The sequence below is a fragment of the Micromonospora sp. HM5-17 genome (genome assembly GCF_003762835.1).
Taxonomy (GTDB): Bacteria; Actinomycetota; Actinomycetes; order Mycobacteriales; family Micromonosporaceae; genus Plantactinospora.
On the sequence record NZ_RJWA01000005.1, the window covers coordinates 230685 to 288355 of the forward strand.

At 74.0% G+C, this 57671-nt stretch carries 50 protein-coding genes and 1 pseudogene (2 of these 51 cut by a window edge); 28 read left to right on the plus strand and 23 right to left on the minus strand.

The window, feature by feature from the left end:
- Positions 1-2053, plus strand: the 3' portion of a protein-coding gene (locus EF879_RS16620; protein ID WP_123559600.1) for a xanthine dehydrogenase family protein molybdopterin-binding subunit. It extends 191 nt beyond the left edge of the window; only the last 2053 of its 2244 coding nucleotides appear in the window; its start codon lies off the left edge, out of view; it ends in the stop codon at positions 2051-2053.
- Positions 2054-2129: 76 nt separating this feature from the next.
- Here EF879_RS16620 and EF879_RS16625 read toward each other — a convergent pair whose 3' ends face one another.
- Positions 2130-2327, minus strand: a complete 198-nt coding sequence (locus EF879_RS16625; RefSeq protein ID WP_123559602.1) for a DivIVA domain-containing protein — start codon at positions 2325-2327, stop codon at positions 2130-2132.
- Positions 2328-2542: 215 nt separating this feature from the next.
- On the opposite strand from EF879_RS16625, the gene EF879_RS16630 reads away from it, so the two are divergent.
- Positions 2543-3580 carry an alcohol dehydrogenase catalytic domain-containing protein gene (locus tag EF879_RS16630; protein ID WP_123559604.1) on the plus strand — a complete coding sequence of 346 codons (1038 nt, stop codon included), beginning with the start codon at positions 2543-2545 and terminating at the stop codon, positions 3578-3580.
- A 16-nt stretch (positions 3581-3596) separates the two neighbouring features.
- On the opposite strand, the gene EF879_RS16635 is transcribed toward EF879_RS16630, so the two are convergent.
- The 3 genes from EF879_RS16635 to EF879_RS16645 all read right to left on the minus strand — a co-directional run bounded on the left by EF879_RS16635 (position 3597) and on the right by EF879_RS16645 (position 7774).
- On the minus strand, positions 3597-4043 hold the full coding sequence (locus EF879_RS16635; RefSeq protein WP_123559606.1) for a hypothetical protein: 447 nt from the start codon (positions 4041-4043) through the stop codon (positions 3597-3599).
- A 420-nt stretch (positions 4044-4463) separates the two neighbouring features.
- The gene (gene leuS, locus EF879_RS16640; RefSeq protein ID WP_123559608.1) at positions 4464-7304 is read right to left on the minus strand and encodes a leucine--tRNA ligase; all 2841 of its coding nucleotides are present in this window, start codon (positions 7302-7304) and stop codon (positions 4464-4466) included.
- 128 nt (positions 7305-7432) lie between these two features.
- Positions 7433-7774, minus strand: a complete 342-nt coding sequence (locus tag EF879_RS16645; protein ID WP_123559610.1) for a hypothetical protein — start codon at positions 7772-7774, stop codon at positions 7433-7435.
- A gap of 185 nt (positions 7775-7959) precedes the next feature.
- Between EF879_RS16645 and EF879_RS16650 the strand changes: the two genes are divergently transcribed.
- The 3 genes from EF879_RS16650 (at position 7960) to EF879_RS16660 (ending at position 12948) form a co-directional block, all read left to right on the plus strand.
- The gene (locus EF879_RS16650; RefSeq protein ID WP_123559612.1) at positions 7960-9015 is read left to right on the plus strand and encodes a MoxR family ATPase; all 1056 of its coding nucleotides are present in this window, start codon (positions 7960-7962) and stop codon (positions 9013-9015) included.
- A gap of 2 nt (positions 9016-9017) precedes the next feature.
- Complete coding sequence (locus EF879_RS16655; protein ID WP_123559989.1) at positions 9018-10316, plus strand: DUF58 domain-containing protein; 1299 nt, start codon at positions 9018-9020, stop codon at positions 10314-10316.
- A gap of 148 nt (positions 10317-10464) precedes the next feature.
- On the plus strand, positions 10465-12948 hold the full coding sequence (locus EF879_RS16660; RefSeq protein ID WP_123559614.1) for a DUF3488 and transglutaminase-like domain-containing protein: 2484 nt from the start codon (positions 10465-10467) through the stop codon (positions 12946-12948).
- 489 nt (positions 12949-13437) lie between these two features.
- Here the strand turns inward: EF879_RS16660 and EF879_RS16665 are convergent, their stop codons facing one another.
- Both EF879_RS16665 and dinB read right to left on the minus strand, forming a co-directional pair.
- The gene (locus EF879_RS16665; RefSeq protein WP_123559616.1) at positions 13438-13821 is read right to left on the minus strand and encodes a DUF3040 domain-containing protein; all 384 of its coding nucleotides are present in this window, start codon (positions 13819-13821) and stop codon (positions 13438-13440) included.
- A 139-nt stretch (positions 13822-13960) separates the two neighbouring features.
- Positions 13961-15193, minus strand: a complete 1233-nt coding sequence (dinB, locus tag EF879_RS16670; protein WP_123559618.1) for a DNA polymerase IV — start codon at positions 15191-15193, stop codon at positions 13961-13963.
- Between the two features lie 199 nt (positions 15194-15392).
- Between dinB and EF879_RS16675 the strand changes: the two genes are divergently transcribed.
- Complete coding sequence (locus tag EF879_RS16675; protein WP_123559620.1) at positions 15393-16397, plus strand: aldo/keto reductase; 1005 nt, start codon at positions 15393-15395, stop codon at positions 16395-16397.
- 83 nt (positions 16398-16480) lie between these two features.
- Here the strand turns inward: EF879_RS16675 and EF879_RS16680 are convergent, their stop codons facing one another.
- Both EF879_RS16680 and EF879_RS16685 read right to left on the minus strand, forming a co-directional pair.
- Positions 16481-17755, minus strand: a complete 1275-nt coding sequence (locus EF879_RS16680) for an alkaline phosphatase family protein (protein ID WP_370375520.1) — start codon at positions 17753-17755, stop codon at positions 16481-16483.
- 215 nt (positions 17756-17970) lie between these two features.
- Positions 17971-18753, minus strand: a complete 783-nt coding sequence (locus tag EF879_RS16685) for a methyltransferase domain-containing protein (protein ID WP_123559622.1) — start codon at positions 18751-18753, stop codon at positions 17971-17973.
- A gap of 129 nt (positions 18754-18882) precedes the next feature.
- Here EF879_RS16685 and EF879_RS16690 point away from each other — a divergent pair, with 129 nt between their 5' ends.
- Genes EF879_RS16690 through EF879_RS16710 form a run of 5 tightly spaced genes read left to right on the plus strand, consistent with a single transcriptional unit; the run spans position 18883 to position 23192 of the window.
- Positions 18883-19443, plus strand: a complete 561-nt coding sequence (locus EF879_RS16690) for an RNA polymerase sigma factor (protein ID WP_199736469.1) — start codon at positions 18883-18885, stop codon at positions 19441-19443.
- Positions 19440-20333 (plus strand): anti-sigma factor, encoded by an 894-nt coding sequence (locus tag EF879_RS16695; RefSeq protein ID WP_123559626.1) that lies wholly within the window; start codon positions 19440-19442, stop codon positions 20331-20333. The genes EF879_RS16690 and EF879_RS16695 overlap by 4 nt, the downstream gene beginning before the upstream one ends.
- Positions 20330-21106 (plus strand): ATP-binding cassette domain-containing protein, encoded by a 777-nt coding sequence (locus EF879_RS16700; RefSeq protein WP_123559628.1) that lies wholly within the window; start codon positions 20330-20332, stop codon positions 21104-21106. The genes EF879_RS16695 and EF879_RS16700 overlap by 4 nt, the downstream gene beginning before the upstream one ends.
- A complete protein-coding gene (locus EF879_RS16705) occupies positions 21103-22557 on the plus strand; it encodes an ABC transporter permease (RefSeq protein ID WP_233604522.1) in 1455 nt (484 codons plus the stop codon). The genes EF879_RS16700 and EF879_RS16705 overlap by 4 nt, the downstream gene beginning before the upstream one ends.
- Positions 22554-23192, plus strand: coding sequence for a hypothetical protein (locus EF879_RS16710; protein WP_123559995.1), 639 nt, complete (start codon positions 22554-22556; stop codon positions 23190-23192). Before EF879_RS16705 ends, EF879_RS16710 begins: the two co-directional genes overlap by 4 nt.
- A gap of 23 nt (positions 23193-23215) precedes the next feature.
- Here the strand turns inward: EF879_RS16710 and EF879_RS16715 are convergent, their stop codons facing one another.
- The gene (locus EF879_RS16715; RefSeq protein ID WP_123559630.1) at positions 23216-26575 is read right to left on the minus strand and encodes an error-prone DNA polymerase; all 3360 of its coding nucleotides are present in this window, start codon (positions 26573-26575) and stop codon (positions 23216-23218) included.
- A gap of 21 nt (positions 26576-26596) precedes the next feature.
- A complete protein-coding gene (locus tag EF879_RS16720) occupies positions 26597-28213 on the minus strand; it encodes a DNA polymerase Y family protein (RefSeq protein WP_123559632.1) in 1617 nt (538 codons plus the stop codon).
- Positions 28214-28378: 165 nt separating this feature from the next.
- Between EF879_RS16720 and EF879_RS16725 the strand changes: the two genes are divergently transcribed.
- The 4 genes from EF879_RS16725 (at position 28379) to EF879_RS16740 (ending at position 31793) form a co-directional block, all read left to right on the plus strand.
- The gene (locus tag EF879_RS16725; protein WP_158624191.1) at positions 28379-28804 is read left to right on the plus strand and encodes a PadR family transcriptional regulator; all 426 of its coding nucleotides are present in this window, start codon (positions 28379-28381) and stop codon (positions 28802-28804) included.
- Positions 28801-29505 carry an RDD family protein gene (locus tag EF879_RS16730; protein ID WP_123559637.1) on the plus strand — a complete coding sequence of 235 codons (705 nt, stop codon included), beginning with the start codon at positions 28801-28803 and terminating at the stop codon, positions 29503-29505. Before EF879_RS16725 ends, EF879_RS16730 begins: the two co-directional genes overlap by 4 nt.
- The gene (locus EF879_RS16735; protein WP_123559639.1) at positions 29498-30787 is read left to right on the plus strand and encodes an alpha/beta fold hydrolase; all 1290 of its coding nucleotides are present in this window, start codon (positions 29498-29500) and stop codon (positions 30785-30787) included. The genes EF879_RS16730 and EF879_RS16735 overlap by 8 nt, the downstream gene beginning before the upstream one ends.
- Positions 30788-30959: 172 nt before the next feature.
- Positions 30960-31793: an LppX_LprAFG lipoprotein gene (locus EF879_RS16740; RefSeq protein ID WP_123559641.1), complete on the plus strand. Its 834-nt coding sequence runs from the start codon at positions 30960-30962 to the stop codon at positions 31791-31793.
- Positions 31794-31945: 152 nt separating this feature from the next.
- Here the strand turns inward: EF879_RS16740 and EF879_RS16745 are convergent, their stop codons facing one another.
- Positions 31946-32662: a hypothetical protein gene (locus EF879_RS16745; protein ID WP_123559643.1), complete on the minus strand. Its 717-nt coding sequence runs from the start codon at positions 32660-32662 to the stop codon at positions 31946-31948.
- Between the two features lie 150 nt (positions 32663-32812).
- Positions 32813-33262 carry an SAV_6107 family HEPN domain-containing protein gene (locus tag EF879_RS16750; protein WP_123559645.1) on the minus strand — a complete coding sequence of 150 codons (450 nt, stop codon included), beginning with the start codon at positions 33260-33262 and terminating at the stop codon, positions 32813-32815.
- 478 nt (positions 33263-33740) lie between these two features.
- Between EF879_RS16750 and EF879_RS16755 the strand changes: the two genes are divergently transcribed.
- Positions 33741-34721, plus strand: coding sequence for a DMT family transporter (locus tag EF879_RS16755; RefSeq protein ID WP_148086465.1), 981 nt, complete (start codon positions 33741-33743; stop codon positions 34719-34721).
- Positions 34722-34731: 10 nt separating this feature from the next.
- Here EF879_RS16755 and EF879_RS16760 read toward each other — a convergent pair whose 3' ends face one another.
- Complete coding sequence (locus EF879_RS16760) at positions 34732-35430, minus strand: phosphatase PAP2 family protein (RefSeq protein WP_233604523.1); 699 nt, start codon at positions 35428-35430, stop codon at positions 34732-34734.
- 313 nt (positions 35431-35743) lie between these two features.
- On the opposite strand from EF879_RS16760, the gene EF879_RS16765 reads away from it, so the two are divergent.
- From EF879_RS16765 to EF879_RS16795, 7 genes are all read left to right on the plus strand, one after another.
- Positions 35744-36127 (plus strand): VOC family protein, encoded by a 384-nt coding sequence (locus EF879_RS16765; protein ID WP_123559649.1) that lies wholly within the window; start codon positions 35744-35746, stop codon positions 36125-36127.
- A gap of 157 nt (positions 36128-36284) precedes the next feature.
- Complete coding sequence (locus EF879_RS16770) at positions 36285-36773, plus strand: YbaK/EbsC family protein (protein WP_123559651.1); 489 nt, start codon at positions 36285-36287, stop codon at positions 36771-36773.
- Positions 36774-36853: 80 nt separating this feature from the next.
- On the plus strand, positions 36854-37723 hold the full coding sequence (locus EF879_RS16775) for a monooxygenase (protein WP_123560000.1): 870 nt from the start codon (positions 36854-36856) through the stop codon (positions 37721-37723).
- 13 nt (positions 37724-37736) lie between these two features.
- A complete protein-coding gene (locus EF879_RS16780; protein ID WP_123559998.1) occupies positions 37737-38291 on the plus strand; it encodes a GNAT family N-acetyltransferase in 555 nt (184 codons plus the stop codon).
- Positions 38288-39184 carry a carotenoid biosynthesis protein gene (locus EF879_RS16785; protein ID WP_123559653.1) on the plus strand — a complete coding sequence of 299 codons (897 nt, stop codon included), beginning with the start codon at positions 38288-38290 and terminating at the stop codon, positions 39182-39184. Before EF879_RS16780 ends, EF879_RS16785 begins: the two co-directional genes overlap by 4 nt.
- Before the next feature lie 28 nt (positions 39185-39212).
- Entirely contained in the window at positions 39213-40472 is a 1260-nt protein-coding gene (locus tag EF879_RS16790; RefSeq protein ID WP_199736486.1) for a glycosyltransferase family 2 protein, read from the plus strand.
- A complete protein-coding gene (locus EF879_RS16795) occupies positions 40423-42027 on the plus strand; it encodes an NAD(P)/FAD-dependent oxidoreductase (protein WP_255420920.1) in 1605 nt (534 codons plus the stop codon). Before EF879_RS16790 ends, EF879_RS16795 begins: the two co-directional genes overlap by 50 nt.
- Positions 42028-42074: 47 nt before the next feature.
- On the opposite strand, the gene EF879_RS16800 is transcribed toward EF879_RS16795, so the two are convergent.
- The 3 genes and pseudogenes from EF879_RS16800 to metF all read right to left on the minus strand — a co-directional run bounded on the left by EF879_RS16800 (position 42075) and on the right by metF (position 45034).
- Complete coding sequence (locus tag EF879_RS16800) at positions 42075-42935, minus strand: hypothetical protein (protein WP_148086466.1); 861 nt, start codon at positions 42933-42935, stop codon at positions 42075-42077.
- A 365-nt stretch (positions 42936-43300) separates the two neighbouring features.
- A pseudogene (locus tag EF879_RS16805) lies at positions 43301-43993 on the minus strand (CDP-alcohol phosphatidyltransferase family protein); the annotation flags it as partial.
- A 123-nt stretch (positions 43994-44116) separates the two neighbouring features.
- Positions 44117-45034, minus strand: a complete 918-nt coding sequence (gene metF / locus EF879_RS16810) for a methylenetetrahydrofolate reductase [NAD(P)H] (RefSeq protein ID WP_123559661.1) — start codon at positions 45032-45034, stop codon at positions 44117-44119.
- Between the two features lie 129 nt (positions 45035-45163).
- Here metF and EF879_RS16815 point away from each other — a divergent pair, with 129 nt between their 5' ends.
- Complete coding sequence (locus EF879_RS16815) at positions 45164-46246, plus strand: polyprenyl synthetase family protein (protein ID WP_123559663.1); 1083 nt, start codon at positions 45164-45166, stop codon at positions 46244-46246.
- 147 nt (positions 46247-46393) lie between these two features.
- On the plus strand, positions 46394-47971 hold the full coding sequence (gene mptB, locus EF879_RS16820; RefSeq protein ID WP_123559665.1) for a polyprenol phosphomannose-dependent alpha 1,6 mannosyltransferase MptB: 1578 nt from the start codon (positions 46394-46396) through the stop codon (positions 47969-47971).
- Positions 47972-48115: 144 nt separating this feature from the next.
- On the opposite strand, the gene EF879_RS16825 is transcribed toward mptB, so the two are convergent.
- Genes EF879_RS16825 through EF879_RS16835 form a run of 3 tightly spaced genes read right to left on the minus strand, consistent with a single transcriptional unit; the run spans position 48116 to position 49193 of the window.
- A complete protein-coding gene (locus tag EF879_RS16825; protein ID WP_123559667.1) occupies positions 48116-48490 on the minus strand; it encodes a lycopene cyclase domain-containing protein in 375 nt (124 codons plus the stop codon).
- A complete protein-coding gene (locus EF879_RS16830) occupies positions 48487-48819 on the minus strand; it encodes a lycopene cyclase domain-containing protein (protein ID WP_123559669.1) in 333 nt (110 codons plus the stop codon). The genes EF879_RS16825 and EF879_RS16830 overlap by 4 nt, the downstream gene beginning before the upstream one ends.
- A gap of 11 nt (positions 48820-48830) precedes the next feature.
- The gene (locus EF879_RS16835) at positions 48831-49193 is read right to left on the minus strand and encodes an Rv2175c family DNA-binding protein (RefSeq protein ID WP_123559671.1); all 363 of its coding nucleotides are present in this window, start codon (positions 49191-49193) and stop codon (positions 48831-48833) included.
- Positions 49194-49366: 173 nt separating this feature from the next.
- Between EF879_RS16835 and pknB the strand changes: the two genes are divergently transcribed.
- From pknB to EF879_RS16850, 3 genes are all read left to right on the plus strand, one after another.
- Entirely contained in the window at positions 49367-51376 is a 2010-nt protein-coding gene (gene pknB, locus EF879_RS16840; protein ID WP_123559673.1) for a Stk1 family PASTA domain-containing Ser/Thr kinase, read from the plus strand.
- A gap of 79 nt (positions 51377-51455) precedes the next feature.
- Positions 51456-52298, plus strand: coding sequence for a deoxyribonuclease IV (locus tag EF879_RS16845; protein WP_123560002.1), 843 nt, complete (start codon positions 51456-51458; stop codon positions 52296-52298).
- Between the two features lie 97 nt (positions 52299-52395).
- The gene (locus EF879_RS16850; protein ID WP_123560004.1) at positions 52396-53121 is read left to right on the plus strand and encodes a M15 family metallopeptidase; all 726 of its coding nucleotides are present in this window, start codon (positions 52396-52398) and stop codon (positions 53119-53121) included.
- Positions 53122-53143: 22 nt separating this feature from the next.
- Here EF879_RS16850 and EF879_RS16855 read toward each other — a convergent pair whose 3' ends face one another.
- From EF879_RS16855 to tuf, 4 genes are all read right to left on the minus strand, one after another.
- Positions 53144-54163, minus strand: a complete 1020-nt coding sequence (locus EF879_RS16855; RefSeq protein WP_123560006.1) for a low specificity L-threonine aldolase — start codon at positions 54161-54163, stop codon at positions 53144-53146.
- A 16-nt stretch (positions 54164-54179) separates the two neighbouring features.
- Complete coding sequence (locus EF879_RS16860) at positions 54180-55586, minus strand: class II 3-deoxy-7-phosphoheptulonate synthase (protein ID WP_123559675.1); 1407 nt, start codon at positions 55584-55586, stop codon at positions 54180-54182.
- A 148-nt stretch (positions 55587-55734) separates the two neighbouring features.
- Positions 55735-56223 carry a hypothetical protein gene (locus EF879_RS16865; RefSeq protein ID WP_233604524.1) on the minus strand — a complete coding sequence of 163 codons (489 nt, stop codon included), beginning with the start codon at positions 56221-56223 and terminating at the stop codon, positions 55735-55737.
- 372 nt (positions 56224-56595) lie between these two features.
- Positions 56596-57671 carry the 3' portion of an elongation factor Tu gene (gene tuf / locus EF879_RS16875; protein ID WP_123559681.1) on the minus strand. 112 nt of this gene lie beyond the right edge of the window, so 1076 of the gene's 1188 nt are visible here — the last part of the coding sequence; its start codon lies off the right edge, out of view; its stop codon occupies positions 56596-56598.

Genomic DNA, 57671 nt, shown 5'->3' on the forward strand with positions numbered 1-57671 from the left:
CGTCCTGACCCACCTGGACCTGCCCCGGGTCGCGGCCCGGCCGAGACTCTTCCCGTCGCTGGCCGGGCTGACCGCGCACGGGCAGAGCTACTTCCCGATGCAGGACGACGTGGTCCACTACGCCGGGCAGCCGGTGGCGATCGTCGTCGCCGACACCCTGGAACGCGCCGAGCACGCCGCCACGCTGGTCCGGGTCAGCTACGCGGAGACGCCCGCGCTGACCCTGCTCGACCAGGGACGGGAGCAGGCGTACGAGCCGGAGAAGATCTTCGGCGGGCTGGTCCCGGGGCGGAACCCGACCCGGGGCGACCCGGAGGCGGCGCTGCGGGACGCGGAGGTGACGCTCGACCTGACGTACCGGTTCGCGGTCAACCACCAGAACCCGCTGGAGCCGTCGACCACCACCGCGGTCTGGGACGACGTCGACCGGCTGACCCTCTACGACTCGACCCAGGGGCCGACCGCGACCCAGCTCAGCGTCGCCGAACTGCTCGGCCTGCCGCCGGTCAACGTCCGGGTGGTGAGCCACTACGTCGGTGGCAGCTTCGGGTCGAAGGCGCTGATCTGGCCGCACGTCACCCTCGCCGCGCTCGCCGCCCGCCAGGTCGGCCGCCCGGTCCGGCTCGCGCTCAGCCGCGACCAGATGTTCCACTCCTGCGGGCACCGGGAGGAGCAGGAGCAGCGGATCCGCATCGGCGCCGACCGGAACGGGCGACTGACCGCGCTGACCCACGACAAGATCGGACTGACCTCGCACTTCGACGACTGGGCCGAGACGTCGCTGGAGTCGGCGGCGATCACCTACGCCTGCCCGAACTACGCGGGCGGCTACCGGCTGGTCCGGGGCAACATCATCACCCCCACCTTCACGCGGGGGCCGGGCGAGGCGACCGGGATGTTCGCCCTGGAGTCCGCGATGGACGAACTCGCGTACGCGGTCGGGGTCGACCCGCTGGAGCTGCGGCTGCGCAACCACGCCGACACCGACCCGGAGACCGGCAAGCCGTGGTCGAGCAAGGGACTCCGGGAGTGCTACCAGCGCGGCGCCGAGCTCATCGGCTGGGCCGACCGGGACCCGACCCCCGGCGTACGGCGCGACGGGCAGTGGCTGGTCGGCACCGGAATGGCGACCGCGGCGTACCCGGTCGCCGCGCCGATCAGCCCGCAGCGGGCCCGGGCCCGGATGTACGGCGACGGCAGCGCGGTGGTGGAGGCCGGGATATCCGAGTTCGGCACCGGGGCACTGACCGCGATGACCCAGGTCGCGGCGGACGCCCTCGGGCTGCCGGTGACCCGGGTACGCTTCGTCGGCGGCACCACCGACCTGCCGAACATCGCCGCCGCGGTCGGGTCGGCCGGCGCGGGAGCGACCAGTGCCGCCGTACACCTGGCGTGCGTTCAGCTGCGTGACCAGCTCATCCGGCACGCGGTGGCCGACCAGGGCTCCCCGCTGCACGGCGCCGACCCGGCCGACGTGGTGGTCCGGGACGGCCGGATGTGCCGGCGGGACGCGCCCCAGGTCGGCGAGACGTACGCCGAGCTGCTCGACCGCAACCACATGCCGGACGTCGAGGCGATCGGCACCTGGACGCCGGTGCTGCCGATGGCCAGCGACCACGCCATGCACACCTTCGGGGCGCAGTTCGCCGAGGTCGCCGTCGACGCCGACCTGGGGAGAATCCGGGTACGCCGACTCGTCGGGGTCTTCGCGCCGGGGCGGGTGCTGAACCGCAAGACCGCGCACAGTCAGCTCCTCGGCGGGATGCTCTGGGGGCTCAGCCAGGCGTTGCTGGAGGCGACCCGGATGGACCCGCACACCGGCCGGTACGCCAACGAGAACCTCGCCGACTACCTGGTCGCGACGAACGCCGACGTCCCGGACGTGGTGGTGGAGACCATCGAGGTGCCGGATCAGGTGGTCAACCCGCTCGGGGTGAAGGGCGTCGGCGAGATCGGCATCGTCGGTACGTCGGCGGCGATCGCCAACGCGGTCTACCACGCCACCGGCCGGCGGATCCGTACCCTCCCGATCACCCTGGAAGCGCTGCTCTGACGGGACGTCTCACGCCACCAGGCGTGGTCCCGGTTTTTCCTTACGGCAATCCGTCGGGATCACCAAAGCGGATCGGTCACCAGCCGCCATCGCGTGTCGGGACCGCACGCCCGTGCCTACAGGCGTCACGGCGTCGGGCGCCCATCTCGTCGGCGGCCCGGCGCAGGAAGGCGTACACGTGATCCGGGTCCAAGCCGCCGTGCCACCGTCGTACCCCGAATGTCACGGATCGGATGAGGTGCGGGCCGAGTCGACCGCCTGCCCGGTAGATCATCGCCGCGTCTCCATCTCCTCAAGTTCAGGGGACCCCACTCAACCACGGCCCTACGGCGGCGGCGATCCGACCGCCGGGCTCTCGCTCGGGTACGGGAGACGGGTCCGGCAGGTGGGCGCTCACTAGAAATCGGGCTTTTCGGGTCTTCCGCTCGCTATCGTGAAGGGCGCTCGCTCGTACGGTTCGTCCAACTCGACGCGGAGGGGCGGCAGGTCATGCAGGCGTTACAGCTCGTCGCGCCCGGCACGATCGAGGTCCGAGACGTGCCGGTGCCGGCGATCGCCCCGGACGAGGTGCTGGTCAGGGTCGCCGGCGCCGGCCTCTGCCACTCGGACCTGCACATCCTGCACACGCCCGACTGGCCGGCGCTGAACGTGACGCTCGGGCACGAGACCGCCGGGCACGTCGCCGCGCTGGGCGCCAACGTCAGCGGGTTCGCCGAGGGCGACCCGGTGCTGGTGTACCTCGTCTGGGCCTGCGGGGTGTGCCGGCAGTGCGTCGCTGGGCGCGACAACGTCTGTGCCACCACCGGCGGACGGCTGGGTTTGCCGCCGGGTCCGGGGCTCGGACCCGACGGTGGCATGGCGGAGTACATCAAGGTCAACCAGCGCTTCCTGGAACCGCTCGGCGATCTCGACCCGGTGCGGGCGGCCCCACTTGCCGACGCCGGGCTCACGTCGATGCACGCCATCAACGGCGCCCGGCACCGCCTCGATCCCGGCGCCACCGCCGTGGTCATCGGGGTCGGCGGGCTCGGTCATGTCGGCCTGCAGATCCTCGCCGCGACCACCGGCGCCCGCCTCATCGCGGTCGACACCAGCGAGCAGAAGCTGGAGATCGCCCGCGGGCACGGTGCCGACCTGGTGATCAAGACTGACGCCGACACCGCCCAGCGGATTCTCGACGAGACGTCCGGCTACGGCGCGGACGCCGTCTTCGACTTCGTCGGTGTGCAGCCCACGGTGGACCTCGCGACGCAGGTCATCGCGCCCGACGGGGCGCTGCGCCTCGTCGGTCTGGGCGGTGGCGGGTTCCCCTACCGCGCCGATGCCGCCACCGCGCCGTTGCCCTGGGGCGTGGACGTCCGCCGCCCGTACGCGGGCACCCGCTCCGACCAGCGGCAGGTGATCGACCTGGCGAAACAGGGCAAGGTGTCGGTCGACGTCACGACCTATCCGCTCGCCGACGGCCCGCGGGCCTTCGCCGACCTGGAGGCGGGCACGGTACCCGGCCGCGCCGTCCTCGTACCGTGACTCGGCAGTCCCGGGATCACCGGACCGAACGCCTTCGCCGCGTCTGCGGGCTCCATCCGGGCGCCTCGTCCGGGGGATCTGGGGCCGACAGCCAGGAGCGCAGTCTCGGGGTCGCGGCAACGGCGACCGCGCCCGTGACGGCGACCCCGAGCCCGGCCCGCACCAGCGTGCGGCGGCTCGGCCGCCAGCTCGCGGATCGGGCGGGCTCGGCTCGCGCGGCAGGGTCGGCGGTCGATTCCTGGGCGGTACGGCGGGCCGATCGCTCGTACCTCGCGGTCGCCACGATCGCCGCGACGAGGAGTGTCGCCAGGACCGCCAGGTACAGCCCGTCGGGCAGCCGATCAAGCGCCCGCTGCAGCGGACCGCTGACCACGTTGGCGAAGAGTTCCAGGGCGAGCGCCGCGGTGACGAACAACAGGCTGAGCACCACCAGCCGCCGTCGCTCGTCGCGGGACGGACGCATGCGAGGGTTCCTCCGATGCCTGTCGTGGGCGTCCACCGCCTGCCATCGCATGCCGCCTCGACCGGGCCGTTGGGTGGCTCCCGGCGGAACCGACGGGACGGGATGTACGACGTCGCGACGCCGACGATGCGGACTGGGGCGCGGCACTGCGTGGGTTCAGGCTATCGGGCGCCGTCCCGTGCCCCCGATCGACACGATCGTCTACCGTCGATGCATCAGCGCCCGGAACCCCCAGACTGCCGCCACGTCGTCGAGCGTCACGACGGCGGGCAGGTGTCGACCCACGGCCTCAGCGCTCACGCGCCCAACCTGTGCGGCAGCTCGGACCGACGACCGGCATCGATCGTCGGCAGCGACGCCGCGGGGCCGGGCGACACCCGCCGCCCGGCCCCGCGGTCACGTCACCGATCCTCCGTCGGGTCAGACGACGACGCTGACCATCCGACCCGGCACCACGATCACCTTCCGCGGCTCCCGGCCACCCAGGTGGTCGGCGACCGCGGCCAGCGCCGCCGCCCGTACGTCGTCCTCGGACGCGTCCGCCGCGACCTCGACCCGGGCCCGGACCTTGCCACCCACCTGCACCGGGTACGTCACCGACTCGGCGACCAGCAGGCTCGGGTCCGCGACCGGGAACGGCTCGTACGCCAGCGACTCGGGGTGCCCCAGCCGCTCCCACAGCTCCTCGGCGATGTGCGGCGCGAACGGCGACAGCATCAGCACCAGCGGCTCGGCCACCTCGCGGGGCGTCGCCGGCAGCCGGGTGATCCCGTTGGTCAGCTCGATCAGCTTGGCGATCGCGGTGTTCATCCGGATGTTGTCCAGATCGGACCGCACCCCGTCGATGGTCCGGTGCAGCAGCCGTCGGGTGGCGTCGTCGGCCGGGGTGTCGACAACCCGCAGTTCACCGGTGTGTTCGTCGACCAGCGCCCGCCAGACCCGCTGCAGGAACCGGTACGCCCCGACCACCGCCCGGGTCTCCCAGGGCCGGGAGACCTCCAGCGGCCCCATCGACATCTCGTAGACCCGGAACGTGTCGGCGCCGTACGCCGCGCACATCTCGTCCGGGGTGACCACGTTCTTCAGGGACTTGCCCATCTTGCCGTAGACCCGGGTGACCGGCTGCCCCCGGTAGAAGTAGCCGCCGTCGCGCTCCTCCACCTCGGCCGCCTCGACGTACGCGCCCCGAGCGTCCTGGAACGCGTACGCCTGGATCATGCCCTGGTTGAACAGCCGACGGTACGGCTCGAACGACGAGACGTGGCCCAGGTCGTACAGCACCTTGTGCCAGAAGCGGGCGTACAGCAGGTGCAGCACGGCGTGCTCCTGGCCGCCGACGTACAGGTCGACACCGCCGCAGTCGCCGGGGTGGCGCGGCCCCATCCAGTAGCGCTCGTTGGCCGGGTCGACGAAGCGCTCCGCGTTCTGCGGGTCCAGGTAGCGCAGCTCGTACCAGCAGGAGCCGGCCCACTGCGGCATCACGTTGGTCTCCCGGGTGTACCGCTTCGGCCCGTCCCCCAGGTCCAGCTCGACCTCGACCCACTCCTTGGCCCGGGACAGCGGCGTCTCCGGGTCGGACTCGGCGTCGTCGGGGTCGAAGGTGCGCGGCGAGAAGTCGTCCACCTCGGGCAGCTCGACCGGCAGCATCGACTCCGGCAACGCGTGCGGGTTGCCGTCGGCGTCGTAGACGATCGGGAACGGCTCGCCCCAGTAGCGCTGCCGGCTGAACAGCCAGTCCCGCAGCCGGTAGGTGACCGCGCCGGAGCCGTTGCCGGTCGCCTCCAGCCACTCGATGACGCGCGCCTTGGCCTCGGCGACGCCCAGGCCGTTCAGGTCCAGGTCACCCTCGGGCCGGGCGCTGTTGATCGCCGGCCCCTCCCCGGTGTACGCCTTCCCGGTGAAGTTCTCCGGCGGCTGCACCGTCCGGATGATCGGCAGGTCGAAGACCTCGGCGAACTCCCAGTCCCGCTCGTCCTGGGCCGGCACCGCCATGATCGCCCCGGTGCCGTAGCCGGCCAGCACGTAGTCCGCGATGAAGATCGGGATCTGGGCGCCGTTGACCGGGTTGGTGGCGTACGCCCCGATGAAGACGCCGGTCTTCTCCCGGTTCTCCGCCTGGCGCTCGACGTCGGTCTTGGCCGCCGCCGCCTTCCGGTAGGCCTCCACCGCCGCCCGCGGGGTGGCCTGCCCCCCGGTCCAGGCCGGCTTCGTCCCCTCCGGCCAGCTCTCCGGGATCAGCGACTCGACCAGCGGGTGCTCCGGGGCCAGCACCATGTAGGTGGCGCCGAAGATGGTGTCCGGCCGGGTGGTGAAGACCCGGATCGGGGCGCCGGCGGTCGGGAAGTCGATGTGCGCGCCGGTGGAGCGGCCGATCCAGTTCCGCTGCATCAGCTTGATCGGCTCCGGCCAGTCCAGCGCGTCCAGGTCCTCCAGCAGCCGGTCGGCGTACGCGGTGATCCGCATCATCCACTGCTTCAGGTTGCGCTTGAAGACCGGGAAGTTGCCCCGCTCCGACCGGCCGTCCGCGGTGATCTCCTCGTTGGCCAGCACGGTGCCCAGCCCCGGACACCAGTTGACCGGCGCCTCGGAGACGTACGCCAGCCGGTGGTCGTCGATGATCCGCCGCCGCTCGGCGGCGGACAGCTCGGCCCAGGGCCGACCGTCCGGGGTGGGCCGGGTCCCCGCCTCGAACTCGGCGACCAGTTCGGCGATCGGCCGGGCCTTGCGGGCGGCCGGGTCGTACCAGGCGTTGTAGATCTGCAGGAAGATCCACTGGGTCCAGCGGTAGTAGTCGGTGTCGATGGTCGCCACCGACCGGCGGTCGTCGTGGCCCAACCCCAGCCGGCGCAGCTGCGCCCGGTAGTAGTCGATGTTCGCCTCGGTGGTGGTCCGCGGGTGGGTGCCGGTCTGCACCGCGTACTGCTCGGCCGGCAGGCCGAACGCGTCAAAGCCCATGGTGTGCAACACGTTGCGCCCGACCATCCGCTGGTACCGGGCGAAGCAGTCGGTGCCGATGTAGCCCAGCGGATGCCCGACGTGCAGCCCGGCGCCGGACGGGTACGGGAACATGTCCAGCACGAACAGCTTCTCGGCGTTCGCCCGAGGGTGTGTCGGATCGGCCAGTGGCCCGACCGGGTTCGGAGCCCGGAAGGTGCCGCGCTCGGCCCACCGGTCCTGCCAGCGAAGCTCGATCTCTCCGGCCAGCTCGGCGGTGTAGCGGAACGGCGGAATCTCCGCCGCCGGCTCGGCTACCTCGGTCATGGCGTCTCCTCGCTGCGGTCCTCGTCGCTACGCTCGTGCACGCACGGGCTGGGGTCGGTCACACATTCTCCGCGCACAAAAAAGCCCCTCGCACAGGAGGGGTAGCCGTGCTGGGCGCGGTCGTCGCGTCAGCACGGCTCGCTAAGGAGCACGTGAACCCGGGACATGGACCCACTGTACCGCTTCGCGGCCCGGCCTGCCGTACCCGTTCCCGGGCGCCGGCCGGGCCGCGATCCCGTGGTCGGCCGGCGGCTGACCGCGGCGAGCAGGAAGATCGCGAAAAGGACCAGGTTGATGATCCAGCGCGGACCGTCGAGGTGAGGATTCGTCACGAACTGCTCCCGTTCGGCATCGGTCAACGGCGTGGTCGACCACTCCGCCGCGGCGAAGTCCAGCCGGTCGCCGGCGAAGACGAGATAGGTCCAGACGCGGTGCACCAGATAGATTCCCGCCACGCCGACGATGAGCACCCGACGCCCCGTTGTGCGCCAACCCGGTCAGCGGGACCGCCGAGGGGGTGGACCCGTCCGAATGCGGTTAGCCTGAGGCATGCGGGTGATCCCGGCACGAGTGACGGGCGTGTTCTCCCGCGAACCAAACGGCCGGCCCAACGACTCTCTACCTAGGCAGCCGTGATCCGACGAGGAGGAGGCCCGTGACTCAACAGATTCGGGACGAGCTGGGTGGCATCCTGCCCAGTGACGAGTTCCGCGCAGCCACCGACGCGATCGTGGCGAACATCGAGCAGGTCATCGAGGGCAAGACCGCCACGGTCCGCCTCGCACTCGCCGTACTCCTCGCCGAGGGCCACCTGCTGATCGAGGACGTACCGGGGGTCGGCAAGACCAAGCTCGCCAAGGCGCTCGCCCGGTCCATCGACTGCTCGGTCCGGCGCATCCAGTTCACTCCCGACCTGCTGCCGAGCGACGTCACCGGGGTCAGCGTCTACAACCAGGAGACCCACGACTTCGAGTTCCGGCCGGGCGCGGTCTTCGCGAACCTGGTGGTCGGGGACGAGATCAACCGGGCCTCGCCGAAGACGCAGTCCGCGCTGCTGGAGTGCATGGAGGAGCGGCAGGTCACCGTCGACGGCGTCACCTACGACCTGCAGACGCCGTTCATGGTGATCGCCACCCAGAACCCGATCGAGATGGAGGGGACGTACCCGCTGCCGGAGGCGCAGCGGGACCGGTTCACCGCCCGGATCGCCATGGGCTACCCGGACGCCGGCGCCGAGCTGGCGATGCTCGACGTACACACCGGGGTCGACCCGTTGCAGGAGCTGCGCCCGGTCTCCGACGCCGCGACGGTACGCCGGCTGATCGCCACGGTCCGCGACGTGCACGTCGCCGACGCCGTCAAGCAGTACGCCGTCGACCTCGTCACCGCCACCCGGGAATCCCCCGACCTGCGGCTCGGCGCCTCCCCCCGGGCGACCCTGCAACTGCTGCGCACCGCCCGGGCGGTGGCCGCGCTGGAGGGTCGCGACTACGTCCTCCCCGACGACCTCCAAGCGCTCGCCGTGCCGGTCCTCGCCCACCGGGTCATCTCCACCGCCGACGCGCAGCTCGCCCGGCGCACCACCGACGCGATCATCTCGGACCTGGTGCATCGGTTGCCGTTGCCACACGAACGGCAGCGCTCGCCGTACGACCGGCCGCAGTCCAGGAGCGACAACGGCCGATCCCCGTACGAGCCCCGGAGGCGGTGACGGTGCGCGAGGCCCTGCGCGGGCTCACCACCCGGGGCCGGTCCTTCCTGGCCGCCGCCCTCGCGGCCGCGCTCTCCGCCCTGCTCCTCGGCGAGAAGGACCTGCTCCGGGTGGCGATCCTGCTCGGTGTGCTGCCGCTGCTGGCCGCGCTCTACGTCGGGCGCAGCCGCTACAAGCTCGCCTGCAGCCGGTCCCTGCAGCCGCACCGGGTGCCGGTCGGCGCCAGCTCCCGGGTGGTGCTCCGGCTCCAGAACATGTCCCGGCTGCCCACCGGGACACTGCTGCTGGAGGACCGACTCCCGTACGCGCTCGGCAGCCGTCCCCGGGTGGTGCTGGAACGGCTCGGCGCCCACCAGGCCAGCTCGGTGGCCTACACGGTCCGGGCCGACATCCGGGGTCGCTACGAGGTCGGCCCGCTGGTCATCCGGCTCACCGACCCGTTCGGCCTCTGCGAGCTGACCCGCGCCTTCCCCAGCGTCGACTCGCTCACCGTCATCCCGCAGGTCACCCCTCTCCCCTCGGTCCGGCTGACCGGCGAGTACGCCGGCACCGGCGAGAGCCGGGCCCGCTCGGTTGCCGTCCACGGCGAGGACGACGCGGCGACCCGGGAGTACCGGCGCGGCGACGACCTGCGCCGGGTGCACTGGAAGTCGACCGCGCGCACCGGCGAGCTGATGGTCCGCCGCGAGGAGCAGCCCTGGGAGAGCCGCGCCACGGTCGTCCTGGACACCCGGTCCTTCGCGCACCGCGGCGAGGGTCCGACCGCCAGCTTCGAGTGGGCCGTCTCGGCGGCGGCCAGCATCGCGGTGCACCTGCGGCAGGCCGGCTACAAACTGCGGCTGGTCAGCGACTCCGGAATCGACATCACCGCCAACGAGGCCGGTGGTGAGGGCCTGCTGCTCGACCGCCTGGCCGAGGTCCGGCTCAACAAGCACGCCGACGTGGCGACGCTGGTCGAGCGGGTCCGGCAGCGCTCGGACGGAGGGCTGGTGATTGCTCTCCTCGGCGCCCTGACCACCACCGAGGCCGAACTGCTCGCCGGCCTGCGCGGCAGCGGCGCCACCTGCATCGCGTTTCTCATCGACAGCTCGACCTGGCTCAACCTCACCCCCGAGGTGAGGGCGGAGGCGAACCACGCGCACGCCGCCGCGGCCCTCGGACTGATGCAGAGCGGCTGGCGGGTGGTCAGTGTCGAGCACGGCAGCAAGCTGCCGGCGCTCTGGCCGCAGGCCGCCCGGGGCTCGCAGGGCTTCGCCTGGCGGGCCGTGCTCGCCGAGACCGTTGCCGGCGGTGTGCGATGAGCCGCCCCGGACCGGCCGCGGCCGGGGACGGCCACCGGAGGGCCCGGTCCGCCGGTGCCACCACGACACGACGGGAGACCGGAGCCGCCACGACACGACGGGAGACCGGACGCGACGGTCGGGACGCCGACCGGGACGGGAGTACGTCATGAGGGGACGCCGTCACCTGGGATTCGTCGCCGCCGTGGCGACCCTGCTGGCCGCCGCCCCGCTCGCGACGATCTACGAGCGGTGGACCTGGCTGGTGCAGTGTGTCATCGTCGTCGCCCTGATCAGCGGGGCCGCGACGCTCGCCCGGTGGTGGCGGGCGCCGGTCTGGGCGCAGATCGTGAGCATGCTCGGCGCGTTGCTGTTCGGCCTCACCTGGATCTTCCCCAGCGGCGCCGAACTGCTGAACCTGATCCCCATGCCGGCCACGGTCCAGCACTTCGGCGCGCTGGTCACCGGCTCCGCCCAGGACATGCGGACCTACGGCGTCCCGGTGCAGGACGTCGACTCCCTGTTGTTCATCACCGTGCTCGGGGTCGGCGGGGTGGCGATCGTGGTCGACCTGCTCACCGTCACCCTACGCCGTCCGGCGCTGGCCGGGCTCCCGATGTTGGCGATCTACTCGGTGCCGGTGGCGGTGCACGTCGACAGCGTCTCGGCGGTCCCCTTCGCCATCGGCGCGGCGGGATTCCTGTGGTTGCTCGCCGCCGACAACGTCGACCGGGTGCGTCACTTCGGCCGCCGGTTCACCGGCGACGGACGCGACGTGGACGTGTGGGAGCCGTCCCCGCTGGCCGCGGCGGGCCGCCGGCTGGCGGTGGTCGGCGTGGTGGTGGCGGTGGCGCTGCCGCTCGCCGTACCGGGCATGACGTCAGGGCTGCTGAGCCGGATCGGCCCCGGCGGCAGCGGCCAGGGCAACGGGCTCAGCGGCTCCGGCGGCTCCCCGGGCCGGGTCAACCTCTTCGCCGCGCTCAGCGGGGAACTCACCCGCTCCGAGATCCGGGACATGGTCAAGGTGACCACCGACGATCCCAGCCCGTTCTACCTGCGGTTCGCGGTCGCCGACGACATGCGCCGCACCGGGGTCGCCACGCGTACGCCGAACGGCATGCCGGTCACCCGGGGCATGGTCGACCCGCGCAACACCGGACGGACCATCGAGGGCATCACCCACCACGCCTACCAGGCCAACGTCGAGATCATCGACTTCAACATGCCGTTCCTGCCGGTGTACGCCGAGCTGGTCAGCATGAGCGGCGTGGACAGCACCTGGCTCTACGACGAGAGCATGCAGGTCGTCTTCTCCAACCGGTCCTCGTCGCAGAAGCGGAAGTACTCCTTCGAGTACGTGCGCGCGGAGTACACGCCGCAGGCGCTGGCCGCCGCACCGTCGCTGCCCCCGGAGCACGCGATGCGCCAGCTCTACACCGAGGTCGACCAGGTGCGGGAGGTCGACGACCTCGTCGCGCGGCTCATCCGCGGCAAGCGGACCGACTACGACAAGGTCCGGGCGATCTTCGACTACTTCTCCCGCGACAACGGGTTCAGCTACAGCGTGAGTACCGAGGGCGGGGTCAGCGGGCAGGACATCGTCAACTTCCTCACCACCAAGGTCGGCTTCTGTCAGCAGTACGCCGCCGCGATGACCTGGCTGGTCCGGGCCGCCGGCATTCCGGCGCGGGTCGCGTTCGGGTTCACCAACGGCACCAACCGGCAGGAGAACACGTACACGCTGACCAACCTGAACCTGCACGCCTGGACCGAGGTCTACTTCACCGACATCGGTTGGGTGCCGTTCGACCCGACGCCGGCCGCGAGCATCCCCGGTTCGGCCCGGTCCCGCTCGGCCTGGGCGCCGGACGTCGACGCACCGGACCCGGTGACCAGCGCGCCCGCCACCGGCGGGAACCCGGAGACGGACGCGTCGGCCGGCCCGACCGAGGACAACCGGCCCGAGCGCGCCGTCGACGAGAATCTTGGCGAGATCACCGGGCCGGTCGCGCAGCGTGGACCCACCTGGCCGCTCTGGGTGGCGGCCGGGGCGCTCCTGCTCGTCCTGCTGCTCAGCCTGCCGGCGCTACGCCGGGAGCTGCTGCGCCGGCGGCGGCAGCGACGGACCACGGCGGCGGCCAGTGCGGCCCCCACGGCGGTGGGCGAGGCCCCGCCCGGGGTGGCCCGGGTTCTGCTCAGCGACGGCGAGCTGGCCCGAGCCCGGGCCGACGCGCACGCCGCCTGGGACGAGTTCATCGACACCCTGGTCGACTTCCGGGTCCGGGTGGACCCAACCGAGACCCCCCGGGCCACGGCCGAACGCCTGGTCGCCGACGGGCTCACCACGGGCCCCGCCGAGGAGGCGGTACGCCTGCTCGGCCGGGCCGAGGAACGGGCCCGGTACGCCCGGGAGCCGCTGCGCCAGCACGCCCCGCTGGACGACGCGCTTCGCGCGGTACGCCGCGCGCTGCGCAGCCAGGCGGACCGGCGGACCCGGATCGTGGCGGCGGCCCTTCCGCCGTCGGTGCTGAACCGCTGGCGGTCGACGCTCATGGACGTCTCGGCCGGGGTGGTCGGCCGCAGCAGCCGGGTACGGGACCGGCTGCTGCGCTGGAATCCGCGCCGGGTCCTCGCCAGCCGCCCGTCTCGCTGACCAGCCTGCGCGCCGTACGGCCCTCGGCGCTCGCCACGCCGTGTCCCGGTTCGGTGCCGCGGAGCGCTCCGCCGGGGGCCGCCCGGCAGCCGTCAACCGGCGGACGACCGGCAGCCGGGCGTCCGCCCCGGCCCAGCGGTGCCCCGAGGCGCGACACCGGCGGGGACGGGCGGACGTGCCCGGAGGCTCGCCGCCGGTCGGAGCCGGGCGGCGAGGTGAGGCGTCGTCGGGTCGACGGCGAATTGACGCGTCGTCGGCCGACGGTACGGAAAACAGAATCGGTCGAGGGTGAAGATCAGAAGGATCGGCGGGTGGCCGGGACGATCCGCCGGCTCGGCGGAGCAGGATCGCTACCAGGGTCCGATCACGCCCGGACGGCGGATACCGGACCCGGCGGCTGATCAGGGGCGCAGGGGACTACACGTTCGTCGCCGGGACGAAGCCGGCGGGACCCCGCCGGCGGCCTGGGCCGTCGGCCGGGTGACACGGTCAGCGGTGGCCCTCCGGCCGCTGACGCCACCTCTCCTCCAGCCGGTCGACCAGAGACAGGCGTCGCCCGCGGAACCGACGGCTGGTGGTGCCGCCCACGACGTGCAGATCCGGCGACTGCGCCCGCCGCTGCGACAGCATCGCGAACGCGGCCGAACCGAGCATCACCACGAAGCCCGCTACTCCGAGCAGCGGGGTTTTGCTCACCGTGCCGTAGACGACCAGTGCAAGGCCAGCGATGATCCCGCTGACCGCGACGAGCAGACGACGCCGCGCCTGGAAGCGCGGGTCGGTGGCGCGCACAGCCGAGGCGAACTTTGGGTCCTCGGCGAGCGACTGCTCGATTTGTTCGAACAGCCGCTGCTCGTGCTCAGAGAGCGGCACGGCACTCCTCCCCGGTCACGTTGGTCGGCCCGGTCGGGCCGACAGACCGTGGCAGCCAACCGGCTGCTTACCCGCCAGTCTACGAGGGGGGTCGCGGGTCGGAAAGCGGGACGACCCATGGCCGCGCCGGTTTTTCCGGCTACCGCAGGTCATCACGCCCCAACAGGCTCGCCGGCCGCACCACCGCCCGGCCGAATCGGGCGGCGGCGGCGTCCACGGCTGCCTCCGCCTCGCGCCAGCCGTGCTCCGGCGCGCCGAGCGCGAGCTGCTGGGGCGTCCCGTCCGCCGCGCTGAGCCCCTCCACCCGGACGCCGATGAGGCGAATCCGGTCAGTCGGACCGAGCGCGGTGAAAAGCGACCAGGCCGTGTCGAAGATCTCCCGGGCGACGTCGGTCGCCTCCTGGGTGCGGGACCGGTTGACGGTACGGAAGTCGGCGAACCGTACCTTGATCGAGATCGTCCGGCCCACCTGGTTGGCCCGGCGCAGCCGGGTGCCGACCTTGTCGGCGAGGGCGAGCAACGCCCGCCGGATGGCCTCGGGGTCGGCCAGGTCGGTGTCGAAGGTGACCTCGGCACCGATCGACTTCTCCACCTGTTCCGGGGAGACCGGGCGCGGATCCCGCCCCGCGGCCAGCTCGTGCAGGTGCGTCGCGGCGGCCTCGCCCAGCCCGCTGCGCAGCAGGCCGATCGGCGCCGCGGCGATGTCACCGATGCGGGTCAGGCCGAGCCGGCGCAGGGTCTGGGCGGCCCGCTCCCCCACCCCCCACAGCGCCTCGACCGGCAACGGATGCAGGAACTCCAGCACCCGGTCGGCCGGCACCACCACGAGGCCGTCCGGCTTGGCCCGGCTGGAGCCGAGCTTGGCCACGAACTTGGTCGGCGCCACCCCCACCGAGCAGGTCAACCCCTCCTGCTCGGCGACCCGGGCCCGGATCAGCCGGGCGATCTCGGCCGGCCCGCCGAACAGCCGGCGGGCCCCGGAGACGTCGAGGAACGCCTCGTCGACGGAGAGCTGCTCGACCAGCGGCGTGACGTCCCGGAGGATCTCCATCACCGCCTGGGAGGCGGCCGAGACCGCGGCGAAGTCGGGTGGCAGGAAGACCGCCCTCGGGCAGAGGGCCCGAGCCCGGGCCATCGGCATGGCGCTGCGGACGCCGTACGCCCGGGCCTCGTAGCTGGCGGAGCTGACCACGCCGCGCGGGCCCATCCCGCCGACCACGACGGGCCGACCCCGCAGGTCGGGACGGCGTCGGACCTCGACGGCGACGAAGAACGCGTCCATGTCGACGTGCAGGATCGGTGAGCCGGAGTCGTCGGCGTCCGGACCGAAGCGCGGGTCGTTCCCGCGCGGCACCGACTGGCTGCGACCCATGCCCGCAGGCTAGCGCCCAGGTACGACGGTCCCTCGGGCCGCGCCCGACGATCGTGGCCCGGGCCGCTCCCGGCGATCGTGGCCCGGGCCGCTCCCGGCGATCGTGGCCCGGGCCGCGACGGCGACCGGAAAAGTCAGGTGCCGGATCACGAAACGGGTCGATAACGTGAAACGGTTTTCCGCGCGGAAAGGAACATGGATGGAAACGCTGCCGCTCGGCAACACCGGTGAACGGGTGAGCCAGCTCGCGCTCGGGTGCATGCTGATGGGGACGATGGCCGACGAGGAGACGTCGTTCCGGATCCTCGACCGCTACCTCGACGACGGCGGAAACTTCCTCGACACCGCGAACTGTTACGCCTGGTGGCCCGGTCCCGCCTTCCGGGGTGGGGAGAGCGAGAGCCTGCTCGGCCGCTGGTTCGCCCGGACCGGCCGGCGGGACGAGGTCTTCCTCGCCACCAAGGGCGGCGCCTGGATCCGGGACCTGGCCGAGGTGCGGGCCCACCCGGACGATCCCGGGGCGGCCGCGCGCCAGTACGAGGGCGCCGGTGGGCAGACCCTGCGCCGAGCCCTCGACGACAGCCTCCGTCGGCTCGGCACCGACCACGTCGACCTCTACTACGTGCACGTCGACGACCGGAACACGCCGCTGGAGGAGACGCTGGAGGCCCTCGCCGACCTGGTCGCGGCCGGCAAGACCCGGTACGTGGGCTGGTCCAACGTCCGTACCTGGCGGCTGGAGCGGATCCGCCAGCTCGCCGAGCGGCACGGGTGGCCGGCACCGGTCGCGGTCCAGCAGCAGCACTCGTACCTGCGTCCCCGCCCCGGCGCCGACACGACCTCCATCGTGGACGACGAGCAGCTCGACTACCTGCGGACCCACGATGACCTCACCCTGGTCGCGTACTCCCCGATCCTGAAGGGCAGCTACGACGACCTGACCAAGCGTCGCGAGCACCACGTGATGGAGTCGTACCGGGGACCGGACTCCGACGCCCGGTTCGCCATGGTCGCCGAGATCGCCGCCGAACTCGGCGTGACCGGAAACCAGGTGGTGCTCGCCTGGCTCCGCCAGCAGCGGGATCCACGCCTGGTCACCCTCGTCGGCGTCCGCACCCTCGAGCAGTACGCCGCGGCGGTGCGCTCGCTCGACGTCCAGCTGACCGAGGACCAGATGACCCGGCTGGCCGAGGCCGGCGCCTGAGCCGCCCTCGAACACGAACCGGCGCGTGCCGGGCCGGATCAAGGGAGCACCGATCCGGTCCGGCCCGGTACCGCTCGGTCCGGCTAGCCGCGGGACCGGCGGACCACCAGCAGCGGGACGGTCATCTCGGTCGCCGTACACGAGCCGTGGTACGCGACCAGGCGGGCCTCGATCGGGTTCTCCGTCGAGGCGACCACGACGGCCGGCGCCACACACACCGCCACCACGTCACCGATCCGGGCCAGGTGCGCCTCCGGCACCGACCCGAACCAGCCGGCGGCCACCGCCTCATCCCGGGTGACGACCCACGCACCGGCTCCCAACACCTCCGTCCAGGTGGCCACGACGTCGTCGACCGCACCCGGCTCGGTGTGCAGGTAGCGGACTCGGGCCTCCCCGGCGACCACCCGCACCCCGGCACGCAGCCGCGGGTCGGTGTCGAGGTCGAACCGCGCCTCCGCCGGGATGTCGAGCTGCCCGTGGTCGGCGGTGACCAGCAGGGCGGCGTCCGGCGGCAACCCGTCGACCAGCCGGGCGAGCAGCCGGTCCACCTCGGCGACGGCGGCACGCCACTCGGCCGTGTCGACGCCGTTCTGGTGCCCGTACCGGTCGACGTCCGGGTGGTAGCCGTAGACCAGCGTCGGCCCCGTCCCGGCGCGCAACGCGGCGAGCATCTCGTCGGCCAGCGCGTCGACGCCGACCGCGCCCCGGTGCGTACCCGCCCGGTACGCCGCCAGGCTGAGCCCGGTCCCGGCCAGCTCGGGACGGCTCACCAGGCTCACCGCGACCCCCGCCGCCTCGGCCCGCTCGAACTGGGTCGGCAGCGGCTGCCAGCGCCGGGGATCGGGGTCCTCGACCGTCGGCCAGCCGTCGCGACCTCGGCCCGGCTCACCCCCACCGCCGGCGGCCGGGTCCACCGACGACCGGGCCGGTTGCTCCCCCACCGACGACCTCGGCTGTTCCTCCGTACCGGTGGTCTCCGCCGTGCCGGTGGTCGGCCAGGTGCCGCCCGGACGGTCTCCGCCGACCGGGGAGGCCGGGCCGCCGCCGGGGAAGCCCGGCCCGGCCACCGGCGACCTCGGCCAGTCGATGTGGGTGAGGACCCGGTCGGTCCCCGGGATGTTGAGCCGGAACCCGAGCACACCGTGCGCGCCCGGGGTCGCCCCGGTGCCCAGCGTCACCAGACTCGTCGGGGTGGTCGAGGGGAAGCCCGAGGTCAGGGGCCGACCGAACCGGTGCGCCAGGTCGGCCAGGGTCGGGGCGTACGGCGCCGCGACCGGAATCTGGTACCAACCGAGCCCGTCGAGCAGCAGGACGGCGATCCGGCGTACCCCGGCCAGCGGGCCGGTCAGCCCCAGCGGGTCGGCGAAGCGGGGAACACCGAACGCCGACGCGCGTCCCCGGGGCGGGGAGCCCGGCCCGGCCGGCGCCCCGAGCACCGCCAACACGCTCGGCAGCACGTCGGCCAGGCTGCCGCCGACGTAGTGTGGCCGGACCACCTCGAGCGGGTCGGCGGCCCCGAGCGGGACGGTCACCTCATCGCCTCCCCCGCCCGACACGCCGACCACCCCGGTCACTCCGGACGGCGGGCGAAGAGGTGCAGCTGGGCGGCGACGTCCCGGTACGGCGGCCGGGCCGCGGCGGCCAGCTCCAGCTCCAGCAGCGCCTGCGGGTCCGTCTCGGCGGCCACCGCCGGGACGAGGTCGGCGAAGACCCGTACGCCGTGGATCTGCTCCACCTCGAGGCCGGCGGCGCGCAGCAGCGCGGCGGCGCTGTCGGCGTCGTACCGGCGCCGCAGGGTGTCCCGCGGCCCGGCGCGGCCGTCCGGGTCGGCCAGAAGCGCCGCGGCGACGTCGAGGTGCCCGTTCGTCACCCGGCTGAGGACGGCGGCGGCCCGGCTCGCGACCAGCAGGCTCGCCGCGCCGCCGGGACGCAGCGCGGCGGCGACCGCGGCGACCACCCCTGCCGGGTCGTCGACGACCTCCAGGACGGCGTGGCACAGCACCAGGTCGACGCTGGCCGGCTCCACGAGGTCGGCAAGGGCGTCCCCGTCGCCCTGCACCGCGGAGACCCGCTCGGCCACCCCGGCCTCGGCGGCCCGCCGGGTCAGCGCGGCGAGCGCGTCGGGGCTGGCGTCGACCACCGTCACCCGGTGCCCCGCCTCGGCCAACGGCACCGCGAAGCCGCCGGTGCCGCCGCCAACGTCGAGAACGCTGAGCCGGCGGTCCGCCTGCCGGTCGAGTTCGCGGCGCAGGACGGCCCAGACCACGGCGGTACGGGGAGTGGCCTGCGGTCCGGCGGTCGACGAGGCCCGACCGGTCGGTACGCCCTCCGACCGGTTCTCTGTTCGCTCCACGCGACGAGCGTAAGCCACCCACGGAATTCGGCTCGCCGGCCGCCGGCGACCCCGGTCCGGCCGCCGGCTCACCCGAACGCGCCGGGTGGGCGGAGAACCGTTCCGACGCCGGCTGCGTCCTACCGTCACGTGATGGAACTCGGCGACGAGGAGCTGTTACGCCGCGTCGGCTCCGGCGACCGACGGGCGTTCGAGATCTTCTACGCCCGGCACGCGCCCTGGCTGACCCTGCGGCTGCGCCGCCGGTGCCGGGACCCGGAACTCGTCGCCGACCTGCTCCAGGAGACGTTCCTCACGATCTGGCGGGCGGCGGACGGCTACCGGGGAAGTGGTGAGGTGGTCGGCTGGGTCTGGACCATCGCCGTGCGGCGTCTGATCGACGCCAGCCGGCGGGCGTTGGCCCGGCCGAGGACCGCCGTCGGCACCGACGACCTCAACGAGGACCGGGCGCCGTGGGCGGAACTCGTCCGGTCACCGTCCGCGGAGGAGGAGGCCATGCGCAGGACGTACGACGGGAGGCTGGCGCAGGCGCTGCGTCGGCTCTCCCCGGAACTGCGGGCGGTGCTGCAGGCGACGGTCCTCGATGGGTTGACCGTCCGGGAGACCGCCGTTCTGCTCGGGGTGCCGGAGGGGACGGTCAAGACCCGGGCGATGCGGGCTCGGCGCGAACTTCGGGCGGCCCTGTCGTGACGGGCACGCACCTGGACGACGGGGTGCTCCGCGCGTACGCCGAGGACCGGCTCGCCGACGTCGACGCCTGGTCGGTCGAGACCCACCTGGACCGCTGCCCGCTCTGCCGGGGGCGGCTGCCACTGGACGAGACGACCGGACGGATCGTCGCCGAGGTCGGCGCAGCGCTGCGCGACCGGCTGACCGTCGCCGACCCACTCCCCCGGCCCTCGGCGTCGAAACCCGCCGGGGTGCCGACGCCGGCGCCCGCCGGCTGGGCGAGACCGGGATCCGCCGGACGGTCACGGCGGGGGCGGGTCCGTCCCGGGACCCGGTGGCGGCGCAGCGCCGTGCTGCTCGGCGCCGGGCCGGCGGCCCGGGCCGGCTGGCTCGGCTCGGTCGCGGTCACCCTCGCCCTGGTCGCGGCGGTCGCCGCCAACATCGCGCCGGTGAAGGCCTGGGTACTGCTGCTGGTCGCACCGGTGCTGCCGGTGCTCGGCGTCGCCTCGTCGTACGGCCGACACACCGATCCGCTGCACGACCTCGTCGCCAGCACGCCGTACGCCGGGCTGCGGATCGTCCTGTGGCGGACCCTGTCGGTGCTGGCGGTCGCCATACCGATGAGCCTGGTCGCCGGGGCGGTCTCCGGGATCGGCGTACCCGGGTTGTGGCTGCTACCCAGCCTGGCGTTGACCGTGCTGACCCTCGGCCTCGGCGCGGTGGTCGAGCCGTACCGGGCCGGGATCGGGGTGGCCGTCGGCTGGGCGGTGCTGGTGCTGGCGCCGGTCGGCGGTGACCGGCTGGTCGCCCCGGTGGCCGTACCGGGATGGTTGGCCGTCGTGGCGGTGGCCGTGCTGGTGGCGGGAGCCCGGACGGCCCGGGACCGGATGAGGGGAGAGGTGACCGGATGACGGTCGGGATCAGCGCTACCGCCACGGTCAGCGTCACCGGGCTACGGGTCGGGTACGGCCGTCGGGTTGTCCTCGACGGGCTGGACCTGGAGCTGACCCCCGGCGTACACGGACTGCTCGGGCCCAACGGCGCCGGCAAGACCACCCTGATCCGGGTGCTGGCCACCGTCGCCCGCCCCGAGCGGGGCCGGGTACGGCTGCTCGACGAGGACATCACCGACCGGGCGGCGCTGCGCCGGATCCGTCGACGGTTGGGCTACCTGCCGCAGGACTTCGGCTTCTACCCCCGGTTCACGGTGCGGGAGTTCGTCGAGTACTTCGCCTGGCTGCGGGAGGTGCCTCGGGCCGAGGTGCCGCTCGCGGTCGACCGGGCGCTGGACCGGGTCGGGTTGCTGGACCGGGCCGACGACCGGATGAGGCACCTCTCCGGCGGCATGCTGCGCCGGGCCGGGATCGCCCAGGCGATCGTCAACGACCCGCGTCTGCTGCTGCTCGACGAGCCGACCGCCGGCCTCGACCCGGAGCAGCGGGTCGAGTTCCGGGCCCTGCTGCGAGAGCTGGGGATCGACGCGTGTGTTCTGGTCAGCACCCATCTGGTCGAGGATGTCGGCACCGCCTGCGCCCGGGTGAGCCTGCTCGACGGCGGCCGGCTCGTCTTCACCGGTACGACCGAGGAGCTGGTCGCGGCCGGTGTCGACGGCGGCAGCGGCGACTCCCCGATCGAACGCGGCTACACGGCGGTGCTGCGCGGCGCCCGGGCGGAGCAGCGATGAACGGTCCGGACGACCCGACGGTGAACGGTCCAAACGACCCGATGACGGCCGGACGGCCGGGCCGCCGGACCTGGCTGGTGGAGCGCCGGTCCCGCCGACCGGAGCAGCGGACGCGGCCGGCGAGGCGCCGACCGCGGCTGGTGGGTCCGCTCCGGGTCGAGCTACGCCGCGGTACGGCAGCGACGACGTTCCCGGTGATGGTCGGTGCCGGCGTCTGGGTGCTGGCCGTACACCCGGAGGACTGGGGTGGCCGGTGGAGCGCCCTCGCCAGCTATCTCCGGATGTCGATGCTGGTCCTCTGCGCCCTGATGGTCGCCGCCGGCGCCTGGCAGGCCGGTCGGGAACGGCGCCGCCGGATGGATGAGCTGCTCGGCTCGACGCCCCGGCCGGCGTGGCAGCCCCTGGTGGTGGCCTGGTTGGCGGTCTCGCTCGCCGGCACCGCCGGGCTGCTGCTCGCGTTCGGCGGGGCAGCGGTGCTGGTCGCCCGGGTTGCGACGTTCGCCGACAGCGGCTGGTGGTGGACGGTCGCCGTGGGTGTCCTCGGGCTCTGGGCCGCGACCGCGCTCGGCGTGCTGGTCGGGCGGACCGTGCCGCTGCGGGTGGCCGCCCCGGTCGCCGGGCTGGTCACCTATGTCGGGCTCGCCATCCCCGGCTATCTCCGGGGATCAGGGTGGAACTGGCTCTCTCCGATGCACGACAACCTCCTCGCCGGGCGGCGTCTGCCGGAGCACCTCCACCTGCTGCAGGCGGGCTGGTTCGTGGCGCTGACCGGAGTGCTGCTCGCCCTCGCCGCCCGACGGCGGCTGGCGGCGCTGCTCTGCGCCGCGCTGGCGGTCGCGGTGGCGCTGCCGATCGGCACCGGCCCGGGTCCCGACCGGCTGCGGGCCGATCCGGGTGCGGTCGAGCCGGTCTGCACCAGGACCGGGCCGGAGGTCTGCGTCGCCCGGATCAACGGTTTCCTCCTCGACGACGTCGCCGCGCTGGTCCAGCCGGTGCTGCACCGACTGGCCGGGGTTCCCGGCGCACCGACCCGGGCCGCCGACGACCTCACCCAACCCGACGGGGCGACCGATCCGGTGGCGGACGGCACGATCTGGCTGAACCTGCAGAACCAGGCGACCGCGACCGGCGAGGGCGTGGCGAACAGCGACTGGCTCCGCGCCGCTTTTCACTCGCTGGTCTTTCCCCTCTGTCTCTACCGGCGCGGCGAACCGGACCAGCGGGTCGACCAGGTGACGTGGGTGGCCGGGGAGTGGCTGCTCACCGAGTGGCCACCGACTGCTTCCGAGGGCCGACCCCTCTTGGCGCAGCAGCGCACCCAGGAGACGTTGCTGGAGCGGCTGCGGGCGCTCCCGGAGGCGGAGCAGCGGGATTGGTTCGGGAGATTCCTGGCCGCCGCCCACCGCTGCGACGAGCAGCGGCTGATCGGGCTCGGGGAGGAGTTGTGGTGAGCGGCCGACTGCTCCGGCTACACCTGCGGGCCCGGCGCGCCCCGACGTTCCTGGCCGGGGTCGGTGTGGTCGCGGTACTGGCCTGGATTGGCGGGAACTGGTTGGCCAGTCGCCCGTACTTCGACGGCCCGGCCGCCCGGATCCCGGTCGTCACGCTCGCTCCCCTGCTCGGCGCGACGCTGCTCGCCCCGACCCTGGGTGGAGCCGACGAGGAACTGGAACGCGGGACACCACTGCCCTGGCCCCGGTGGCGGCTCGGGCACGTCCTGCTCGGCGCCACGCTGATCGGCGGCACGCTGATGTTGGCCGGGCTGCGGACGCCCGAGGTCTTCGGCGCGTACGCCCTGCTGCGCAACACCCTGGGCTGTGTCGGTCTGGTCGCCGGGGCCGCGGTGTTGCTGGGCGCCCGGCTGGCCTGGGTCGCCGCGTTCGGGTACGTCTGCGCCGTCTACGCCGCGGCACCCCGGCAGATCGGTGGCGCCGCCGGGGTGTGGGCCTGGCCGGTCCAGCCCTCCGCCGTGGGGTCCTCGTGGGTGGTCGCGCTCGTGCTCCTGGTCGTCGGCACCGCCGGCTACCGCCGATGGGGCGCCCGGGCCGGAGTAAGGAAGGGCCCCTTTATCTACAAAAAGCGATAACAAGGGGCCCTTCCTTACACCCCTCAGCGGAAGTCGCGGGACGCAGGGCTGACCGGCGGGGTGATCGGGTCGAGCCGGTCCGCGGCCAGGTTGGTCACCCCGTCGTACCTCTCCAGGCGTCCGCGTACGACCAGCGCGGCGCTGGTCCGGGCCACCGTCCGGTACCGCTGCCACAGTCCCGGCGAGCAGCTCACGTTGAGCATGCCGGTCTCGTCCTCCAGGTTCAGGAAGGTCACCCCACCCGCCGTGGCGGGTCGCTGCCGGTGGGTGACGATGCCGCCGACCCGGACCCGCCGCCCGGCCTCGACCTGGGCCAGCCTCGCGATCGGCACCGCGCCGAGGGCGTCGAGCTGGTCCCGGACGAACCGGGCGGGGTGGCTCTCCGGGGAGAGCCCGGTGGCCCAGACGTCGGCGACCAGCCGGTCGACGGCCTCCATCCCGGGCAGGGCCGGCGCCGCCGCCCCGGTGACGGTGCCGGGCAGCCGGTCCGGCCGCTCCTGGGCCGCCGCGCCGGCCGCCCAGAGCGCCGCCCGCCGGGACAGCCCGAAGCAGGCGAAGGCGTCCGCGGTCGCCAACGCCTCCACCTGCGCGGCGGTCAGCCCGACCCGGCGGACCAGGTCGGGCATGTCCCGGTACGGCCCGTGCGCCCTCCGCTCCTCCTCGATCTTCTTCGCCAGCTCGTCGCCGAGGGTACGCACGCTGGACAGCCCGAGCCGGACCGCCGGACCGCCCAGCCCCCACCGGGGCGGCGGCTCCCCCGGCGCGCTGCCCCACCGGGTCTGCGGGGTGGACTCCAGCTTCGCCTTGGCGTCGCTGGCGTTGATGTCCGGACGGCGTACCTCGACGCCGTGTCGGCGGGCGTCGTCGACCAGGGTCTGCGGCGAGTAGAACCCCATCGGCTGGGCGTTGAGCAGCGCGGCGAGGAACGCCGCCGGGTGGTACCGCTTCAGCCAGGAACTGGCGTAGACCAGGTACGCGAAGCTCATCGCGTGGCTCTCCGGGAAGCCGTAGCTGGCGAAGGCGGCGAGCTTGCGATACACGTCGTCGGCGACCTCGCCGGTGATCCCCCGTTCGGCCATCCCGGCGTAGAGCCGGTCCCGGATCGCCGCCATCCGCTCGGCGGAGCGTTTCGCGCCCATCGCCCGGCGCAGTTCGTCGGCGCCACCGGCGTCGAAGCCGGCCAGGTCGATCGCGAGCTGCATCAGCTGTTCCTGGAACAGTGGCACCCCGAGGGTCTTCTCCAACGCGTTGCGCATCAGCGGATGCGGGTACGTCACCGGCTCCTGCCCGTTGCGCCGCCGGATGTACGGGTGCACCGAGCCGCCCTGGATCGGACCGGGCCGGATCAGCGCCACCTCGACCACCAGGTCGTAGAAGCACCTCGGCTTCAGCCGGGGCAGGGTGGCCATCTGGGCCCGGCTCTCCACCTGGAACACCCCGACCGAGTCGGCCCGGCGGAGCATCTCGTAGACCTCCGGGTCGTCCAGCGACATCTCGCTCAGGTCGAGGGAGGACTCGATCATGTCGTACGCGTAGTGCAGCGCCGACAGCATGCCGAGGCCGAGCAGGTCGAACTTGACCAGGCCGACGCTGGCGCAGTCGTCCTTGTCCCACTGCAACACGGTGCGGCCCGGCATCCGGCCCCACTCCACCGGGCAGACCTCGATCACCGGCCGGTCGCAGATCACCATCCCGCCGGAGTGGATCCCGAGATGCCGGGGGAAGGTCTGTAGTTCGTTGGCGTACGCGACGACGTGCTCCGGGATGCCGTCGACGTCCACCGCCGCGATCTCGCCCCAGCGGTCGATCTGCTTGCTCCAGGCGTCCTGCTGCCCCGGGGAGAAGCCGAACGCCTTGGCGATGTCCCGCACCGCCGAGCGCGGCCGGTACGAGATGACGTTGGCGACCTGGGCGGTGTGCTCCCGGCCGTACTTCCGGTAGACGTACTGGATCACCTCCTCCCGGCGATCGGACTCGATGTCGACGTCGATGTCCGGTGGACCATCGCGTTCCGGGGCGAGGAAACGCTCGAAGAGGAGTCGGTGCCGGACCGCGTCCACGTTGGTGATCCCCAGCGCGTAGCAGACCGCCGAGTTCGCCGCCGAGCCACGCCCCTGGCAGTAGATGTCGTTGGCCCGGCAGAACGCCACGATGTCGTAGACCACCAGGAAGTAGCCGGGGAAACCCAGCTCCTCGATCATCCTCAGCTCGTGTTCGAGCTGTCGGTACGCCTCCGGATGCGCCTCGGGCGGGCCGTACCGCCGCAGCGCGCCGTCCATGGTCAGCTTCCGTAGCCAGCTCATCTCGGTGTGCCCGGGCGGCACCGGGTAGTCCGGCAGTCGCGGCGCGACCAGGTTGAGGTCGAAGGCGAGTGCGGCGCCGAACTCGGCGGCCCGGGCGACCGCGCCGGGGTACGCGGCGAACCGGGCCGCCATCTCGGCCCCGCTGCGCAGGTGGGCGGTGCCGGCGGCGGGCAGCCAGCCGTCGAGTTCGTCGAGGCTGCGCCGGGCCCGGATCGCCGCCAGCGCGGTGGCCAGGCGTCGCCGGGCCGGGGTGGCGTAGTGCACGTTGTTGGTGGCGACGGTGGGCAGGCCGGCGGCGGCGGCCAGTTCGGCGAGCGCGTCGTTGCGATCCCCGTCGGTCGGGTCACCGTGGTCGGTCAGCTCGACAGCCACGGCATCCCGGCCGAACAGCGCGGTCAGCCGGCCCAGTTCCCGGGCGGCCGCCTCGACCCCCTCGGTGAGCAGCGCCGCCGGCACGTGGCCCTTGCGGCACCCGGTGAGCACCAGGACGTGGTCCTTCAGCTCGGCGGCCACCTGCTCCAGGCTTCCGTAGTCGGGGCGGCCCTTCTCGCCGCCGCGCAACTGGGCCCGGGCGATGGTGGCGCTCAGCCGGGCGTACCCCTCCGGGCCGTGGGCGAGGACCAGCAGGTGCCGGCCGAGGGGGTCCGGCTCCCCGTTCTGCGGTCCGGGGAGCCCCAGCGACAGTTCGGCGCCGATGATGGTGGGGAGCCGCAGCGCGCGGGCCGCCTCGGCGAACCGCACCACCCCGTAGAAGCCGTCGTGGTCGGTCACCGCCAACGCGGTCAGGCCGAGCCGGGCCGCCTCCTCGGCCAGCTCCTCGGGATGGCTGGCCCCGTCCAGGAAGCTGAAGTTGGTGTGCGCGTGCAGTTCGGCGTACGGCACCGTGCCCTCGGCCGGGGTGGTCGGCGGCTCCGGCGGGACGTACCCGGGCCGACGGCGGTCGCCGCCCGGGCCGGACCGGTCGGACCCGTCGGCGGCGAGCGGGTCCACCACCCGGAGGTGCCCGCCACGGCCGGCGGGACGGCCGGAGAGCACGCGTTCCAGCTCGGACCAGGGCAGGTCGGGGTTATGGAAGCTCATCGGTACCTCGTCCCGGGCCGGTCAGTCATAGATGGCCTCCACCCACCAGCGACCGCCGGCGAGGGCGAGCAGCAGCGCCGTACCGTCGGCGAGGCACACCTGGAACCGGGCCCGCCGGTTGGCCTCGGCCGGCGCCCACCAGCGCTCGTCGACCGGCCAGGGGCCGGCCCAGCTGACGATCTCCACCGGACTCCGGATGTCGAGTACCGACGGACCGGGGCCGGCGCCCGCCGTACCGGCTGCCGGGGGGTCGACCGCGAACCGGGCCGGCGGGGCGCTGACCTCCAGCCGGGCGGTCACCCGGACCGGCTCGCCGGCCGCGTCGACCACGGTGACCGGCATCGGCACCGGCAGTACGACGGCCGGGGCGGGCGGCGGCAGTCGGCCCGGCCACGGCGGGGCCGCCGGTCGGCCGGGAACCCGCTCGTCACCCCACGGCACCAGCCGGACCTGGTCGGCCGGGGACCGCCCGCCGCCGAGCACCGCGGTGACCACCGCCTCGGGCCCGAGGATGCCCTGTACCCGGTTCAGCGCCCGGTGTGCCCGCTCGCGTTCCGCCCCCGTCTCGCCCCAGAGCCCGGGTTGCAGGCCGAGGTGGGCCAGCACGCCGTCGGGAACCAACCGCAGCCGGATGATCCCGGCGGTCGGGCGGGCGGGGCCGGGTCGACCGGCGCCGGGGCGCCGGCTCGTCCCGGACAGCCAGCCGTCGAGCTGCCAGCGCACCCGGTCGGCGATCGCCGCCGCGGTCAGCAGCCCGTCGTGTCGCCAGACCCGGTGCAGTTCCTGGCCGTGTGCGGTGACCGCCTCGATGACGAGCCGGGTGCAGGCGAGCCCGTGGCCGGCGAGTGTGTCGTGCAGTCGTTCGGCGAGGGACCGGGCGGCGAACGCGGCGGCGTCGACCCGGTCGAGCGGCTCGTCGTACGTCTCGGTCACCGCGAGGTCCGGGGGTGGGCGGCGGACGGCGAGCGGCCGGTGGTCCCGGCCTCCGGCGAGACGGTGGGCCAACGCCCCCTCGAAGCCGAATCGCGCCAGGACGTCCCCGGCGGGCAGCGCCGCGAAGTCGCCGAGGGTCCGCAGGCCGAGCCGGCGCAGCAGGTCGACCAGGTGCGGCCGGCCCAGCGCCTCGATCGGCAGCCCGGCGAGGAACTCGGGGGTGCCGCCGGGGGGCACGATCCGCCCGGTCCGGGCCGCCAGCCCGGCGGCGAAGACGCCGTCGGCGATGCCGAGTTGGCTCTCCACCTCGCAGGTCTGGGCGATGTGCTCGACGATCCGTTCGGCGGCCTGCTCCTCGCTCCCGAAGTAGCGGGTCGGGCCGCGGGCGGCGACCGCGCAGACCCCCGGTCGGATCACCTCGACCCCGGCGACGACCTCCTCGACGGCGGCGACCACCGGCTCGAAGGCGCGGGCGTCCCGGCCGGGGTCGTGCTCCACGACGGTCAGCCGGGGGCAGCGGCTCTGCGCCTCCCGCTTGCGCAGTCCGCGACGTACCCCGTCGGCGCGGGCCGCCTCGGAGCAGGCGACCACCCGGTTGGCGTGCAGCACCGCGACCGGGGTCGTGGCGGGGATCCCGTCGACGATGTCGGCCGCGACCACGGGCCAGTCAGGGCACCAGACCAGCATGGTCCGTACCGGTGCCATGCCCGCACACACCTCCCTTGACCAGCGGATACGCGGAATCTTAGAACGTGTGTTCGATTCCGGTCGGCCCGACCCCGAACCGATCGGATAACTCCCCACCCGTGCCGTTCGTCCCGTCTGGCACATACCTTGTTACGCAAGGTATGCGGTCGTACGATGCTTTCCATGCCGAGACGAGTGGCACTCCCCACCAACCAGCCGGACGACGCGGAGGACCCGGCCAATCAGCACGGGCCGGACGCCCTCGCGCGTCTGCGCCGCGAGCTGGCCCGCGGCACGGCCGAGCTCGCCGTGTTGTCCGTGCTGACCTCTGGTCGCCGCTACGGCTACGAGCTGCTCAAGCTGCTCGAACGGACCGGCGCCGGGGTGCTGGAGGTCAAGGAGGGCACGCTCTATCCGCTGCTGCACCGTCTGGAGGACGCCGGTCAGATCGCGGCCACCTGGGAGGTCGAGGGCCGTGCCCGTCCCCGGAAGTACTACGACATCACGCCGGCCGGCCGGGCTCACCTCGCCGTGCTGCGTGCGGAGTGGACCGAGCTGGTCAACGCCATGCACCGCCTGCTGGACGCGCTGGACAAGGTGGAGAAATGACCGATCAACAGCGGATCGACGACTACGCCGATGAGGTCGTCCGGCGGCTGGTCGCCTCGCCCGACGAACGCCGTCGACGCCGAGCCGAGCTCGTCGGGCACCTGACCGACGCCGCCGAGGCCGGAGAACTCGCCGCGGCGCTGGACCGGCTGGGCAGCCCGGAGTCCGCGGCGAGGTCGTTCGCCGCGGAGCGGACCCGACCCCTCGCCCCCACCGCGCGACGGTTCGCGGCCGTGGCCCTCGACAACCTGCCGCTCATCGGGGTGACGGTCGCGCTGCTCGTCGTCGACGCCGTCCGGGTGCTCAACGAGGGGGGCGGGTTCGCCGCGACCTTCCCACCCATCCCGTACGTCGAGATCGGTGACGTCTGCGTGACCGCCGCACCGCTGCGCTGCGGCGACGAGGCGTACCCGGGTGCCGGCCCGTTCCGCGCGATCGGCGTACCGATCGCGCTCTGCTGGTCGATCCTCGGCCTGGGGATCCTGGAGAGCCGGACCGGCACCACCCCGGGCAAGCGGCTGCTGCGGCTGCGGGTTGTCACCGAGGACGGCCTGCGGGTCACCGTGGGCAGCGCGCTGCTGCGCCGGCTCAGCTTCCTCCTCGGGCCGCTCGCCTGGCTGGACTGGGTACCGCTGCTGTGGGGTGATCGGCGACGCCTGCTCGACCGGGTGAGCGGCACCAAGGTGGTCAGCGATGGGTGAGCCGGAGCGCGCCTCCCGGCCGCGCCGGGTGGTGGCCTGGATCGGCGTGGTACTCGCGGCCCTGGCCGGTGTGCCGGTTGCGTTCGCCGGGCTGCTCGCGACCGCGGCGGCCACCAACAGCCGGGGCGCGGCCATGGTTGGGGCCGCGCTGGCCACGCTGGTCTGCACCGGCGGGCTGGTCTGGCTCGCCGGCCGCTGGATCACCACCCGGCGCCGCACCCGCGGCTGGCTGACCGGAGCGGCCACCACCGTCCCGCTGGTCGGCGTGACGGTCCTGTTCGGCGCGCTGTTCTGCGCGTCGGCGCCGCCCGCCACCCCCTTCCCGCCCACCGACGATGTCCGCTACTGGGAGCTGTCCACCGGGTCACGCATCGCCTACACGCACGTCCCGGCCCGGGGCACGCCCCGCCCCACGCCGGTCATCCTCGTGCACGGTGGACCGGGCGCCCCGGGCGGGCCGCAGGACGCGCTCGCGGCCGTTCTCACCGCCGCCGGCTTCCCGGTGTACGACTACCACCAGGTCGGCGCCGGGCTGTCCGGACGGCTGGCGGACGCCGGAGAATACACGGTGGCCCGGCACGTCGCCGACCTGGAGGCGATCCGGCGGGAGATCGGGGCGGACCGGATCGTCCTGGTCGGTGGCTCCTGGGGCGGTACGCTCATCGCCCACTACCTCGCCGCCCATCCGGACCGGGTGGACCGGGCGGTCGTCGCCTCGCCCGGCCCGATGTGGGGGCCCGCGTTCGCCGGTGCCGACCGGCTCACCGAGGCCGGCTGGCACGACCAGCAGGCCGTCCTGTCCCGCCATCCGCGGTTCCTGCTCGCCCACGCGCTGATGGCGCTGGTCGGCCCGCGCACCGCCCGGACCCTGCTGCCCGACAGACAACTGGACGGCGTGTTCGAGGCGCTGGTCAGTGACCTCGACATGCGCCCCGGATGCGCGACCGCGACCGCGCGCACCGCGCGCGCACCGCGGGGGTTCGGCTTCTGGGCCAACGCGGCGACCTCGTTCGACGCCGAACGGGTGCCCGATCCAAGACCGAAGCTGCGCCAGGCCACCGCGCCGGTGCTGGTGCTGCGCGGCGAGTGCGACTACATCGCCTGGCCGGTCACCCGGGAATACCGGGATGTCCTGCCGAACGCCACCCTGGTCGCCGTCGCCCACGCGGGGCACACCATCACCACCGACCAACCCCAGCGGTACGGCGAACTCGTCCGCGCGTTCCTGCTCGACCAGCCGCTGGCGCAGCCGGCCTATCTCGGCGCGGAACCGCCCTGGTGAGCGTGCGACCCGAGCGACGTGACCCGGCCACGATCGGTGACCTGGGCAAATCCGTTCGGTAGCCGGGACGGGCCCGGTCCACCCCCGGGTGAGTGCAAATCAGCTTGACCGACTGGGCTAACGTGTCGTCGTTACGGGGAATCTCCAAACCTTTCGGGGGAGGCTTTTCATCGTGTCACGTTGGAAGAACGCCGCGGTCCTGTCGGTCTCCGCGCTCACGGTGTTTGCGGTGGCCGCCTGCGGCTCGGACACGGGTTCGTCGTCGAACGAGCCGAAGAAGCCGAGCGTGCTGGAGCTGCTCGCCAGCGACCTCAAGGGCTCGCTGCAGAAGGTCGTCGACACCACCGACAAGGTCGACTCCGTCTCCATCAAGGTGGAGGGCACGGCCGCCAACGAGAAGTTCACGATGCAGGGCGCCCTCGACCTGCGCGACCCGCTCAAGGCCGAGATAACGATGGACGCTCCCGGCGATGGTCCGACGACCGTCCGGATGATCGGCTCCGTCTTCTACGTCGAGGTGCCCGAGGCGGACCGGGCAGACATGGGCGGGAAGCGCTGGATCAAGATGGACCTGGCCGCCGCCGGCGCCCAGGCGGGCATGGAGTTCACCAAGCAGCTCGAGGACATCGACCCGACCAAGCAGGTCAAGACGCTGCTCGCGACCGAGGGGGTCACCGCCCTCGGTGAGGAGACGGTGAACGGGGTCCGTACGGTCCACTACACCGTCACCACCCCGGTGGCGACCTACCTCGGGCAGCTCGACGCCGACGCGCGGAAGGCGGTCGAGCAGGAGCTGACCAAGAGCGGTGTCAAGGACGTCAAGCTCGACCTCTGGGTCGACGAGCAGTACCTGCCGCGCCGGGCGCACGTGGTCATGGGCACGACGAACGACATCACCGTCGACTACACCGACTACGGCAAGCCGGTGACCGTCGAGGCCCCGCCCGCCTCGGAGACCGCCGACCTGGCCGAGATGCTGAAGGGGCTCGGGGACCTCATGAACTGAGTCCGGCCTCGTTGACGTTCCGGCCGTGTTCCGCCCACTCGGGCCACCGAGGGGCGGGGCACGGCCGGACTCGTTTCGACGCCCCGACTCCCGCCGTGGGCACCGGACGATCCGCCCGGTGCCGCGCCACGACCCGAGGGGCCCGGGTAACGTCACCCCGACCGGACGACGGTGAGCGAGCCGCGCCGCGCGGCGGACCCCGCCGGGGCCGGGCCGGCCGTCCCCGTCGACCGGTCGCCCGGCAACCACACCCGAATCTCCTTGGGCCGTACGGCCGCACCCCGACCGCGCGCGGAGATGGTCACCTCCCGGCGGCGTAACCGGCCCCGACCCTGGCCCAGCCCCTCCCACCGGCCACGCCGCACCTGGAGGGTGAGGTCCGCGCCCGTCCAGCGGCCGTACGGCACGAGCACGCTGCCGCGTTGCCGGGCCCGGGCCGCCAACCGGTCGGCGACCGATGCGGAGACCGTGTCGGGCACCGCCGCGACCACGACGTCCACCCCGTCGATCAGGGCGGCGACCACGGTTGCCCACTCCGGACCGGGATGAGGGACGAGGGCGAGTCGGTCCAGCGCGATGCCGAGTTCGGCCGCGGCGACCGCGCCGAGCGCCGGCACACCCACCACGGCGCACCACGACCCGGCCCGGGACGCCTCGACGAGCAGCGCCAGCATCAGCGAGGTACTGCCGCTGTGCCCGGAGTACCCGACCGCGACGGTGCTGCCGCGCCGCAGTCCGCGCCGGGGCAGCAGCCCGGCCAGCTCCGGCAGCACCGGGAGTGTCTGGTGCGGGTCGGTCGACTCCGGGGCACTCGCCGGCCGGACCAGCCCGGCCAGGGCGGCGGAACCGCGCACCATCCGTCCCGCCATCCGTCTGCTCCCCCGTTTTCGTTGCCCGGTCGGTGGTGTCGTGGTCGCGTCCCGTGGCCCGCCGGGATGCCCGGTCGGTGCCGGACACGCCGGACCAGCTCGCGGCACCGTGCCGCGAGCTGCGGCCCCGAGGCTCTGCCTGGTGCGGTGCTAGGCGGCGACGCCGTCGAGCGTCGGCTGATGGGCCACGCCGAGCGTCGCCTCGATCACCGCGACGAACTGTTCGGCCGCGCGAAGCAGGTCGTCGGCCTCCCGGGCGCTCACCACCCGGGGGATGCCGGCCTCGGCGGCGGCCCGCTTGCTCGCGCCGATGGCGAAGTAGTTGGCCCACTCCCCCAGCTCCGGGGCGACGACCACCAGCAGCGCCCAGACGCTGGTGACGCGGTTGCGGCGGTGCGGCGCGGGCCGGGCCCGGGCGGCGAGCAGCGCGGCGGCGGCACGCAGGGCGGCCAGGTGCGCCGCGGCGTACCGCAGCCCGTCGGCTCGGGTCTCGGCGGCTTCCGCCAGCCCCATTCGGGCGATCTTCAGAAGTTGAGCCGGGGTGCGGTGCGGCAGCACGTGCGACGGCACCGTAGGCGCCTGAGCCTGGCTGGTCGGCATGGGACTGTCTCCTCCGCGTCACCCATTCACCACGTCGCCGCCGTAGGACCGACGGTGACGCATCGCTGAGACCACCCGCTACGGAGGGAAGACGCAGCGGTGGCGCCGGCCGGATGTGGACGCTTCCCCACACCACACCCGGCCGGCCGACCGGCGGGGTCGCCGCCCGCCGCCCGGGGGTCGTGGACGGCGGACGACGATCCGCCTCGACGGGCCCGGACTCGCGGCTCCGGAGCCCGTGCGGTCCGCGAAACCGCACTTCGGAGGTGGCGCCGCGAACACCGCCCCCGGTGTCAGCCCGAGTGCCCGGTGCGGGCGTCGACTCGACATCGACCCCCACCTAATCGAACACTCGTTCTAACTACTGGAGAGAGTACACCCCGGCGCCGACAAAAACGCAAGTCACGGCCCGATCCCGAGATGCGGTAGCGGGTGATATCGGTTTCGGTGCTGACCCGCCGGTGGGTAGCCTCGCCCGGTGACGACAACTCGTCGACCGACACTCGGCGTCCTCATGGTGCTCTCGTCGGGTGTCCTCTTCGCGGTCAACGGCACCGTCTCGAAACTGGTCCTGCGGGCCGGCATCGAGGTGCCGCAGCTCGCCCTGATCCGGGCCGCCGGCGCGTTCGTCGGCCTGCTCGTGCTGAGCCTGGTGCTCCGGCCGGGCGCCCGCCGGCTCCGGGTCACCGTCGGTCAGCTCCCCATGCTGATCGCGTACGGGCTGGCGGGCTTCTTCCTCGTCCCGATGCTCTACTTCGTCGCGATCAGCCGGGTGCCGGTCGGCATCGCGCTGCTGTTCGAGTACACCGCCCCGCTGCTCGTCGCGCTCTGGGCCCGATTCGGCGAGCGCCAGCGGGTCCGGCCCCGGCTCTGGGCCGGACTGGCGCTCAGCCTCACCGGACTGGCCTGCGTGGCCGAGGTCTGGGGGGAGTTCACGCTGGACGGGATCGGGGTGCTCGCCGGGCTCGGTGCCGCCGTCCTCCTCGCCGGTTACTACATCCTCGGTGCCCGGGGCGTACGGGAGCGGGACACCCTGTCGCTGACCACCTGGGCCTTCGGTACCGCCGCGGTGGCCGGGCTGCTCACCCGGGCGGTGACCGACGGGGTCGGCGGCTGGGAGCCGCTCGGCGCGACGAGCGGCGGGATACCGGTCGCGCTGCTCTGCGGGTACGTCATCCTGCTCGGCTCGATCGCGCCGTACCTGCTGGTCGCCGCCGCGTTGCGGCACCTCCCGGCGACCAGCGTCGGCATCCTCGGCATGGTCGAGCCGGTGATCGCGGCCGCGGTCGCCTGGATGGTGCTCGGCGCCGGTGAGGCGCTCAACGCCGCCCAGCTCGCCGGCGGAATGCTGGTGCTGACCGGGGTCGCCCTCGCCGAGACGGCCCGGATCGCCGAACCGCCGGCGACGACACCCGACACCCCCGCCCCGGCCTCCGACGTGCTGGCCGCGCCCCGCTGACCGGCCCGGGTCAACGGGCTCCCGGCACGCGCGCGCCCCGACCGGGCAGCCACGCCGCGATCCGGGCCCCGACCGGACCCAGCGCCAGCAGCAGCGCGACGGTGGTCGCGGCACCCAACAGCAGTCCGGCCAGGACGTCGTGCGGGTAGTGGACTCCCGCCACCACGCGCATCGCCGCCACCGTTCCGGCCACCGGTACGGCGACGAAGCCGAGCCGCGGGGCCAGCACGACGAGGCCGGCGGCCAGCGCCCCGGCGACCGTCGAGTGGTTGCTCGGGAACGACCAGTCGCCGGCCGGCGGACACGGCACCCAGGTGGTGACGTCGTCGAAGGCGCGGCAGGGCCGTTCCTGGTCGACGACCAGCTTCAGCCCCTCGCTGGTCAGGTACGCCAGCAGCGCACCGACTCCGACCAGCCCGGCACCGACCACGGCCGGGGTGCGGCGTCGCCACCCGGTCCAGCCCGTCCAGCCCAGCAGACCGACGAGGAGCAGCACCCCGGCAAGCGCGACATGCTCACCCGGGCCGTGCAGCCAGTCCGGCAGCTTCCCGGCAGCCCCGACCACCGACCGGTACGTCGAGGCGGAGGCCCCGTCCGTCACGATCTGCAGTTGCGGGTCGCCCAGCCCGCCCGGGGCAAGCAGCACCACCACGGCCCCGCCCACCGTCAGCGCCAGTACCGTCATCAGGATCCGCCACGTCGTCGACATGGCGCCCGACGCTAACCACGGCGGCGCTCCGTGACTCCGCCCGAACGTCATCCCGATCGCACGACCTTCGTCAGGAGTACGGGCATCGGCGGCCGGGGCGGTGGGGCGACCTCGCGCGGCGACTCGGAACCGACCATCTCCTCACAGTGGCCCACATGCCGTGGTCGGGGCCAGGAGCCACGCCGTACCGCAATCGTCGCAAAAGAGGCGAATGGGAGCACGGGAATCCCCCTCGCCCACGGCGCGGCACCATCTCTATACGACGTACGACGTACAATGTACGGAGTAAATTTCCCACCCCGAAGGAGCACGCGTGGCAATCACCTCGTCCGCCGTGTCGCTGAACGTCGACGACGTCGCCGCCTCCAGCGCCTTCCTCCAGACCCACTTCGGTTTCCGGGAGGAGATGGCCGCCGACGGCTTCGCCTCGCTGACCCGCGACGACGCCGGCATGAACGTCGTCTTCCTGCGCCGGGGTCTGCCGACCCTCCCCGCCGACCAGCGCGACGACCACGCCCAGGGGGTGATCCTGGCCTTCGTGGTGGACGACCTGGAGGGCGAACTGGCCCGGTTGCAGGCCGAAGGGGTGACCATCACCATGCCGCTCACCACCGAGGAGTGGGGCGAGCGCGCCTTCCAGGTCCGTGACCCCAACGGCGTGATCATCCAGCTCGTCGACTGGAACGGGGCCCGCTGAGACTCCAGCACCCGGCCCCGTCGGCGCCGGCGGGGCCGGGTACCCCAACCGGCGGTGATGACCCCGGTCCGGCCGGGAGCGGGGCCGTCATCCCTGGTCGGGGCGGCCCCAGACCCACCACCGCCCGAACCGGTCCCGCCCCGGCAAGATGAAGCCCATGCAGTCACATCCCAACGTGCAGGCGGTCCAGGACGCGCTCGACAACGCAGGCGCCCGGGACGGCTCGGGAGCGCCCAGCCGGGTCCGGATCCTGCCCGAGGCGGTGCACACCGCGGTAGCGGCGGCGGCCGCCCTCAACGTCGAGGTCGGTCAGATCGCCAACTCACTGATCTTCAACGCGGACGGCGAACCCCTGCTGGTCCTCACCTCGGGAGCACACCGGGTGGACACCGCCCGGGTCGCCGCCACGCTCGGCGTCGGCTCGGTCACGCGGGCGACCCCGGAGTTCGTCCGTGAACACACCGGACAGCCGATCGGCGGCGTCGCCCCGCTCGGGCATCCGAAGCCGATCCGTACCCTCGTCGACACCGCGCTCGCCGACTACCCCGAGATCTGGGCGGCGGGGGGCGTACCACAGGCCGTCTTTCCGACGACCTACGCCGAACTGCTGCGGATCACCGCCGGCAGCAGCGCCGAGGTGGCGTGAGCCGGGCCAGCCCGACCTCCGGCGCCACACCCGGCACGGCCGGTGCCGCCGCCGACCCGGTACCCACCGGGGCCGCCCCGCTGGTCACCCTGCACGTCTGGCGGGTTCCCCACCGGTCGCTGCCCCGGGTCCTGGCCCGGATGGCCGTCGACCGACGCCGGCTACGCGCCCTTCCCGGCGTACGCTTCGGCAAGCTGCTCGGCACCGGCGACGGCGACGGCTTCGGGCCGACCGACGCCGACCCGACCCGCTGGGCCGCCCTGGTGGTCTGGACCGATCCGGCCCGGGCCGCCGGGTTCGCCGACACGGCGGTCGGCCGGGCCTGGCACGGGATCGCCCGGGCGGCGGTCCGGCTCGACCTGCGACCGCTCGCCAGCCGGGGACGGTGGGCCGGGGTCGAGCCGTTCGGTGTCCTGCCCCCACCGGCCCACGCCACGAGACGGGCGACCCGCGACACCGCCGGACCGCGGAGCGGCCACGCCGCCGCGCCGAAGACCGTCGCCGCGTCGGAGACCGTCGCCGCGTCGGAGAGCGGCCACGCCGCCGCGCCGGTGGCCTCCGGCGCCGGGGACGCCGTGTCCGGACGGCCGTTGCTCGCCCTCACCCGAGCCCGGCTGCGCCCCCACCGGGCCGTCGCCTTCTGGCGGGCGGTCCCCCCGGTCGTCGCCGCGCTCCGGCAGGCACCCGGCCTGCTGGCCCGGTTCGGCATCGGGGAGGCCCCGATAGGGTGGCAGGGCACGGTCAGCGTCTGGCGTGACACCACGTGCCTGACCGAGTTCGCGTACCGTCACCCGGAGCACCGCGCGGCGATCACCCGTACGCCCCGCGAGGGGTGGTACGCCGAGGAGCTGTTCGCCCGGTTCGAGGTGTGCGGTCTCGTCGGTGATCCGGCGGTGCTCGACTGGGTGATGCCGACGGCGACCGGGGGTGGAGATGCTGGCCAGCAGTGAGGAGCCGACAGCGATGAGGTTGGTGCCGTGGAGGCCGGACGATCTCGCCCGACGGCTCGACGACGTGGTGGCCGTCTACGGCGAGGCGATGGGTTACCGGCCCGAGCTGTTGGAGTCCCGGCGCGGCTACATCGCCACCCACGTCCGTCGCCCCGGCTTCCGGGCCGTCGCCACCCTCAGCAACGACGGCCACCTGGTCGGCTTCGGGTACGGCTACCTCTCCGCCCCGGGCCAGTGGTGGCACGACCAGGTGCGCCAGGCGCTCAGCGACGAGGCCCGTCGGACCTGGTTCACCAACTGCTTCGAGGTGGTCGAGCTGCACGTACGCCCGGCGGCCCAGGGCCACGGGCTCGGCGCCGGACAGCTCCGCGCGCTGCTCACCATGGCCACCGGCAGCACCACCCTGCTCTCCACACCCGAGGCGGACGAGGAGACCTCCCGGGCCTGGCGGCTGTACCGGCGGTTCGGCTTCGTGGACGTCCTGCGGGACTTCCACTTCCCCGGCGACGAACGCGCCTTCGCCGTACTCGGCCGGACCCTGCCGCTGCCACCCCCGGCGCGGACATGAGCCGCCGGCCCGCACCGGCGTCGCCGCCGGCCGGCCGGGCACCGGGCGCCACCGGCCCGGTCCCGGAAGCGACGCCCGGGTCGCGCCCCGCGGGCCCGAGCGCCGGGCCGCTGCTCCGTCGTCTTCCCTGGGCGCTGCTCGGCGTACTCGTGCTGGCCCAGATCGGCTATCCGCTGACCGCCGGCGCCACCCGCGCCCGACTGACCGTGGCCACAGTGGTCCTCGGCTGTCTGCTGTCGGTGAGCCACGCCCTGCTCAGCCGCGGCCCGGGTACGGCCGCCGCACTGGTGCTGGTCACCACCGGGGGCGGCCTGGCGGTCGAGCTGCTCGGCGTGACCACCGGGGTGCCGTTCGGCGGCTACCGGTACTCCGGCGAGTTGGGCCCGATGCTGGCCGGGGTACCCCTGGTGATCCCGCTGGCCTGGACCTGGATGGCCTGGCCCGCCTGGCTCGCCGCGGTCCGGCTGCGGCGTCCGGGGCCGGCCCGGGTCGTCCTGGCCGCCGTGGGACTGGCCGGCTGGGACGTCTTCCTCGACCCGCAGATGGTGGCCGAGGGTTACTGGAGCTGGCGGAACCCGACGCCGGCGCTGCCCGGGGTGCCGGACGTGCCGGTCAGCAACTACCTCGGATGGCTTCTCGTCGCGACGCTGCTGATGGCACTGCTCGCCCTAGCCGCCGGTCGGACGGACCGGTCACCGGGGGATGCGGACGCGCCGATGTACGCGCTCTACCTGTGGACCTACCTCGCCAGTCTCCTCGCTCACGCGGTCTTCCTGGGTCTTCCCGCGTCGGCGGCCTGGGGCGCCCTGGCGATGGCGGTGGTCGCCGGGCCGCTCACGGTGACCCTGGTCCGCGACCGTCGCACCCGCGGTGCCGCGCCGGTGCCGTGCTGAACGGCCTGATCGCCGGGCTGGGGCGATGATGAGCAGCCTGACCGCCGCGCTGGTCCTGGCCGGCCTGGTCGGTACGCTGACCGGACACACCGCGCTGAACGCCGCGTGCTGGCTGCGTCGGCTCCCCGACCCGGCGGCGCTGCGCCGGGCCCCGGCGCCCCGCGCACCGGTGCCGGCCCACCCGACCGCCGCGCCCGGTGAGCCGGCCGCGCCGGGCGGACCGGCCGTACCCGCAACGGCGCCACCCCGGCCCGGGACGGCACCGGACCGGGAGTCCGTGGCGGTCCTGCTGCCGCTGCGCGACGAGGCGGACCGGGTCACCCCGTGCCTACGCGCGCTCCTGGCCCAGCGGGGCGTGCCCGACCTGGAGATCGTCGTCCTCGACGACGGGTCGACCGACGGCACCGCCGAGGTGGTCCGCGCGGTGGCCGGCGACGACCCCCGGGTACGGCTGGTCACCGGCGCACCGCCGCCGCCCGGCTGGCTCGGCAAGCCGTACGCCTGCCACCAGCTCGCCGAACTGGCCAACCCGGACGCGACGGTGCTGGTCTTCGTCGACGCCGACACCGTGCTCGCGCCGCACGCGGTGGCAGCCGCGGTCGCGACGCTGCGGGCGGCCTCGGCGACGCTGCTCTCGCCGTACCCCCGGATCGTCGCCGGCTCGGCCGGCGAGCGGCTGGTCCAGCCGCTGCTCCAGTGGCTCTGGCTGACCTTCCTGCCGCTACGCGCGATGGAACGCTCGCCACGGCCGAGCCTGGCCGCGGCGGGCGGACAGTTCCTCGTACTGGACCGGGCCGGCTACCGGCGGGCCGGCGGACACGCGGCGGTCCGGGACCGGATCCTGGAGGACATCGCGCTGGCCCGGGCCGTCAAGCGCGCCGGCAGCCGGATCGCCCTCGCGGACGGGTCGACGCTGGCCGAGTGCCGGATGTACCGCTCGTGGCGCGACCTACGGGACGGCTACGCCAAGTCGCTCTGGGCCGCGTTCGGCCCGCCTCCCGCCGCCACCGCCGTCGTGCTGCTGCTCCTGCTGCTGTACGCCGGACCGCCGGTGCTCGCCGTCGGCGCGGCGTTCGCCGGGGCGCCCGGGACGGCACTCGTGGCGGCCGCCGCCTACCTGCTCGGCGTCGCCGGTCGGCTGATCAGTGCCCGGGCGACCGGTGGGCGCGGATGGCCGGACGCGTGGGCACACCCGCTCTCGGTCACGCTCCTCGGCTGGCTCACGCTCCGGTCGTACCATCTGCGGAGGCGGGGACGGCTGTCGTGGCGGGGGCGACCGGTGCGTTGAGCCGTCCTCGCGGCGCGCCCGGGTCGCCGCGAAGGCGGGACGAGGGGGACGGGCGATGGCTCGGGTGGTCGTCATCGGCGCGGGAGTGGGCGGCCTGGCGGCGGCGGCTCGGCTGGCGAGCCTCGGCCACGAGGTCAGCGTCTACGAGCGCTCCGGTGAGGTCGGCGGCAAACTCGGCCGGTACCGGCGGGAGACGCCGGTCGGGACGTTCCAGTTCGACACCGGGCCGAGCCTGCTCACCCTGCCGCAGGTCTTCGCGGACCTGTTCGAGGCGACCGGCGCCACGCTGGACGAGTACCTCGACCTGCGACCGCTCGATCCGATCGTCCGGCACCACTTCCCGCCCCTGTGCGGGGACGGGCCGGGGATCGTCCTCGACTCCTGTGCCGACCCGGCGACCTTCGCCGACCGGATCGCCGAGGCGTTCGGCCCCGGGGCGGCGCGGGACTGGCAGCGGTTGTGGCGTCGGGCCGGGCGGGTCTGGACGGCCTCCTGGCGGGACGTGCTGCGCCGCCCCGTCGACTCGCCGCTGACCCTGGCCCGGATGGCCTGGCGACTGCCGGACCTGGCGGCCGTCGCCCCGGGTCTGACGCTGCGCGGACTGGGGCGCCGGCACCTGCGCGACCCCCGGCTGCGGATGCTGCTCGACCGGTACGCCACGTACACCGGCGCCGACCCGCGCCGGGCGCCGGCCGCGCTGGTCGCCATCCCGTACGCCGAACTCTCCTCCGGCGGCTGGTACGTACGCGGCGGGCTCGGCACGCTCGCCGACGCGCTCCTCTCCCGATGTCTGGACCTCGGCGTGCTGGTGGCGACCGGTACCACCGTCACCGGCATCGACGCGGCCGGTGGCCGGGTACGCGCGGTCCGGCTCGCCGGCGGTACCACCCCGGTCGCGGCGGACGTGGTGGTCGCCAACGTGGACGCACTGACCCTCTACCGGGAGCTGCTGCCGACCCCGGACCGGCTGGCCCGGCTGGCCGACCGGAGCCTGGCCGGTTTCGTGCTGCTGCTCGGGGTACGCGGCGGCTCGGGACTGGCCCACCACAACGTCTTCTTCCCACCGGACCACGACGCCGAGTTCGACGCGGTCTTCGGCGACCCGGGGCGGGGCGTACCGGCCCGGCCGGTCGCCGACCCGACGGTCTTCGTCAGCGTTCCCGACGACCCGCTGATCCGGCCGGCCGGGCACGAGGCGTGGTTCGTGCTGGTCAACGCGCCCCGGCACGGTCGTGACCTCGGCGGGATCGACTGGCGTCGGCCGGGCCTCGCGGACGCGTACGCCGACCGAATCCTCGACGTGCTGGCCGCGCGCGGGGTCGACGTCCGGGACCGGCTGGTGTTCCGGGAGGTGCGGACCCCGGCCGACCTCGCCGCCACGGCCGGCGCGCCGGGCGGGGCGATCCACGGCAGCGTGGGCGGGCTGCTCCGGCCGCCCAACCGGGGGCCGGTGGCCGGGCTGTTCCTGGTCGGTGGCTCGACCCACCCCGGAGGTGGCCTGCCGATGGTGGCGCTCTCCGCGCAGATCGTGGCGGACCGGATCGGCCCGGCCTGACCGGCGGCCCGGTCCCTCGGCCGATCAGCCCCGCCGGTACCGCCGAGTCATCCCCACAGGTACAGGCCGTGTCCGGTGCGGACGTACGGGCCGACCCAGTCGAAGAACGCCTCCACCCACTCGTCCCGCACCGGGCGGTCACCCAGGTCGAACGGCTCCGGGCGACGCACCCGGGCGTTGCCCGGCACCACCCGGTTGAACTCCCGGGTGACCTCCGTGACCCGTTCGAGGTGCGCGGCGAGGGCGCGGATCGCCTCGTCCCGATCCCGGTCCGGTCCGTCGTCGTCCGGTGAGGTCGGGGGCGGGCCCGGCGGGGCCAACGGCGGCGGCTCCGGCAGCGCGAACACCCGCTCGCGGGCCCGGAGCAGGCGATCCCGCCGGGCCCCGGCGGTCGACCGGGTCAGGGTCGCGGTGGCGCGGGCCCGCAGCTCGGCCTGTGCCCCGAGCAGCGCCTGGTACGCGTCCCAGGCGAACAGGTGCCGGAGGTGGTACGCCATCCGACCCGCGACGATCTGGCCGTACCACCACCGCCACCGGGCGACCGCCTCGGCGGCCTCCTCCGGCAGCATCGTGCGGAACGCCGCCTGCCGCCAGGAGACCGGGAAGCGGCGGTTGTAGCCGATGACGGTGACCCGAAAGCAGGCGGGACAGCCGTCGTGGTCGACGACGATCTCCAACCGGGACACCAGCCGACGGACCGCCTCCGCCGGGTATTCGCCCCGCCCGTCCGGCCCGGTGCCCGACCCGTCGACGGGCCGCTCGGGCACGGCGTACCGGGTGATCGGCGCCCACCCGCCGGGGACGGCGACCCCGGCCTGGACGTACCGGGCGTGGATCTCGGCGAGGTCCCGGATCGTGTCGAGGTCGGCGCCCGGCCGAGGCCGTGCCGGCACCCAGTCCACCCCCACCGCGCCACGATAGCCGGCCGTCGCCACGCCTCCGGCCGGTCCGGGCCGTGCCGACAGCGGCCGGCCGATCCGTGGCCGGTCCGCGGGGCCGTGTGCCCACCCCTTGGCCGTCGCCGGCAGTCGGGCGGGCGGCCCGGGCGACCGGGCAGACCCTCCGGTGGTCGGTCGTCGGGTCAGCGCCCCGGGTGCGGCGGCTCGGTGCCCGGTGGCTCCCGCACGGTCAGCTCCACCTCGGTCGGCTCCCGGCGGACCAGTTCCTTCCCGGACGGGCCCCGCCCGCCCGGTTCCGCCCCGACCGGCGCCCGGCCCTCCGCCGCGCCCGCCGCCCCGGCCGGTTGCCGGGCGGGCCCGGGTCGGCCAGGCGAGTCCGTCTTGTCGAGCGACCGCCGGACCACGGAGAGCAGCTGGACCATTCCGAAGAATCCGAGCAGGACCCAGATCGCGGTCGCCACCGTCATCGTGCCCGCCGCCAGCTCCGGCATGATCAACTGGGCCAGCGCGGCGACGAGCAGCCCCACCACGACGATGCTGACCCGGCTCGGTCGCTCCCCCACGGTGACCGTACCGATCTCCTTCATCCCCGCCGAGACCGAGCGGGCCCGGGTGTACTCGTGCAGCCAGGAGAGCGCCCCGGCGGCGACCACCAGCACGCCCGGAGCGCCGACCAGCCAGAGGGCGACCAGCCAGCACACCTCGCCGACCCGGTCGGCCAACGAGTCGTAGACGTACCCGAGCCGGGTGGTCCGGCCGGTGACCACGGCGACCGCGCCGTCGATGCTGTCGGCGACCGCCGCGAGCACGACGAGGGCGGCGGCGAGCAGCGGGCCGAGCGGCCCGGGTGGGGCCTGGACGATCGCGACCGGAACGCCGACGCAGAGCAGGACTCCGACCACCGTCACCGCCGTCGGCGGGACGTGCAGCCGGGCCAGCGCACACCCCAGGACGTACGACATCCGCAGCCAGCGGCGCACCGAGGTGGTCGCCATCCGCGGGTCGAAGCCGCCGTGCAGCCGCGCCCACTTGATGGCGTACTCGTCCCAGGTCAACCGGTTGCTCACCTTTGGCTCAACCGCCGGACGGCGCCGAAGGTCGCGCCCAGGCCGCCGGGCCGTCGGGCCGAGCAGCCCGGCCCGCGGACCGGTCCCGGCGTGCCGCCCCCGGGCCGCGGCCCGGGGGTCGGGTCACGCCCGGACCCCGACCTGGAGGTTCTGCCAGACCTCCCGGGTGGCGGTGGACCGGTTGAGGGTGATGAAGTGGATCCCCGGCACCCCCTCGTCGAGCAGCCGCCGGCACATCTCGCTGGCCTGCTGGATGCCGAGCTGCCGGACCGCCTCCGGATCGTCGGCGATCCGCTCGAACTGGGCGGCCAGCGCGGGCGGGAACGGCGCCCCGGAGAGCTGCTGTGAGCGTTCGATGGTGCCGATCTGGGTCACCGGCATCACGCCGGGGATGATCGGGGTGTCGCAGCCGGCCGCCGCCACCCGGTCCCGCAGCCGGAGGTAGTCGTCGGCGTCGAAGAACATCTGTGTGATCGCGAAGTCGGCGCCGGCCCGGCACTTGCGGACGAAGTACTTGGTGTCGGTGGCGATGTCCGGCGAGCGAGGGTGCTTGTACGGGAAGGCGGCGACGCCGACGCTGAAGTCGCCGGACTCGCGGACCAGCCGGACCAGCTCCTCGGCGTAGCGGACGCCCTGCGGATGCGGGATCCACTCCCCGGTCGGGTCGCCGGGTGGGTCCCCGCGCACCGCCAGCACGTTGCGGACCCCGGCCTCGGCCAGCCGGCCGATCACGTGCCGCAGCTCGGCCACGGAGTGGTTGACGGCGGTCAGGTGCGCCATCGGCAGCAGGGTGGTCTCGGTGGCGACCCGCTCGGTCACCGCGACCGTGGTGTCCCGGGTGGAGCCGCCGGCGCCGTAGGTGATCGAGACGAACGACGGCCGCAGCGACTCCAGCTCCCGGATGGTCTGCCACAGCAGCCGCTCACCCCGCTCCGTCTTGGGCGGAAAGAACTCGAACGAGAAGGTCGGTCTGGGCCCGCGGACCAGGTCCCCGATCGACGGCCGCGAGCCGGGGAAGACAGAGGGGAGACCGAGCGCCACGGTGGCGACTCTACCGGGTCACCTGACGTTCTCGCCCCTTCACACCCCGTACGCGCCCGGTGTCCGTTCCCGGGACCGCACCGACCCACCGGGCCGGCACCCGATCAGGCGATCTACTAGCGTCGTGGCGTGACCGAACCCGTCCCCGTCCCACCCGTGGATCGCGCCGACCTGCGTCGGCGGATCGACGCCGCCCTGGCCGCCTTCCTCGCCCAGCAGCGTGGCTGGATGGCCGGGGTCGACGAGGCGCTCGCCGCCGTCGCCGACGCCCTGGAGGCGTTCGTCCTACGCGGCGGCAAGCGGCTGCGCCCGGCGTTCGCCTACTGGGGTTACCGCGGTGCCGGCGGGCCGGACTGCGACCGGGTCGTCAGCGCGCTGGCCGCGCTGGAGTTCGTTCAGGCGAGCGCGTTGATCCACGACGACCTGATGGACCGCTCCGACACCCGGCGCGGCGAACCGTCGATCCACCGCCGGTTCGCCGCCCGGCACCGGGCGGCGGGCTGGGCCGGCGAACCGGCGAGCTTCGGCGAGTGCAGCGCCATCCTCCTCGGCGACCTCTGCCTCGTCTGGTCCGACGAGCTGCTGCACGGCAGCGGTCTCGACCCGGCCGCGGTCGCCCGGGCCCGGCCGGTCTTCGACGAGATGCGGACCGAGGTGACCATCGGGCAGTACCTGGACGTGCTCGCCCAGGCCAGCCGGGACACCTCGGTCGAGCGGGCCAGCAAGGTCGCCCGGTACAAGGCGGCGAAGTACACGGTCGAACGTCCACTGCTGCTCGGGGCCGCGCTGGCCGGCGCGCCGGCAGCCGTCCGGGACGCCTACTCCGGGTACGGACTGCCGCTCGGCGAGGCGTTCCAGCTCCGGGACGACATCCTGGGTGTCTTCGGCGACCCCGGCCAGACCGGGAAGCCGGCCGGGGACGACCTGCGCGAGGGGAAACGCACCTACCTGATCGCGGCCGCGTACGAGGCGACCGACGACGCCGGGCGGAAGCTGCTCACCCGCCGCCTCGGCGATCCGGGGCTCGACGCGGCCGGGGTGGACGAACTCCGGGATGTGATCACCAGTAGCGGGGCGCTGGACCGGACCGAGCGGCGGATCACGCTGCTGACCGACGCGGCGCTGGCCGCGCTGGCCGCGGTCGACCTGGAGGACGAGGCCCGGGAGGTGCTGGTCGACCTGGCCGTGGCCGCCACCCGCCGCAAGGAGTGACCCCGGTCGGCACCGGCGGTCGCCGGTACCGACCGGCCTCCGCCGTGGGCCGTGGAGGGCCTTCCCCACCGTCGGTCCCGCTGGCGGGTACGCCCCTTCTCGACCACGTCGCCACGCCGCGGGTCGGCGCCGTGGGACCATCGGGGCGTGCCTGCCCGGGAACGCCTCACCCGGCTCCGGACGGCCGGGCTCGCCGCCACCACCCTGATGACGGCGGGGGCGTACGGGGCGGGCGCCCTGCCGTACGCCGATCCCGACGCGGCGGTCCCCACCGCCGGCACGGACGGCGTCTGGGCGTACCGGCTCGGCCTCGCCGGCTGGCTGGCCGGGCTGGTACTCCTGGCGGCCACCTGGTGGCGGCTCGGCACCCGGCTGGCCGCGCTACCGCCGGGGGCGGTAGCCCCGCGTCAGGTGCTGGGCACGGGCCTGCTCTGGGCGGCGCCGCTGCTGTTCGCCCCGCCGACCGCCAGCCGCGACGTGTACGCCTACGCCTGCCAGGGCACGCTGTGGCTCGACGGGGTCGACCCGTACGCGACCGGGGTGGGGCCGGGCGGGTGCGGCTGGGCGGAGACCGTGCCGGCGCTGTGGCGGGAGACGCCGACGCCGTACGGGCCGCTGGCGGTGGCGCTCTCCGGCGTCGCGGTCGCGGTCGCCCGGACGGTGGCGACCGATCCCGACGTCCAGCTCGTGATCACGATCGCGCTGCTGCGTGCCGAGGCGCTGGCCGGCCTGCTCCTGGCCGCCGGCGCGGCGCCCCGGCTGGCCCGGTCCTGCGGGGTCGACCCGGTCCGGGCGGTCTGGCTCGGACTGCTCTCCCCGCTGATCATGATCCACGCGGTGGGCGGCGCGCACCACGACGCCCTGCTGCTGGGGCTGGTGCTGGCCGCGTTGACCCTGGCAGCCGGGCCGGCGGGCGCGGTGCGGGGCCTGGTCGCCGGTGCGGCGGCGGGCCTGGCCGTGGCGGTGAAGGTCAGCGCGCTCGTGGCGCTCCCGTTCGTCGTCCTGCTCGGCGCGCTCCGCCTCTCCCCAGAAACCGAGCCGGACGGGACCGGGGCGGGCCGGACCGGCGCGGCACGGGTCGGGACGATCGGGGCCGTGGCCGGACACGCCGGGGCGGTGCTGGCGGGCGGGAGCCTCGGGTTCGCGGGGGTCAGCGTGGCCACCCGGCTCGACCTCGGCTGGCTCGGCGCGCTCGCCGGCCCCGGCCGGCTGGTGCAGTGGACGTCGCTGCCGACCGGGCTCGGGATGGCCGCCGGATACCTGCTACGGCTCCTCGGCCGGCCCGGGGCGGTGGACCCGGCGGTGACCCTGGCCCGGCTGCTCGGGCTGGTCGCCCTGGTCGTGATCCTCGCCGGGCTCGTGGTTCGCGCCGTACTCGTGGTCCGCGTCGGGCTGGCGGCGGCCCGGCGCGAGCGGGTGGTCACGGCCGGCCTCGCCTTCGCCGCCCTCGCGCTGCTCTCCCCGATCTTCTACCCGTGGTACGCCCTGGTCGCCGTCGCCGTGCTCGCGGCCGGACTCACCGATCCGCGCTGGACCCGGCGGGTCGCCGGCCTGGTGGTCCTGACCAGTTTCCTGGTCCTGCCCGACGGTCTCGGCGTGGCCGTGCTCACCAAGCTCCCCGGCGCGTTGCTCGACGTGGCGCTGCTCGTCGCCCTGGCCGTGCTGGCGGTACGGCGCGTCGGCGGCGGCAGGGGCGGACGGAGCGACCGGCCGGACGTCCGCTGACCGTGGGCGGGCCGACCGGCCCCGCCCCGCGGCCGGGCACGGACGAAACCCGGGCACGACGCCGCAGGCCGCCGGGGTCCGCATCCCCGGCCCGGGCAGGACGGGGATGAGTGACGGCCGTCACACGGGCACCGGTCGGGTCGGTCACCCGGACCGGTCGGGCGCCCCGCACCGTCTCCGGGCGCCGACCAGGCGGCTCCCCTCGCCCGCCAGCGGGGTACGCTGCACGCCGGCCCGCCCCAGCCGGACCCAGACGGCCAGGGTGAGCAGCACCAGGGCGAAGCCGAAGAGCAGGTCCTCCACCGGCGCGTACGCCACCCGCCAGCCGATGATCGCGTCCGGGTCGTACCGGACGATGCCCCGGCCGGTCAGGATGCCGTTCGAGAGGAGCTGGAAGAAGACGATGATCGGGTACGTCGCCCAGAAGACCGGCCGGCGCAGCAGCCGGGTACGCAGTACCACGAGGTCGACCAGCACGGCGCCGGCCACCCCGAGCAGTGCCGCCGCGGTGTAGCTCACGACGACTCGTCCCCGGCCGACCAGCCCCGTACGGCGCGGACCGCCTCGAACCCGAGGACGGTGCAGACGGGGACGACGACGAAGAAGAGCAGTTCCTCCACCGGCAGTCCGCCGGGGAACCGCAGACCGAGGGTCTGCTCCGGATCGAAGGTCCAGTGTCCGGCGGCGATCGCGGCCAGGTCCCAGAGCACGAAGACGGTGACGACCGGCAGCAGGGTGAGCAGCAGCCGACGCCACCGGCGCAGCACGTTGACCCGCAGCACCGGCTCCAGCCACAGCGCGCAGCCGAGGCACCCACCGAGCACCGCCAGGTAGGCGAGGTGTCGCATGCGGATATCCGTCAGAACCCCGTCGCCTGGGCCCGTCGCTTGACCTCGCGGGCCCGGTGGTCGCCGAGCGCCTCGGCGGGGGTACCCGGCAGCGTGTCGTCGGGCCGGTAGAGCCAGCGGAGCGCGGCCTCGTCGTCGTACCCGGCGTCGTGCAGCAGGGTGAGGATGCCCGGCAGGTGCTTGCGGACGGTCTGGTTGGCCACCAGCTCGACCGGGACCTGCCGGACCCCGTCCCGGCGAACCGCGAGCAGTTCCCGGTCACGGATCATCTGGTGCACCTTGCTGACCGAGACGTTGAGCCGCGCGGCGACGTCCGGGAGGGTCAGCCAGCCGCCCGGCTCGACCGGCTGTGCGTCGGGTAGGGATTCGCTCACCCGCTCACCTTGCCACGCCCCAGCCGGCCGCACCCAGATGCCATCCGGTACGCCGCCCGAAAAGTCCCAGTACGCCCGCCCGGCGTCTCCGGAAGGCCGGCGCGGATTTTCGTTCTGTGTCGGCTGTGGCATCCTGTCTGCCGTCATCCCCGGACGACATAGACTGCCTGCCAATGGATAACCAGGTCGCCGACACCCTGCTGAACGCGCTGATCGACGGACGCTACCGCATCCGCGGTCGCGTGGCCCGTGGTGGCATGGCGACCGTGTACACGGCCACGGACGAACGCCTCGACCGTACCGTCGCCATCAAGATCATTCACCCCCATCAGGCCAACTCCGCCCGGGTGCAGGTCGCCGAGTTCCTGGCCCGCTTCACCGACGAGGCCAAGACCATCGCCCGGCTGACCCACCCGAACGTGGTCGCCGTCTACGACCAGGGCACCTACAACGGCGTTCCGTACCTGGTCATGGAGTACGTCCGCGGCCGTACCCTGCGCGACATCCTCACCGAGCGCGGCCGGCTCAACCCGAGCGAGGCGCTGGCGATCATGGAGCAGATGCTCGCCGCGATCGCCGCCGCCCACCGGGCCGGGCTGGTGCACCGTGACGTCAAGCCGGAGAACGTCCTGGTCGCGGAGGCGCCCAGCGGCGGCCGGACGAACCTGGTCGACAGCGTGGTGAAGGTCGCCGACTTCGGGCTGGCCCGGGCCGTCGAGGCGAGTTCGGAAACCGACGGCGCCAACCAGCTGATGGCGACCGTCGCGTACGTGGCGCCCGAGCTGGTCACCGAGGGCCGCGCCGATCCCCGGACCGACGTCTACTCCGCCGGCATCGTGCTCTTCGAGATGCTCACCGGCCGGGTCCCGTACGACGCCGAGCGGGCGCTCGACGTCGCCTGGCAGCACGTCGACCGCGACGTACCGCGCCCGTCCACCCTGGTTCCCGGTCTTCCGCCGGTCCTCGACGACCTGGTCGTCCGGGCGACCCGGCGCGACCCCGGCGCCCGGCCGACCGACGCGGGCGCGCTGCAGGCGGAGGTGCAGGTGGTCCGCGACGACCTCGGCACCATGGCGAACGCCAGCACCACCGTCCTGCGCCCGGTCCCGACGCCGCTGGAGCAGCCGACCATGGTGGTGCAGCAGCCCACGATGGTCGTCTCCACCGTCCCGCCCGCCGAACGGCCGTCCTGGGCCCGGCTGCCCGAGCAGCCCCGGGAGCGGAGCACCCCGCACCGCCGCCGCGCCGCACCGCCACGCGACGGGGCCGCCGGGCGCCTCGCCGACCTCCGCGAACGGCTGCTGGCCGACCGGACCAGCCGGGTCGCCGTCGGTGCCGCCGTACTGGCGCTCATCCTGGTCATCGCCGGGGTCGGCTGGTGGTTCGGCGCGGGCCGCTACACCTCCACCCCGAACCTGATCAACCTGGCGGGCACGGAGGCGCAGGCCCGGGCCGAGCGGGCCGGTTTCGAGGTCGCCTTCACCGCCCCCCGCTACAGCAACGAGGTCGCCAAGGACGCGGTGCTGGCGCAGGATCCGACCTCGGACGAGCGGATCGTCCGGGGCGGCACGATCACCCTCACCCTCTCCCTCGGTCCGGAGCGCTTCCCGGTGCCGGACGTGGTCGGCAAGACGCTGGACCTCGCCCAGCTGGACCTGGAGGAGGCGGGCCTGAAGGTGAAGCGTGGCCCCGACCGGTACGACGACAACCTGGAGAAGGGCGTCGTCGTCGCGGTGGACCCGGAGGTCGGCACGGAGGTCAAGCCGGGCGACACGATCACCGTGATCGTGAGTAAGGGCAAGGCGCCGATCACCGTACCCGTCCTGATCGGTAAGAGCCTCGCCGAGGCACGGACGGCCCTCCAGCAACTCAACCTCGAGATCGTCGTGGAGTACAAGGAGTCCGACCGGCCGAAGGACGAGGTCCTGGCGCAGAACCCGCCCGACGGCGCCGGCGTGGAGCCCGGAGCGAAGGTGACGGTCGAGGTCAGCGAGGGCCCGCCGCTGGTCACGGTGCCCTCGGTGATGAACCTGCCGTGTCCGCAGGCCCGGCAGATCCTGGAGGGGGCGGGGCTCACCGTCGGTGGGCTGCACATCAACCCGAACGGGCCGGTACGCTCGCAGAACCCCGCTCCGAACACCCAGGTCCCGCCAAGGACCCAAGTTGCCATCACCTGCTTCTGAGCCAGCGCCACGCTCGTCCGGCCCGACGTCGAGCCGGTCGTCTGACCACGCGTCGGGCCGGGCCACGCCGGACCGGCCCATCGGGTCACACACCCCCACCTCGGGCGGGCTGGCCCGGGCCGCCCTGCCCTACGCCGATGCCGCCGGCGCCGAGGTGGTCCAGGTCTACGTCGGCAACTCGCGGGGCTGGGCCCTGCCGGCCGGCGACCCCGACCAGGACGCCGCGTTCCGGGCCGGGTGCGTCGAGCGCGGCATTCCGGCGTACATCCACGCGTCGCTGCTGACGAACCTCGGCTCCCCCACCCCACAGACCGTGGAGCGGTCGGTGGCGACCCTGGCCCACGCGCTGGAGCGGGGTGCCGCGATCGGCGCGACCGGGGTGGTCTTCCACGCCGGGAGCGCGGTCGACCCGGGGCACGCCGCGGTGGCGATGCGCCAGGTCCGGGAGGCGCTGCTGCCGCTGCTCGACGCCGCCGCCGAACGTGAGGGCCCGAAGCTGCTGGTGGAACCGAGCGCCGGCGGAGGGCGCTCGCTCGCCTCCCGGGTCGAGCACCTGGAGCCGTACCTGGACGCGGTGGACTGGCACCCGTGGCTCGGCGTCTGCTTCGACACCTGCCACGCCTGGGCGGCCGGGCACGACCTGGCCCGGGAGGGCGGCATGACCGAGACGCTGGACGCCCTGGTCACCGCCGTCGGCGCGGACCGGCTGTGGCTGATCCACGCGAACGACTCGCGCGACCCGTGCGGCTCGACCCGCGACCGGCACGAGACGATCGGCAAGGGCGCCATCGGGGAGGCACCCTTCGCCGAGCTGCTGGCCCACCCGGCGACCACCGGGGTTCCGGTGATCGTCGAGACGCCGACGGAGAAGCACCTCGGGCACGCCGACGACATCGCCACGCTGAAACGACTCCGGCCCTGAGCCGCCGGTCGCCCGGCCGCCGGCGGGGATGACCGAGGTCACCTTCTCGCCACGGTCGGTCGCCGGATACCGGGCCCGGCGGCGTACCGTGGCCCCGATGGGACCCCTCGGTGAGCCGCGCTCCACCCGGCGGACGCCGGTACGCCACGTCCTGCTGGTGGCGCTGGTCTCCGCGCTCACGCTCGTCGGGTGTGCCTCCGGCGCCCCGCCGAAGGGCGCGTCCCCACCCGCCGGGGCCACCGACACGCCGGATCCGCCGGCCTTCACCGTCGAGGTCTCCCCGGTGACCGCCGCCGACCTCGGCCAGAGCTGGCGACCGGGCTGCCCGGTCGGCCCCACCGAACTCCGGCGGCTACGGCTGAGCCACTGGGGCTTCGACGACCGGCCGCACCTCGGCGAGCTCGTGGTCCACGAGTCGGTCGTCCCCGACGTGGCGACGGTCTTCCGGGTGCTCTACGACGCGCGGTTCCCGATCCGACGGATCCAGCCGGTCGACCGGTACGGCGGCAGCGACGACCGGTCGATGGCCGACGACAACACCTCCGGCTTCAACTGCCGGCGGGCGGTCTCGGACGGCCCGGCGACCTGGTCGGCGCACGCGTACGGTCGGGCGATCGACGTCAACCCGGTGGAGAATCCGTACCTGATCGGCGGCCGGGTGCTGCCGCCGGCCGGTACGACGTACGCGGACCGCACCCCGGAGCGATCCGGGATGGCCGTGCCGGACGGCGTCCTGGTCGAGGCGTTCGTCGAGGTCGGCTGGACGTGGGGCGGCACCTGGCGCTCCCCCGACTACCAGCACTTCAGCCGGACCGGCGAGTGACCGCCGCCGGCGCGGCCGGGACTCAGCCCCGGAAGATCGCGGTGAGCACCTCGATCGCCCGGGCCACCCCGCCGTCGTCCACGTCGTAGTGCGTCACCAGGCGGGCGGTGCGGGGGCCGAGGACCGAGACGAGGACGCCCCGGGACCGGGCCGCCGCCGCCAGCGCGGGGGCGTCCAGGGCCGACTTGGTGAGGTCGAGCGGCACGATGTTGGTCCGCACCGGGCCGGCCAGCACCCCGAACGGGGCGAGCGCCTCGGCGAGCCGGGCCGCCCGGGCGTGGTCGACGGCCAACCGGTCGACGTGGTGTCGCACCGCGTACCGGCCGGCGGCGGCGAGCACCCCGACCTGGCGCATGCCCCCGCCCAGCCGCTTGCGGATGATCCGGGCCCGCGCGATCCGCTCCGCGCTGCTCACCACGAGCGACCCGACCGGGGCGCCGAGCCCCTTGGAGAGGCAGACCGACAGGGTGTCGAAGAGTTCGCCGTAGTGGGCCAGCGGCACCCCGTCCGCGACGTGCGCGTGCCAGATCCGGGCACCGTCGCAGTGCAGGGCCAGCCCGGCGTCGTCGGCGATCCGGCGCAGCTCGCGGAGCGTGGCCAGCGGGATCACCCCGCCCCCGCCCCGGTTGTGGGTCTGTTCGACCGCGATCGCCCGGGTGGGGACGGCATGGTAGCCGTCCGGTCGGATCATGGCGGCGATCCGCTCCGGGTCGAGGTCCGCGCCGGCCGCGGGCCAGGTCCGCGACGAGATGCCGCCGTACGCGGCGGCCGCGCCGACCTCGTACGTCACCACGTGCGCGTCGGCGTCGCAGAGCAGCTCGGCGCCGGGCGGTACGAGCAGTTGCAGGGCGATCTGGTTGGCCATCGACCCGGTCGGGGCGAAGAGGGCGGCCTCGTGCCCGAACAGCGCCGCCACCTCGGCCTCGAGCGCGTTGACGGTCGGGTCCTCGCCGTACACGTCGTCGCCGACCTCGGCCTCGGCCATCGCCGCCCGCATCTCGGGGGTGGGTCGGGTGACGGTGTCCGACCGCAGGTCGACCAGGGGGGTGGTGTCGTGATCAGCCACGGAGCATCTCCGCCACCAGGAAGGCCAGCTCGAGCGACTGCTGGGTGTTGAGCCGGGGGTCGCAGGCGGTCTCGTACCGGTCCGGCAGGTGCTCGTCCTCGATCGCCTGGGCGCCGCCGAGGCACTCGGTGACGTCCTCACCGGTCAGCTCGACGTGCAGCCCGCCGGGGTGGGTCTCCAGGGCGCGGTGCACCTCGAAGTAGCCGAGCACCTCGTCGACGATCCGGTCGAAGTGCCGGGTCTTGTAGCCGTTCGACGACTCGTGGGTGTTGCCGTGCATCGGGTCGCACTGCCAGACGACCTTGGCGCCGGAGTCGGTGACCTTCGACACGATCGGCGGCAGCACGTCCCGGACCAGCTTGTTGCCCATCCGGCTGATCAGGGTGAGCCGGCCGGGGATGTTGTCCGGGTTGAGCTTCTCGCAGAGTTCGAGCGCCTGCTCCGGGGTGGTGGTGGGGCCGAGCTTGACCCCGATCGGGTTGGCGATCCGGGAGACGAAGTCGATGTGCGCCCCGTCGATCTGCCGGGTCCGCTCGCCGACCCAGAGGAAGTGCCCGGAGAGGCCGTACGCCCGGCCGCCGGAGACCCGGGTCAGGGCGCGGTCGTACTCGAGGGCGAGCGCCTCGTGGGAGCAGTAGAGGGTGACCGTACGCAGCGCCTCCTCGTCGGTCATCCCGCAGGCCCGGATGAACGCCAGGGCCCGGTCGATCTCCCGGGCGATCGCCTCGTACCGCTCCCCGGCCGGGGAGTTGCGGACGAAGTCCTTGTTCCAGTCGTGCACCGCGTGCAGGTCGGCGAGGCCGCCCGCCAGGTAGGCACGGAGCATGTTCATCGCGGCGGCCGAGTTGGCGTACGCCCGGATCATCCGCTGCGGGTCGGCGACCCGGGCCTCCGGGGTCGCCTCCAGCGAGTTGATCATGTCGCCCCGGTACGCCGGCAGCCCGAGCGCGTCGGTCGGCTGCGACCGCGGCTTCGTGTACTGCCCGGCCACCCGGGCGACCTTGACCACCGGCAGCGACGCCCCGTACGTCAGCACCACCGCCATCTGGAGCAGCGTCCGTGCGTTGGCCAGCAGGTGGCTCTCGGTGTTGTCGGCGAAGGTCTCGGCGCAGTCGCCGCCCTGGAGCAGGAAGGCCCGGCCCTCGCAGACCAACGCCAGCCGCTCCCGGAGCTGGTCGACCTCGTAGGGCGCGACGATCGACGGGACGTTCTCCAGGACCTTGCAGACCTCGCCGACCGCCGCCGGGTCGGGCCAGGGTGGCGTCTGGGCCCGCGGTAGGTCCCGCCAGTTGTCCAGCCCCAGGGCCGCGTCCTCTGCCGAGTCGACGGTCGGGCGGCTGGTCTGGAGCGCGGGGTTGCCCACGGCGGGGTAGCTCAGCTGATGCCACTCTTGGCGCATGCGGTAAGCCTACGGTGGGACCCCGGCCGGTCACCGCCCGAGGTCGGCGCGTCCGCCAGGTGGGAGGACGACGATCGCCGGCGGACCTGACCAGGAACGATCACCCGTGGGGCGGCCCGCCGGTGCGCTGACGGTCGCGCCGTGATCGTCAGCCGGCGGGCGTCTCGCTGGCCGACGGGGCCGGGGTGTGCCCGCCGGGTACCTCCTGGGCGATGCACCACTGCCCGTCGGCCCGGGCCACGGTGAAGAGCAGGTTGATGGAGCTGGTCCGGCCGCCCGACTTCACCGTGATCGACGTACTGACCTCCTGGTCGGGGCCCTTCGCCCGGATGTCGATGATCTCCGCCTCCGAGACGGTGAAGTGCTTGGCGAAATCGCCGTTCGCGCTGGTGGCGACGGCGTCAAAGGCCTCCCGCACCGGCTCGCAGAACTGCTCGCGACCGGCGTCGACGCTCTTCTCCTTCATCGCGTCGAGGTACGCCTGCACCCGCGCCCGGGCCCGCTCCGGCCCTTCGTCGGGCGTGGCGGCCTCCTCCGGCTCCTGTCCGAACGAGTCGGCCAGGCCGCACCCGGTCACCCCGAGTGGCAGGGCCGTCGCCAGGATGGCGGCCAGTACGGCGCCTCGCCGTCGCGTCATGCCCATCGCGCTCCCCTCCCCGGACCGGCTCCACAGACTAGCCGAGCGGCCGGGCCGACGCGGCAACCGGCTCGGGGCACGGCACCGCGCCGAACCGGGCCGGATCGGCGCGTGGCTCGGCACCGGACCGGCCGGTCGGCGCTGTCCGGGATCCGGGGCTGGCCTCGGAAAACGGGTCCTTCCCGCCGAAGGTGACGGGAAGGACCCGTTCCGCGCCGCGCCCGGGCCGGCCGGTCACGATCCACCCGGCCGAGGTCCCGGACGATCATGATCCACCCGGTCGAGGTCCCGGCCGATCGAGGTCCGGTCCGATCGAGGTCCGGCCGGTCACGATCCACCGGCGGTACCCCGACCGGGGACCCCTCGGCCGGATCAGTCGAGCAGGGCGGTGACGGTGCCGGCGGCGACCGTACGGCCGCCCTCACGGACGGCGAAGCCGAGGCCGACGTCCATGGCGACCGGCTTGCCGAGGTTGACCGTCAGGGTCACCGTGTCGCCGGGGTTGACCTGCGGCAGGTCGCCGAGGTCGACCGCGCCGACCACGTCGGTGGTCCGGAAGAAGAACTGCGGCCGGTAGTTGGCGTGGAACGGCGTCCGCCGCCCACCCTCGGCGGTGGTCAGGGCGTAGAGCTGGGCGGTGAACCGCCGGTGCGGCGTCACCGTGCCCGGCGCCGCCACCACCTGCCCCCGCTGCACCTGGTCGCGCTTGACCCCGCGCAGCAGGATGGCGGCGTTGTCACCGGCCTGCGCCGACTCCAGCGAGCGGCCGAAGGTCTCCAGCCCGATGGCGACGGTACCGAGCGTCGGGGCGAGTCCGACCACCTCGACCGGTTCGCCGGCGCGCAGCACGCCCCGCTCCACCGCGCCGGTCACCACCGTTCCGCGCCCGGATATGGTCAGCACGTTCTCGACGGGCATCAGGAACGGCTGGTCGAGCAGGCGCGGCGGCACCGGGATGTACCGGTCCACGGCGTCGAGCAGGTCGGCGACCGACTGCACCCAGCGTGGGTCGCCCTCCAGGGCCCGCAGCGCGGAGACCCGCACCACCGGCACCTCGTCGCCGGGGAAGCCGTACTCGCTGACCAGCTCCCGCACCTCCAGCTCGACCAGGTCGAGCAGTTCGGGGTCCTCCACCGCGTCGGCCTTGTTCAGCGCCACCACGAGGTACGGCACCCCGACCCGCTGGGCGAGCAGTACGTGCTCGCGGGTCTGCGGCATTGCCCCGTCGAGGGCGGAGACGACCAGGATCGCCCCGTCGACCTGCGCCGCTCCCGTGATCATGTTCTTCACGTAGTCGGCGTGGCCCGGCATGTCGACGTGCGCGTAGTGCCGGGTCGCGGTCTCGTACTCGACGTGGGCGATGGTGATGGTGATGCCGCGGGCGATCTCCTCCGGCGCGCGGTCGATGCCGTCGAACGCGACGAACCGGTTGACCGCCGGGTCCCGGT

Excerpts from the sequence above, each read along its gene's own strand:
- EF879_RS16745 (WP_123559643.1), bottom strand. The coding sequence starts at position 32,662 with ATGGCGGGACGGATGGTGCGCGGTTCCGCCGCCCTGGCCGGGCTGGTC.
- EF879_RS16860 (WP_123559675.1), bottom strand. The coding sequence starts at position 55,586 with ATGCGCCAAGAGTGGCATCAGCTGAGCTACCCCGCCGTGGGCAACCCC.
- leuS (WP_123559608.1), bottom strand. The coding sequence starts at position 7,304 with ATGACCGAGGTAGCCGAGCCGGCGGCGGAGATTCCGCCGTTCCGCTAC.
- EF879_RS16705 (WP_233604522.1), top strand. The coding sequence starts at position 21,103 with ATGAACGGTCCGGACGACCCGACGGTGAACGGTCCAAACGACCCGATG.
- EF879_RS16770 (WP_123559651.1), top strand. The coding sequence starts at position 36,285 with ATGCAGTCACATCCCAACGTGCAGGCGGTCCAGGACGCGCTCGACAAC.
- EF879_RS16750 (WP_123559645.1), bottom strand. The coding sequence starts at position 33,262 with ATGCCGACCAGCCAGGCTCAGGCGCCTACGGTGCCGTCGCACGTGCTG.
- EF879_RS16735 (WP_123559639.1), top strand. The coding sequence starts at position 29,498 with ATGGGTGAGCCGGAGCGCGCCTCCCGGCCGCGCCGGGTGGTGGCCTGG.
- EF879_RS16720 (WP_123559632.1), bottom strand. The coding sequence starts at position 28,213 with ATGGCACCGGTACGGACCATGCTGGTCTGGTGCCCTGACTGGCCCGTG.
- pknB (WP_123559673.1), top strand. The coding sequence starts at position 49,367 with ATGGATAACCAGGTCGCCGACACCCTGCTGAACGCGCTGATCGACGGA.
- EF879_RS16760 (WP_233604523.1), bottom strand. The coding sequence starts at position 35,430 with ATGTCGACGACGTGGCGGATCCTGATGACGGTACTGGCGCTGACGGTG.
- EF879_RS16725 (WP_158624191.1), top strand. The coding sequence starts at position 28,379 with ATGCCGAGACGAGTGGCACTCCCCACCAACCAGCCGGACGACGCGGAG.
- EF879_RS16675 (WP_123559620.1), top strand. The coding sequence starts at position 15,393 with ATGGAAACGCTGCCGCTCGGCAACACCGGTGAACGGGTGAGCCAGCTC.
- dinB (WP_123559618.1), bottom strand. The coding sequence starts at position 15,193 with ATGGGTCGCAGCCAGTCGGTGCCGCGCGGGAACGACCCGCGCTTCGGT.
- EF879_RS16790 (WP_199736486.1), top strand. The coding sequence starts at position 39,213 with ATGAGCAGCCTGACCGCCGCGCTGGTCCTGGCCGGCCTGGTCGGTACG.
- EF879_RS16625 (WP_123559602.1), bottom strand. The coding sequence starts at position 2,327 with ATGATCTACCGGGCAGGCGGTCGACTCGGCCCGCACCTCATCCGATCC.
- EF879_RS16635 (WP_123559606.1), bottom strand. The coding sequence starts at position 4,043 with ATGCGTCCGTCCCGCGACGAGCGACGGCGGCTGGTGGTGCTCAGCCTG.
- EF879_RS16865 (WP_233604524.1), bottom strand. The coding sequence starts at position 56,223 with ATGACGCGACGGCGAGGCGCCGTACTGGCCGCCATCCTGGCGACGGCC.
- EF879_RS16700 (WP_123559628.1), top strand. The coding sequence starts at position 20,330 with ATGACGGTCGGGATCAGCGCTACCGCCACGGTCAGCGTCACCGGGCTA.
- EF879_RS16850 (WP_123560004.1), top strand. The coding sequence starts at position 52,396 with ATGGGACCCCTCGGTGAGCCGCGCTCCACCCGGCGGACGCCGGTACGC.
- EF879_RS16730 (WP_123559637.1), top strand. The coding sequence starts at position 28,801 with ATGACCGATCAACAGCGGATCGACGACTACGCCGATGAGGTCGTCCGG.
- EF879_RS16630 (WP_123559604.1), top strand. The coding sequence starts at position 2,543 with ATGCAGGCGTTACAGCTCGTCGCGCCCGGCACGATCGAGGTCCGAGAC.
- EF879_RS16830 (WP_123559669.1), bottom strand. The coding sequence starts at position 48,819 with ATGCGACACCTCGCCTACCTGGCGGTGCTCGGTGGGTGCCTCGGCTGC.
- EF879_RS16660 (WP_123559614.1), top strand. The coding sequence starts at position 10,465 with ATGAGGGGACGCCGTCACCTGGGATTCGTCGCCGCCGTGGCGACCCTG.
- EF879_RS16715 (WP_123559630.1), bottom strand. The coding sequence starts at position 26,575 with ATGAGCTTCCATAACCCCGACCTGCCCTGGTCCGAGCTGGAACGCGTG.
- EF879_RS16785 (WP_123559653.1), top strand. The coding sequence starts at position 38,288 with ATGAGCCGCCGGCCCGCACCGGCGTCGCCGCCGGCCGGCCGGGCACCG.
- EF879_RS16780 (WP_123559998.1), top strand. The coding sequence starts at position 37,737 with ATGAGGTTGGTGCCGTGGAGGCCGGACGATCTCGCCCGACGGCTCGAC.